53 protein-coding genes and 1 rRNA gene are annotated in these 56238 nt (G+C 57.2%); 16 read left to right on the forward strand and 38 right to left on the reverse strand.

Going from position 1 to position 56238, the window contains the following annotated elements; translation table 11 throughout:
• Positions 1-227: 227 nt before the first annotated feature.
• A complete protein-coding gene (locus AB4090_RS12050; protein ID WP_369574129.1) occupies positions 228-419 on the reverse strand; it encodes a hypothetical protein in 192 nt (63 codons plus the stop codon).
• Between AB4090_RS12050 and AB4090_RS12055 the strand changes: the two genes are divergently transcribed.
• Positions 418-2952, forward strand: a complete 2535-nt coding sequence (locus tag AB4090_RS12055; protein WP_369574130.1) for a flavodoxin domain-containing protein — start codon at positions 418-420, stop codon at positions 2950-2952. The two genes, AB4090_RS12050 and AB4090_RS12055, sit on opposite strands and share 2 nt — an antisense overlap.
• 3 nt (positions 2953-2955) lie before the next feature.
• On the opposite strand, the gene AB4090_RS12060 is transcribed toward AB4090_RS12055, so the two are convergent.
• Entirely contained in the window at positions 2956-3891 is a 936-nt protein-coding gene (locus AB4090_RS12060; protein WP_369574131.1) for a LysR family transcriptional regulator, read from the reverse strand.
• 85 nt (positions 3892-3976) lie between these two features.
• On the opposite strand from AB4090_RS12060, the gene AB4090_RS12065 reads away from it, so the two are divergent.
• Positions 3977-5011 (forward strand): Rieske 2Fe-2S domain-containing protein, encoded by a 1035-nt coding sequence (locus AB4090_RS12065; protein ID WP_369574132.1) that lies wholly within the window; start codon positions 3977-3979, stop codon positions 5009-5011.
• Positions 5012-5021: 10 nt separating this feature from the next.
• Positions 5022-5186: a rubredoxin gene (locus tag AB4090_RS12070; RefSeq protein ID WP_369574133.1), complete on the forward strand. Its 165-nt coding sequence runs from the start codon at positions 5022-5024 to the stop codon at positions 5184-5186.
• Positions 5187-5198: 12 nt separating this feature from the next.
• On the opposite strand, the gene AB4090_RS12075 is transcribed toward AB4090_RS12070, so the two are convergent.
• From AB4090_RS12075 to AB4090_RS12110, 8 genes are read right to left on the reverse strand one after another with little or no spacing between them, the layout of a single operon-like run.
• On the reverse strand, positions 5199-6035 hold the full coding sequence (locus AB4090_RS12075) for a CmcJ/NvfI family oxidoreductase (protein ID WP_369574134.1): 837 nt from the start codon (positions 6033-6035) through the stop codon (positions 5199-5201).
• Between the two features lie 3 nt (positions 6036-6038).
• On the reverse strand, positions 6039-6491 hold the full coding sequence (gene cdd / locus AB4090_RS12080) for a cytidine deaminase (RefSeq protein ID WP_369574135.1): 453 nt from the start codon (positions 6489-6491) through the stop codon (positions 6039-6041).
• Positions 6488-7861, reverse strand: a complete 1374-nt coding sequence (locus AB4090_RS12085) for a cytosine permease (RefSeq protein WP_369574136.1) — start codon at positions 7859-7861, stop codon at positions 6488-6490. The genes cdd and AB4090_RS12085 overlap by 4 nt, the downstream gene beginning before the upstream one ends.
• Positions 7854-9371 (reverse strand): NCS1 family nucleobase:cation symporter-1, encoded by a 1518-nt coding sequence (locus AB4090_RS12090; RefSeq protein ID WP_369574137.1) that lies wholly within the window; start codon positions 9369-9371, stop codon positions 7854-7856. The genes AB4090_RS12085 and AB4090_RS12090 overlap by 8 nt, the downstream gene beginning before the upstream one ends.
• A gap of 2 nt (positions 9372-9373) precedes the next feature.
• Positions 9374-10843 carry a dihydropyrimidinase gene (hydA, locus tag AB4090_RS12095; RefSeq protein WP_369574138.1) on the reverse strand — a complete coding sequence of 490 codons (1470 nt, stop codon included), beginning with the start codon at positions 10841-10843 and terminating at the stop codon, positions 9374-9376.
• A gap of 3 nt (positions 10844-10846) precedes the next feature.
• Positions 10847-12160, reverse strand: a complete 1314-nt coding sequence (gene preA / locus AB4090_RS12100) for an NAD-dependent dihydropyrimidine dehydrogenase subunit PreA (RefSeq protein WP_369574139.1) — start codon at positions 12158-12160, stop codon at positions 10847-10849.
• On the reverse strand, positions 12160-13488 hold the full coding sequence (locus AB4090_RS12105; protein WP_369574140.1) for an FAD-dependent oxidoreductase: 1329 nt from the start codon (positions 13486-13488) through the stop codon (positions 12160-12162). Before AB4090_RS12105 ends, preA begins: the two co-directional genes overlap by 1 nt.
• Positions 13489-13498: 10 nt before the next feature.
• Entirely contained in the window at positions 13499-14368 is an 870-nt protein-coding gene (locus AB4090_RS12110; RefSeq protein ID WP_369574141.1) for a nitrilase-related carbon-nitrogen hydrolase, read from the reverse strand.
• Between the two features lie 339 nt (positions 14369-14707).
• Between AB4090_RS12110 and AB4090_RS12115 the strand changes: the two genes are divergently transcribed.
• Together AB4090_RS12115 and AB4090_RS12120 are read left to right on the forward strand one after the other, a co-directional pair.
• Entirely contained in the window at positions 14708-16018 is a 1311-nt protein-coding gene (locus tag AB4090_RS12115) for an aspartate aminotransferase family protein (protein ID WP_369574142.1), read from the forward strand.
• On the forward strand, positions 16015-16587 hold the full coding sequence (locus AB4090_RS12120; RefSeq protein WP_369574143.1) for a cupin domain-containing protein: 573 nt from the start codon (positions 16015-16017) through the stop codon (positions 16585-16587). Before AB4090_RS12115 ends, AB4090_RS12120 begins: the two co-directional genes overlap by 4 nt.
• A gap of 106 nt (positions 16588-16693) precedes the next feature.
• Here AB4090_RS12120 and AB4090_RS12125 read toward each other — a convergent pair whose 3' ends face one another.
• The gene (locus tag AB4090_RS12125) at positions 16694-19018 is read right to left on the reverse strand and encodes a TonB-dependent receptor (RefSeq protein ID WP_369574144.1); all 2325 of its coding nucleotides are present in this window, start codon (positions 19016-19018) and stop codon (positions 16694-16696) included.
• 244 nt (positions 19019-19262) lie between these two features.
• On the opposite strand from AB4090_RS12125, the gene AB4090_RS12130 reads away from it, so the two are divergent.
• A complete protein-coding gene (locus AB4090_RS12130; RefSeq protein WP_369574145.1) occupies positions 19263-20183 on the forward strand; it encodes a LysR substrate-binding domain-containing protein in 921 nt (306 codons plus the stop codon).
• On the opposite strand, the gene AB4090_RS12135 is transcribed toward AB4090_RS12130, so the two are convergent.
• The 13 genes from AB4090_RS12135 to AB4090_RS12195 all read right to left on the reverse strand — a co-directional run bounded on the left by AB4090_RS12135 (position 20175) and on the right by AB4090_RS12195 (position 32342).
• Positions 20175-21791: a gamma-glutamyltransferase family protein gene (locus tag AB4090_RS12135; protein ID WP_369574146.1), complete on the reverse strand. Its 1617-nt coding sequence runs from the start codon at positions 21789-21791 to the stop codon at positions 20175-20177. The two genes, AB4090_RS12130 and AB4090_RS12135, sit on opposite strands and share 9 nt — an antisense overlap.
• A 100-nt stretch (positions 21792-21891) precedes the next feature.
• On the reverse strand, positions 21892-22278 hold the full coding sequence (gene hpxZ / locus AB4090_RS12140; protein ID WP_369574147.1) for an oxalurate catabolism protein HpxZ: 387 nt from the start codon (positions 22276-22278) through the stop codon (positions 21892-21894).
• An 11-nt stretch (positions 22279-22289) separates the two neighbouring features.
• Entirely contained in the window at positions 22290-23672 is a 1383-nt protein-coding gene (locus AB4090_RS12145; protein WP_369574148.1) for an AtzE family amidohydrolase, read from the reverse strand.
• 12 nt (positions 23673-23684) lie between these two features.
• Entirely contained in the window at positions 23685-23882 is a 198-nt protein-coding gene (locus AB4090_RS12150) for a DUF4089 domain-containing protein (RefSeq protein ID WP_369574149.1), read from the reverse strand.
• A 59-nt stretch (positions 23883-23941) separates the two neighbouring features.
• A complete protein-coding gene (locus AB4090_RS12155) occupies positions 23942-25042 on the reverse strand; it encodes a ring-opening amidohydrolase (protein ID WP_369574150.1) in 1101 nt (366 codons plus the stop codon).
• Between the two features lie 9 nt (positions 25043-25051).
• Entirely contained in the window at positions 25052-25627 is a 576-nt protein-coding gene (locus AB4090_RS12160; RefSeq protein ID WP_369574151.1) for an ureidoglycolate lyase, read from the reverse strand.
• A gap of 128 nt (positions 25628-25755) precedes the next feature.
• Positions 25756-26850: a phosphorylase gene (locus AB4090_RS12165; RefSeq protein ID WP_369574152.1), complete on the reverse strand. Its 1095-nt coding sequence runs from the start codon at positions 26848-26850 to the stop codon at positions 25756-25758.
• The gene (locus AB4090_RS12170) at positions 26786-27790 is read right to left on the reverse strand and encodes an adenosine deaminase (protein WP_369574153.1); all 1005 of its coding nucleotides are present in this window, start codon (positions 27788-27790) and stop codon (positions 26786-26788) included. The genes AB4090_RS12165 and AB4090_RS12170 overlap by 65 nt, the downstream gene beginning before the upstream one ends.
• Positions 27787-29037: an amidohydrolase family protein gene (locus tag AB4090_RS12175; RefSeq protein ID WP_369574154.1), complete on the reverse strand. Its 1251-nt coding sequence runs from the start codon at positions 29035-29037 to the stop codon at positions 27787-27789. Before AB4090_RS12175 ends, AB4090_RS12170 begins: the two co-directional genes overlap by 4 nt.
• Positions 29037-30419 carry a cytosine permease gene (locus tag AB4090_RS12180; RefSeq protein WP_369574155.1) on the reverse strand — a complete coding sequence of 461 codons (1383 nt, stop codon included), beginning with the start codon at positions 30417-30419 and terminating at the stop codon, positions 29037-29039. The genes AB4090_RS12175 and AB4090_RS12180 overlap by 1 nt, the downstream gene beginning before the upstream one ends.
• 18 nt (positions 30420-30437) lie before the next feature.
• Positions 30438-31190: an energy transducer TonB gene (locus AB4090_RS12185; protein WP_369574156.1), complete on the reverse strand. Its 753-nt coding sequence runs from the start codon at positions 31188-31190 to the stop codon at positions 30438-30440.
• 36 nt (positions 31191-31226) lie between these two features.
• Entirely contained in the window at positions 31227-31625 is a 399-nt protein-coding gene (locus AB4090_RS12190) for an ExbD/TolR family protein (RefSeq protein ID WP_369574157.1), read from the reverse strand.
• Positions 31626-31637: 12 nt separating this feature from the next.
• Positions 31638-32342, reverse strand: coding sequence for a MotA/TolQ/ExbB proton channel family protein (locus tag AB4090_RS12195; RefSeq protein ID WP_369574158.1), 705 nt, complete (start codon positions 32340-32342; stop codon positions 31638-31640).
• Between the two features lie 326 nt (positions 32343-32668).
• Between AB4090_RS12195 and AB4090_RS12200 the strand changes: the two genes are divergently transcribed.
• Positions 32669-34252 (forward strand): APC family permease, encoded by a 1584-nt coding sequence (locus AB4090_RS12200; RefSeq protein WP_369574159.1) that lies wholly within the window; start codon positions 32669-32671, stop codon positions 34250-34252.
• 72 nt (positions 34253-34324) lie between these two features.
• Here AB4090_RS12200 and AB4090_RS12205 read toward each other — a convergent pair whose 3' ends face one another.
• The gene (locus AB4090_RS12205) at positions 34325-35578 is read right to left on the reverse strand and encodes a TonB-dependent receptor (RefSeq protein WP_369574160.1); all 1254 of its coding nucleotides are present in this window, start codon (positions 35576-35578) and stop codon (positions 34325-34327) included.
• The gene (locus AB4090_RS12210; protein ID WP_369574161.1) at positions 35508-36728 is read right to left on the reverse strand and encodes a TonB-dependent receptor plug domain-containing protein; all 1221 of its coding nucleotides are present in this window, start codon (positions 36726-36728) and stop codon (positions 35508-35510) included. Before AB4090_RS12210 ends, AB4090_RS12205 begins: the two co-directional genes overlap by 71 nt.
• Before the next feature lie 231 nt (positions 36729-36959).
• Here AB4090_RS12210 and AB4090_RS12215 point away from each other — a divergent pair, with 231 nt between their 5' ends.
• From AB4090_RS12215 to gloA, 8 genes are all read left to right on the forward strand, one after another.
• Positions 36960-37220 carry a DUF2892 domain-containing protein gene (locus tag AB4090_RS12215; protein ID WP_369574162.1) on the forward strand — a complete coding sequence of 87 codons (261 nt, stop codon included), beginning with the start codon at positions 36960-36962 and terminating at the stop codon, positions 37218-37220.
• 103 nt (positions 37221-37323) lie between these two features.
• Positions 37324-37824: a peptidylprolyl isomerase gene (locus tag AB4090_RS12220; protein WP_369574163.1), complete on the forward strand. Its 501-nt coding sequence runs from the start codon at positions 37324-37326 to the stop codon at positions 37822-37824.
• Positions 37825-37827: 3 nt separating this feature from the next.
• Positions 37828-38616 (forward strand): UDP-2,3-diacylglucosamine diphosphatase, encoded by a 789-nt coding sequence (locus AB4090_RS12225; protein WP_369574164.1) that lies wholly within the window; start codon positions 37828-37830, stop codon positions 38614-38616.
• Between the two features lie 95 nt (positions 38617-38711).
• Positions 38712-39935, forward strand: coding sequence for an aspartate kinase (locus tag AB4090_RS12230; RefSeq protein WP_369574165.1), 1224 nt, complete (start codon positions 38712-38714; stop codon positions 39933-39935).
• Entirely contained in the window at positions 39935-41101 is a 1167-nt protein-coding gene (locus tag AB4090_RS12235) for an aspartate aminotransferase family protein (RefSeq protein ID WP_369574166.1), read from the forward strand. The genes AB4090_RS12230 and AB4090_RS12235 overlap by 1 nt, the downstream gene beginning before the upstream one ends.
• A complete protein-coding gene (gene argF / locus AB4090_RS12240) occupies positions 41098-42033 on the forward strand; it encodes an ornithine carbamoyltransferase (RefSeq protein WP_369574167.1) in 936 nt (311 codons plus the stop codon). The genes AB4090_RS12235 and argF overlap by 4 nt, the downstream gene beginning before the upstream one ends.
• A gap of 2 nt (positions 42034-42035) precedes the next feature.
• Entirely contained in the window at positions 42036-43235 is a 1200-nt protein-coding gene (locus tag AB4090_RS12245) for an argininosuccinate synthase (protein WP_369574168.1), read from the forward strand.
• A gap of 11 nt (positions 43236-43246) precedes the next feature.
• A complete protein-coding gene (gene gloA, locus AB4090_RS12250) occupies positions 43247-43642 on the forward strand; it encodes a lactoylglutathione lyase (protein ID WP_369574169.1) in 396 nt (131 codons plus the stop codon).
• A gap of 82 nt (positions 43643-43724) precedes the next feature.
• On the opposite strand, the gene dnaQ is transcribed toward gloA, so the two are convergent.
• The 3 genes from dnaQ to AB4090_RS12265 are packed head-to-tail and all read right to left on the reverse strand — an operon-like array spanning position 43725 to position 45644.
• Entirely contained in the window at positions 43725-44414 is a 690-nt protein-coding gene (dnaQ, locus tag AB4090_RS12255) for a DNA polymerase III subunit epsilon (RefSeq protein WP_369574170.1), read from the reverse strand.
• Positions 44405-44881, reverse strand: a complete 477-nt coding sequence (rnhA, locus tag AB4090_RS12260; RefSeq protein ID WP_369574171.1) for a ribonuclease HI — start codon at positions 44879-44881, stop codon at positions 44405-44407. The genes dnaQ and rnhA overlap by 10 nt, the downstream gene beginning before the upstream one ends.
• Positions 44874-45644 (reverse strand): methyltransferase domain-containing protein, encoded by a 771-nt coding sequence (locus AB4090_RS12265; RefSeq protein WP_369574172.1) that lies wholly within the window; start codon positions 45642-45644, stop codon positions 44874-44876. Before AB4090_RS12265 ends, rnhA begins: the two co-directional genes overlap by 8 nt.
• 61 nt (positions 45645-45705) lie before the next feature.
• Here AB4090_RS12265 and gloB point away from each other — a divergent pair, with 61 nt between their 5' ends.
• Positions 45706-46452: a hydroxyacylglutathione hydrolase gene (gloB, locus tag AB4090_RS12270; protein ID WP_369574173.1), complete on the forward strand. Its 747-nt coding sequence runs from the start codon at positions 45706-45708 to the stop codon at positions 46450-46452.
• Here the strand turns inward: gloB and AB4090_RS12275 are convergent, their stop codons facing one another.
• From AB4090_RS12275 to rrf, 9 genes are all read right to left on the reverse strand, one after another.
• Entirely contained in the window at positions 46453-47679 is a 1227-nt protein-coding gene (locus tag AB4090_RS12275) for a M16 family metallopeptidase (RefSeq protein ID WP_369574174.1), read from the reverse strand.
• Positions 47680-47727: 48 nt separating this feature from the next.
• Positions 47728-49830 (reverse strand): polyribonucleotide nucleotidyltransferase, encoded by a 2103-nt coding sequence (gene pnp, locus AB4090_RS12280; RefSeq protein WP_369574181.1) that lies wholly within the window; start codon positions 49828-49830, stop codon positions 47728-47730.
• A 3-nt stretch (positions 49831-49833) separates the two neighbouring features.
• Positions 49834-50103 carry a 30S ribosomal protein S15 gene (rpsO, locus tag AB4090_RS12285; protein ID WP_369574175.1) on the reverse strand — a complete coding sequence of 90 codons (270 nt, stop codon included), beginning with the start codon at positions 50101-50103 and terminating at the stop codon, positions 49834-49836.
• 38 nt (positions 50104-50141) lie between these two features.
• Entirely contained in the window at positions 50142-51026 is an 885-nt protein-coding gene (truB, locus tag AB4090_RS12290; RefSeq protein WP_369574176.1) for a tRNA pseudouridine(55) synthase TruB, read from the reverse strand.
• The gene (locus AB4090_RS12295) at positions 51023-51406 is read right to left on the reverse strand and encodes a ribosome-binding factor A (protein ID WP_369574177.1); all 384 of its coding nucleotides are present in this window, start codon (positions 51404-51406) and stop codon (positions 51023-51025) included. Before AB4090_RS12295 ends, truB begins: the two co-directional genes overlap by 4 nt.
• Before the next feature lie 10 nt (positions 51407-51416).
• The gene (gene infB / locus AB4090_RS12300; protein WP_369574178.1) at positions 51417-54023 is read right to left on the reverse strand and encodes a translation initiation factor IF-2; all 2607 of its coding nucleotides are present in this window, start codon (positions 54021-54023) and stop codon (positions 51417-51419) included.
• Between the two features lie 55 nt (positions 54024-54078).
• The gene (gene nusA, locus AB4090_RS12305) at positions 54079-55560 is read right to left on the reverse strand and encodes a transcription termination factor NusA (RefSeq protein ID WP_369574179.1); all 1482 of its coding nucleotides are present in this window, start codon (positions 55558-55560) and stop codon (positions 54079-54081) included.
• A 25-nt stretch (positions 55561-55585) separates the two neighbouring features.
• Positions 55586-56032 (reverse strand): ribosome maturation factor RimP, encoded by a 447-nt coding sequence (gene rimP / locus AB4090_RS12310; RefSeq protein WP_369574180.1) that lies wholly within the window; start codon positions 56030-56032, stop codon positions 55586-55588.
• A gap of 113 nt (positions 56033-56145) precedes the next feature.
• A 5S ribosomal RNA gene (gene rrf / locus AB4090_RS12315) occupies positions 56146-56238 on the reverse strand; the annotation flags it as partial.

The following is a 56238-nucleotide window of genomic DNA, read 5'->3' on the forward strand; positions in this document are numbered from 1 at the left end:
GTCCTCTGGCCGCTGGCGAGCAGCCATCACTGGTATGACCTGGAAGTGCAGACTCACAGCCACCGCTGGCAGCTTGCCGGCCATGTGGAAACCGGCGAGGACAGTTGGTCCGATCCCGCCAATACGAAACCAGTGCTTTCTTAATCCACGTATCGCTTGGGCTGACCATGCGCGGTCTCCTAGCCTAAAACTCACGGCCTATTGGACATGGCATTTTCGCTCACGCGCTATCCATGCATCAACATTGATGCATCAATTCTTCTATAGTGTGCACCCACCTCTTCTGCGCGTTGCACCAGACCCGCGCAGCTGCGTTGCTTATGCAATATTTGCAATGCTTTGCTGCAAAATCTCTGCTTTTTCGCAACGACGACTATTCCTATACTGATATTACTTTGATTTTCGTAGAGACGCGCCATGTCTGGCTTTCCTGAAGTTCTCAACAATTTGACGCCCGAGCTTGCGCACGCCTGGCACCCCGTCGCGCTTGCGGATGAGGTTAGCGAGCGGCCACTTCAGGTGCGGCTACTGGGGGAATCCTGGGTGCTGGTGCGGATTGCCGACAGCTTGATGGCCTTGCGCGACCAATGCCCACATCGCAGCGCGCCACTCTCGGCCGGATGCGTGGTTGATGGGGCGCTGGAGTGCCCCTATCACGGCTGGCGCTTCGCCGCTGGTGGGCACTGCGTACACATCCCGGCCATGGGTGCGCAAACACCCCCGCGCAGCACTGCTGCCCATGCACCCGCCGGCCTAGAGGAGCGCTATGGCTTGATCTGGCTCGCGCCTAAGTACCCGAGCGTGCCGTTAATCGACATCCCGGAGTGGAATAATGCGGAATTTCATACCGGCATCATGCCGCCCCTGCGCACCCGCGCCTCGGCCGCCCAGATCGTGGATAACTTTCTTGACGTTACCCACTTTTACTATCTGCATGGGAAAAGTTTTGGCCTGACGTCTCCCGACCCCATCCGTCTGTATCATGTCGACCGCAGTGCCAACGAAGTTGTGTTACACCATCAGACTTTCTTTTCCAATGGCAGCGGCCCCTTGCTTACCCGTCTCGGTCACTACCATTGCACCCTGCCCTACCAATGTCGCCTGCTGGCAGAGTTTCCGGGCAGCGATCGGCGCGACATGATCGCCCTCATCGCCCAGCCAGAAGATGCCGAAAGCACGCGTATCTATAAGCTATTGGCCTACAACTGGGGCGACGCTGCGACAGTGGAAGAAATGCTCGCCTTTGAGACCCAGGTCATCCAGGAAGACGTGGCCATGACCGAACGGCTGCCCACGCCCGACGTTCCCCTGGCAAACGGTGCGCAGGCGCATGCGCGGGGCGACGAGATTGGTCTCGCCTGGCGCCAGGCCATGCGTCAGGCGTTTCGCCAAGACTCCAATCCGTTACCTGTGACGGATATAGCCAAGCCCCACACAGCGGAGGAGAAAGCCATTCCGATAACGCTTTCCGAAATGCCTGCGGCGACGGTGCTGCTCTGGGCCTCACAGACCGGCACGGCACAGGGGCTGGCCGAGAACCTGGCCAAACAGCTCCGCAGAAAAAACATTGCGGCAGACTGTCTGGCCATGGAAGAAATTTCTCCGCAAGAGTTGCAGCGCTACAAGCGCGCTCTGTTCGTCACCAGCACCTTTGGCGACGGTGATGCCCCCGACAATGGCAGCGAGTTCTGGGAGGCAATCAACCAGGCAGAGATGCCCCGCCTGGAATCCCTGCGTTATGCGGTATTAGGCCTCGGTGACCGTTCCTTCGATAGTTTTTGTGCCCACGGGCGCCGTCTCAATCAGCGCCTGCGCGAGCTGGGTGCCAGCGCCCTGCTCCCCTTTCTGGAGGCCGAGTCAGCGGACAGCGACGACATTACGTCTTGGCAAAGCAAGGTCCTTGAGCTCTATCCGTTGATGACAGCCAACCCGCTGCCCGCCCCTGCCCTGACAGCCACCTCCGGCAACCGCAGCAGTGCGGCCTCCTTTTCCCATACCCGACTGCTCGGCAGCAGACGACTTGGGCATGCGCAGCATGAACGCTTTCTCACCCATTGCGCAGTGGATATCGGGGAGACAGGACTGCAATATGAAACCGGCGACCTGCTCCTGGTCTTGCCCGAAAATCCGCCGCGGGAGGTCGATGCCCTGTTACAGGCATCTGGCTTTGCGGGCAACGAATCCATCCAGGTCGGGGAAGCGTCCATGACGCTGCGCGCGGCCTTGTCTGGGCATCTGGACATTCGCCGCTGGGGCACAAAGGCGCTGCAAGAAAAACAATCTGGCGAATCCCCCCAGGACTTTGCCAAGCGCTTGCGGCCCTTGCAGGCGCGGCGCTATTCCATTGCATCCAGCGCTAGCGCCAAGCCCGAAGAAGTGCATCTTCTGGTCACCGGACAGCATCAGGATGGCGGTCTATGCAGCAGCTACCTCGCCAGCCTCGACCACGGCGCGAAGGTACGCGCCAACATCCAGGCCAATCCTAAATTTCGCCTACCGGCAGCGGATCTGCCCATCATCATGATCGGCGCCGGCAGTGGTCTGGCCCCCTTCCTGGGATTTTTACAGGAACGGGAGACACGCGGTGATCCGGGCAAGAATTGGCTGTTCTTTGGTGAACGACATGCTGCCAGCGACTTCCACTTTGCCGAGGAAATCCAGCGTTGGCAGCAGAGTGGACACCTGTCCCGGCTAGACACGGCATTTTCCCGCGATCAGTCAACGCCCATCTACGTCCAGCATCGTATACAAGAGAATGCCGCCATGTTTTGGGACTGGATCCAAAAAGGGGCCTTTCTTTATCTCTGCGGCAGCCTGCAACGTCTGGCCAAAGGCGTGGGCGAAACCTTGCAACAAGTCGCCGAGGAGCAAGGCGGGCTCAGTCCGGAAGACGCCCGCGCCTACTGGGTCGAACTCCAACGTGCCGGACGTTTCTGCAAGGATATATACTGATCGTTACCAGGCGGGCAAACGATCCTGCATGATTTCCAGTAGCGCTGTCGCTGGCAGGGAGAGCTGCCGATCTGCACTCATGCATAGGCTCAGCACCGAGGGTGGAATATGCCGGTCCGTTAGCGGAACGTAGACCAGATCACCCGCGCGAATCTCCTTTCCCGCGTCCATTTGGGTCAGCAGACCGATGCCCAGCCCGCGCATCACCAACTCTTTCATCAGCAGGATACTGTTGGAGCTGGCGATCGTCTCTGGCTGCGCCGAGGCACGCGCCAGGATCTGGTTCACAATCAAACGCAAATCGAGAGAAGCGTCTGCTATCACCAGCTTGTAGGGCATGCAATCGGACAGGCGCAGCGAACGCTGCCCGGCCAGCGGGTGCGTGGGTGCCAGCACCGCACCGATCCGAAAATCCCGCTGCTCCATAATCCGCAGACCGGGGCTGAGCTGGGGGTTGATGGTTAAACCAAAATCCACATCGCCGCGCAGCACGGTTTCGGTAACCTGCTGTGCACCGTAAACCTGGATCTGGAAAGTCACGCCCGGGTAACGCTGGTGAAATTCCAGGATAGCGCTGGCGACAAACTCCGAAGCCGCGCCCTCGATAGTGGCTAGCACCACCGTACCCCGTCGGATGCCCTTCAAATCCTCGATGCGTGATTGCAAAGACTGCATCTCGTTTTGCCATTTGCGCAGGGCATGGAGCACCTGTTCGCCTGCCGCGGTCAAGCGCAGCCCCTGGGACTGGCGTTCAAACAGAGGTACCCCAATTTCTTCCTCGATGCGCAGGATCTGCCGATCCACCGACGAGGAGGAGACATGTAGCACGTCACCGGCCTTGCGCATAGAGCCATGGCGGGCTGCCGCATCAAAGTAGCGCACAAAACGAGAGAACGCCCACATACCCGTCACCCCAGAAGCACATTGCGATAATTGCATTTAGTATGTGCAAAATCTTTTCTTTTATGCAATGGATACGTTTCCTATACTCCAATCCAACGTCATCCGTGATGAGGGAATCCGCATGTCTACGACTTCTACCATGCCCGCAGAACAACTCTGCGAGCAGCGCACCTTTTCTTCCGACGATTGGGAAATTCTCGCACAGTACTGGTATCCCATTGCCCGCTTGGTGGATATCGGCGAGCAACCCCTTGCGACTCGCCTGCTGGATGTCCGACTGGTGCTCTGGCGTAACGGCACGGGATTTTCCGTAGCACTGGATCGCTGCCCGCATCGCGGAGTGCCCCTGAGCAGAGGGTCATTGCGCGAGAACGAGCTGGTCTGTGCCTATCATGGGCTGCATTTCGCGGGCAATGGCACCTGCACGCAAATTCCCGCGCAGCCGGGTCTGGTTCCCTCCGCACGCTTCTGTCTTCAGTCCTTTCCTGCCGTGGAACGCTATGGCCTACTCTGGACCTGCTTGCGGCCCGCAGGAGAGGTGAAGATCCCGCCCCTGCCGAGTTGGGAGGAAGATGGTCATCAGCAGATCGTTCCGCCCCCTGTCGATATTCAAGGTTCTGCCGGGCGCCAGGTAGAGGGGTTCATCGATGTCGCCCACTTTGCCTTCATTCACCACAACGCCTTTGCCGACCCCGACAACCCGGCAGTGCCAAACTACGAGGTCCGCGTGGAGAACGACATCATTCACAGTGACTATGTTAGCAACGTAAGCAATTTCCCCAAGGGCTTGCAGCACCTCGCCCCGGAAGGCTTTCTCTGGCGTCGGGTCTTTGCCGTCTCTCCACCGTTTACCGCCCGTCTTACCGTGCACTTTCCCAATGACGGCCTCTTGAACATCCTCAACGCGGCGTGCCCGATGACGGCCACCAGCACCCGCCTTTTCGTACCCATTACACGCAATTTTGACACGACGGGCCCATTGGATGACGTCTACGCATTCAATGCGCAAATTTTTGCGGAGGATCAAGAGATGGTGGAAAGCCAATGGCCCCTTTCCCTGCCCCTAGACCCCACTGCGGAGGCACATTTTGCCGCCGATCGCGCATCAGTCGCCTATCGCCGCCGCCTGCGCGAAATGGGCCTGCAATTTCAATAGGAGAATTCTCATGAAAACTTGGGTATGTATGATTTGCGGGTTTGTCTATGACGAGGAAGCCGGTAGCCCAGAGCATGGCCTAACGCCCGGCATGGCCTGGGAAGACGTTCCCGAAGACTGGGTCTGCCCGGATTGCGGCACCGGCAAGGCCGACTTCGATATGCTGGAAATCTAGTCCTGCTTGCAATCAGGCGAAAATATACACGCCAATTCGATATTCACAACTCACCCGTGATGCTTGCGCAATGGACGCTGCCGAATTGTCGAGAGCGGCATGAAAACATCCAGGTTGGGCGGTAGTCGTACCATCTTTGCTCAGCTCGAAAGACTGAAAAACAATCAGTTCGTTGTCTTGCATGCGCGAAAAATAGCTCCAATCATGCCTTGAGGAATACCGTAAACGCAAAAAGGTACTAGCCTGCCCATCTGGGCTGCCGGGCAGATTTTCGCGCCCAAGCACGATGTCTTCTTGGTGCACACTATCGCGGCCTACCAGCCCTAGTGGCATGTAGTCTTCGTAGTCAGGCTGGAGAAGCCGCCAGACATTAAAGACCTGGTAGGATTGCACCTCCGCGCGCGCAAAACCCCGTTTCCAGGTATCCGCATTCTCTATGCTGGTGAAGCAGGCCAAAGTGCGCCAATACTCTTCGGCGCTGCGGCTGTAGTCGGCGTGGAGACAGGGAACTACCTGGCCCTCGCTCGAGCGACGTACGGTAATATACCGGGGATCGGCAAAGAGTTCATTGCGGTCGTTGGGAAACAGAGATTGCACTGCAGCACAGGCGTCGGCATAGGCCCGGTCGCGAAAATCTGCCTGGGTTTCATTTACGTGATTGCCGGTCATCAGGGTAAAGCCCAAGCGTTTCAGCACCTGCTGGGGAGAGGCAGCAAGTAAATCTCGCCGCGCATCGCGCACATTCCAGTCATAGGCGAGCATTTCACTACAATGGAAATTATCGCTAGAGGACTGATACTCGGGGGCAGAAAAATCTTCCGGCAAGTAGCCACGGACGCGGGCACGCAATCGTTATGCTCCGAGGGTCCTGAGACCCAGATTTTGTGGACCGAAACTGTGCGGAAACAGGTTGCTAAAGGCACAGCTTTGTACTGCCCCGTCCCAGGTCGAGGTGTAGACCCAGAGATCGGGATGGGCGAATTCATTGAGGCGTTGACGGCAACTACCACAGGGCCAGGCGGCCTCCTCACCCTGGCAAATCACATATACTGCCAGCAGGGGCTGCGCACCGAGGCTGGATACCAGACTGCCAATGGCCGAGGCCTCGGCACAGAGCCCCGAGGGATAGGCTGCATTTTCTACGTTGCAACCGCTGACAATCTGGCCGGAGGCAGTCAACAAGGCTGCGCCCACTGGATAGCAGGAGTAAGGGGACCAGGACCGTTGCAGCGCTGCGGAAGCAGTTTTGCGGAGAATTAGCAGCTGCTCGCTGCCCAGTTTTCCGTCTCCTCCTGTACTCGTCATACTGTTCTCCAGGTCCAGCGCCGTTCTGCCCAGTGCAATCCCAGTCCGTACATCATCGCGGCGAGCAGTGCGGATACCACCTGCCACGGCAGATACAGGGGCAACGCCGCAGGCAGCCAGGGCTCTAGCTGGTCCATGCCAATCGCTGCAAGCAACATTACCACCGCCCAGCCTGCCGACCACGACCAGAGGCTTGGAGAATCTGGATTGCCGGCAAAAAAGCGGCTCGCAGGGTTCTGATGATAACGTCCGAGGAACCAGTCCACCAGCAAAATGAAAGTGAAGGGGAAGAGCAGCTCGCCCAACAAATTCAGAAAATTTTCAATGAAGTGCAATATACCGAGAATGGCGAGAAGGGTAGAAAATCCGCCCAAGCCCAAGACCACAGCAGGTTGCAGCCATTGCGGCGTGCGCCGTTCCGCCACATTGATCACCGCCAGAAATTTGGTCACCGCCGGGTAAAGGTTCATGGCGTTGGTGTGCGCAATCGCCAGAATCACCCCAACCGCAGAGACTTCTCCCCACACCGGCAGTTCTTTGCCGAGCAGGGCAATGTTCCACTCCCCGCTCATACCCAGAGCCACCAGACCGAGGATGCCCATAAGCAACACCGCCGTCATCACCCCAAGGGAGGGCATGGATGCAAAACCGAGACTGCGGAACCAGGGTTCCTGGGGGGACCAGGGGACGCAAAAACGGGTGACTGTGGGAAAGTCATAGGCCCAGGCGAGCAAACTAAAACTCAAGATGAGATCAATATCCTTGCCCCACGGCACTGCGCCTTGTACCACGGGCAAGCGCAGGGGGTAGCGGGTAAAGAGATACCAGGCAAGAACGGCGTAGCAAAGCAAAAACAGGATCGCCGTATACTTGTAAAATTTTTCCAGCAGCTCCATGCCAAAGAAGACTAGGCCAATCTGCAAGGCGCCCAGCAGCAGGTACCAGGTCAGGCCAAATCCCGGGAACAGGCTATCGAGAATGCTACCCCCCACATCGGTGTTCAATCCAAACCATCCTGCGCCAACCACGGTGTAGAGCAACGCCAAAACCGTTGCTCCGCCCATGCCGAAAGTGCGCCGGGCCATAACCATGGAGATGATGGGTACCTGGCGCCCCATATGCGCAAACAGCAATCCCGGCACAAAGCCAATCGCAGTAGCAAGAAAAACCAGCCACACAAAATTGAATAGCCCAACATTTTTCAACAAGAGCCCAATCACCGGCGTGGTCGCCGAAGCAGACGCCAGTGCCCAGATGAGGAAGAGCATTCCCGAACCCATGTTGCGGGATGCGTCGGGCACTGGTGCTACACCCAGGCTCTCTATCTGGCCCAGCTCTGCGGTACGTGGAACGAGCAGAGGATCAGACATATTGCCTCCGTAGTGCCTGGTGCCGACGACCCAATTGCAGGATTACGTAACCCAGACCAGCTACGGCAAAGGTCCAGAGCCAACCGTAGGTATAGATGCGATCGAGGAAATTGGGATTTTTGACTATACCACCGGGAGTCTCTGCCGCAACCAGAAATCCAGGGATCAAGGGTACGATAGCGACTGCCATGGCAACGAAAGCCGGCCAGTTCCAGCGACCATAGAGGCTTGGCACCCGGTACAGCTCTGCCAGGGTCAGATGCTGCCGGCGCCATAGCCAATAGTCTGCGATCATCACCCCGGCAATGGCCCCCAGCAAACTGCCATACCCCGCCAGCCAGGTAAAAATGTAGGCGCCGGCATGCTCCATCAAAAGCCAGGGGCACATCAGAATCCCCACAATACCGGTTATCAACCCACCCAGGCGAAAACTGATCCAACGCGGCGCGAGGTTGGAAAAATCGTTGGAAGGCGACACAACATTCGCCCCCATGTTGATACTCGTCTGCGCCAGCAGAATAACACCAAGCGCAAGCAGCAACAGGAGACCGTTGTGGGTAATATGTGGAATCAGTTCAATCGGATTCCATAAGGTCTGGTGAAACACGTCAAGGGCAGTCGCAGTGACAAAGAGCCCCACAAAACTCGTGCCCATCATGCCGAGCGGCAGACCAATGGACTGCCCGATCAACTGCGCGCGCTGCGATTTGGCATAGCGGGTAAAATCGGGGATATTCAGACTTAGGGTCGCCCAGTTTCCCACATTGGCGGCGAGACCAGGCCAAAACAGTTCCCAAAAGGTATAGGACGAAGATGTCGACAGGCGCGTCGAGGCCTGCAAGGTCGCAAGAAAGCCCGGCCCAATGCTGAGCGCCCAGATCATCAGGGTCAACAATAACAACAACAGGATTGGGGCAGCACCACTCTCAAAACGCTTGATTGCCCCCATTCCGCGAGAAACGATAGCCATCTGCACGAGCCAGAAGGTGCCAAACGCCAAATATTCGTGGCCGGAGATTCCCGGCCATGCCGTCCAGAAATGCGCCAGCAAGGCGGACAGCGCCAGACCACCGAGCCAGGTCTGAATGCCAAACCAACCACAGCCCACCAAACCGCGGGCCATGGCCGCCACCTTGGCACCCTCAGTACCAAAGGCGGCACGGACGAATACAGGAAAGGGAATGCCATAGCGCACCCCCACCCAAGCATTGAGCAGCATGGGCACCAGCACGATCAAATTGCCCAGGGTGATGGTGAGCAACGCCTGCCACCACAACATGCCCGCCGCCATCAGTCCCGCAGCCAGGGTGTAATTGGTCAGCGCTGCCGACATACTGATCCACAGGGCAGCGTAATTCCAGGTACCCCAACTGCGCCGCGACTCAGGAATTGGTGCCAGGTCCTCATTGTACAAAGGCGATTGTTCCGCTTCTGCGCACAATTCTTCCAGGCCCGCTCCTTCGGGAACGGCAATATCCGACGTGCGGGCCACAGGCAGACCGGAGGCCATGGTTAGCCTCTCCTTTCCGAACCGGCAACAGCCGGACGCGGCACAAAACGCAGCGGGTACTGCTCGTTTTGTCGGCGTTGCGCCTCCATGTACGGCGGAAAGGCTGGGCGATTGACATAGCTGCCCGCACCGGCAGCCACTAACACCTTCCCATCGGCATAGACTAAATGCCCGCGACTGATGGTATGCGACGGGCCGCCGGTGACCTCCATTCCCTCAAAGACATTGAAATCGACGCGTTGATGTTGCGTTTCGGCGCGAATGGTACGCAGCAGTGCGGGGTCCCAAACGACTAGGTCGGCATCGGCGCCCATCTGCACCACACCCTTACGCGGGTAGAGGTTAAAAATTCGCGCCGCATTGCTGGACGTTAGCGCCACGAAGTCGTTGGCGGTCATCCGCCCCATGTTCACCCCGTGGTGCCAGAGCACCGCCATGCGGTCTTCCACACCCGCCGTGCCATTGGGGATTTTCGCGAAATCCTCCCGACCCATGGCCTTTTGTTCACCGCAGAAGCAGCAATGGTCGGTGGCGGTGGTCTGTAGCACCCCACCGGCCAGGGCGTCCCATAGGGCCTCTTGATGCGGACGCGGGCGAAAGGGCGGACTCATGACATGGGCGGCGGCGCGGTTCCAGTCCTTATCGTAATACACCGATTCATCAATCAGGAGATGCTGGGTGAGACACTCGCCAAAGACGCGCTGCCCCTGGCGCCGGGCGGCGGCAATGGCGTCCACCGACTCGATCGCCGAGTTATGCACCAGATACAGGGGCACCCCGAGGATGGCGGCAATATGAATGACGCGTTGCGCGGCTTCGCCCTCCACCTTGGGCGGGCGCGATTGGGGATGTCCTTCCGGGCCGGCAATCCCCTTTTTGCGCAGCAGTTTTTGTAGATAGTCCACCAGTTCGCCGTTCTCGGCATGGACCGTAGGTAAGGCTCCCAATTCCAGCGCGCGCGGAAAACTCTGGGTCAGCACCCCGTCATCGGCCATGATGGCACCTTTATAGGCCATGAAGTGCTTGAAGCTATTGACCCCCCAGTCGCGCACCAGGGTACCCATGTCGTCATACACCGATTCATCCCACCACGTGATCGCCACATGGAAGGAGTAATCGCAGCAACTCTTTTCCGCCCATTGCCGCCACTTGTGGTAGGCATCGAGCAGCCGCTCCCCCGGACCAGGGATGACAAAATCGATGATCATCGTTGTGCCACCCGCCAGGGCGGCGGCGGTACCGGAATAAAAGTCCTCGCTTGCAACTGTACCCATGAAAGGCAATTGCATATGGGTGTGTGGATCAATACCACCGGGCATGACCAGTTTGCCGCGGGCATCAATCACGATCTCCACTCCGCCGGCAGAAAGCCCCGGCTCCAGCGCCACGATCTTGCCGTCCGCACACAAGACGTCGGCAACAAAGCTGCGGTCGGCATTGACGACGGTACCATTCTTGATCAGCAACGACATGAATCACTCCTCTGTCTTGCACGCGACGGCGCCCACGGGGTTCTCCGGGTGCTCCAGCCAGCTCATGGGCGCAGAGCGAATGGGAGAACCGGTGCGCGGATCGGTCCCCGTGCGCATAGGCAACATGTCAATACAATTGGGCACCGGGCAGACCGCAACACAAAGATTGCAGCCGACACAGTCCTCTGGCTTGACTTGGTAAGCAGTGGAATCGGGCAGCCGGGCAATCGCCTGATGCGAGGTGTCCTCACAGGCAATGAAGCAGCGTCCGCAGCCAATACAACGTTCCGCATCAATCTTCGCTTTCGTCACATAGTTCAGGTTCAGGCGGTTCCAATCGCGGACGTTGGCTACCGCTCGACCTTGCAGCTCCGCCACCGACGCGTATCCCTTCTCGTCCATCCACGCCGCCAGGCCCTCGGCCAGATCTTCGATGATACGAAAGCCGTAGAGCATGGCCGCTGTACAGACCTGAACGTTCCCCGCACCCAAGGCAAGAAACTCTGCTGCGTCGCGCCAACTGGTTATACCGCCGATACCAGAAATGGGCAGGCCAGCAAGTACCTGATTGCGGGCGATTTCCGCAACCATATGCAAAGCAATGGGTTTGACCGCTGGGCCACAGTAGCCTCCATGGGTACCTTTACCATCAATGCAAGGCTCCGGCGCCATAGTATCCAGATCCACCCTGATCAAAGAGTTAATGGTGTTGATCAGAGACACGGCATCCGCTCCACCGGTCTTGGCGGCGGATGCACTCCAGGTGATGTCGGTGACGTTGGGGGTCAGTTTCACAATCACCGGTAGTCGGGTGTGCGCTTTCGCCATCCGGGTCACGGCTTCGACCAGCTGTGGTGCCTGGCCCATGGCCGAGCCCATGCCGCGTTCTGACATGCCGTGCGGGCAGCCCAGATTCAATTCGATCCCGTCGGCACCAGTAGCCTCAATTTCCGGTAGCCAGCGCGCCCAGTGCTCTTCTTCGAGGGGGAACATTACCGATACTACCAAGGCACGATCCGGCCAGCGCGCCTTGACCCGTGCAATCTCCTCCAGATTGCTGCCGATGGCCCGGTCGCTGATGAGCTCGATATTGTTGAAGCCCTGCACGCGTTGATTATCACCGCGCCAGAAGCCATAACGCGGTCCATTCACATTGACAACAGGCGGGTCGATGCCCAAGGTCTTCCAGACCACCCCGCCCCAACCAGCGGCAAAGGCGCGCTCAACATTCACCTCGCGATCGGTGGGTGGAGCCGAGGCGAGCCAAAAGGGATTGGGGGAGGAAATACCCACAAAGCTGCTGTACAAGGATGCCATCAGGCGGCCTCCTGCTTGCGAGCAGCGAGAATGGCGTCAACGACACGCTTGCCATCGGCGACGGCATGCACGGTGAGGTCACTGCTACGCCCAGCGCAGTCCCCCGCTGCCCAAACACCGGGTAGATTGGTGTGTCCCGCGTCATCGACGGCAATCTTGCCCTGCGCGTCGAGTGCGAGCGACATCAACTCGGCATCACCCCGCCAGGCACTGCGATCCAGACCCTGGCCAATTGCGGTAAAGATTTGATCTGCATGCCAGAACTCTGACTTTCCCGAGGCGATCCATTTGCCGTCTTCCTCGCGCAGGGACTGCATCAGCGCGTCCAGGCCGCCACCTGCCGCCTCGCGAATCTCTAAAGGCCGCAGGCCGGGGTGGATCAACACCCCCTGCTCGCGCGCCAATTGCCGCTCGTGCGCGCTCGCCCCCATATCGCCAATACCTCGGCGATAACAGATATGTACTTCTTCCGCACCCAGGAGCCGAATCTGGATGGCGATATCGATGGCAGTCATACCACCACCAATTACCAGAACTTTCTTGCCAACGGCTACTGCCTCGCCACGCCGCATCGCGGCAATGAAGGGAACCGCAGCTGCGACACCCGGCAAATCCTCGCCAGGGATCGCTAAGCGGCGCTGCCCAGCTAGGCCCATCGCCAAGACTACTGCATGGTATTGCTCGCGCAAGGAAGCGAGCGTGACATCGTTCCCCAGTGCCATTTGCCCGCGAAACATGATGTGCGGATGATCTAAGAGCCATGTCGCTTCTTTTTGCGCAGCGTCATCGAGCATTTTGTAGGCAGCAATCCCCGTTTCATTGAGTCCTCCAGGACGATCACCGGCGTCCAGCACGGAGACCTGAACCCCCGCTTCGGCCAGTAACCGCGCCACGGTCATGCCTGCTGGCCCCGCGCCCACCACCGCTACGCGAGTATTGGTGACCGGCACGGGCGTTGCTGCTTTGGGGGCGCATTCGCTCATCGCTGCCCGTTGCAAGAGACCAATGCGTACTGGCCCTCCGGCATCTGAGGCGCGTACGCAGATCTCTTCACACAGGGTTTCTACCGGACAGACGCGCGCACAGCTCATTCCCAGAGGGTTTTCGCGCAGGATGATACTGGCAGCCCGTGCCGGCTGCCCGAGAGCCAAGGCACGAATGAAGGCCGGGATGTCGATCGCGGCCGGGCAGGAGCGCGTACATGGGGCGTCGTAACAATAGAAGCAGCGCTCCGCTTCTACCGGCACATCAATTTCTGGCAATCGCGCTTCCATGCCGCGAAAGCGTTCCGCTACTGTGGCCTCGGTCAATGCATGGCGTTCCATCATCTGCTATCGCTCACGGCTCGCACAAAGGTCCGTAAAGATCAGGACGCCGGTCGCGATAAAACTGCCAAAGATCACGTACCTCGGTGATTTGTTCAAGGTCCAGCTCCACCACTAGAACTTCCTCCTGGTCGCGGCTCGCCTGGGCGATGATCTGCCCGCGCGGGTTGGCGAAATAGCTCTGCCCATAGAATTCCCCGATGTTCCAGGGGGCTTCCGTACCGATGCGGTTGATGGCACCCACGAAATAACCGTTTGCCGCTGCATGGGCAGGCTGCTCTAATTTCCAAAGGTACTCCGACAGACCCGCCACTGTAGCCGAGGGATTGAACACAATCTCGGCGCCATGCAGGCCCAGGGCCCGCGCACCTTCGGGGAAATGGCGGTCATAGCAGATATAGACTCCCACCTTCCCATAGGCGGTCTGAAACACCGGATACCCCAAGTTACCGGGACGGAAAAAGAATTTCTCCCAAAAGCCCTGCACTTGCGGGATATGGGTTTTGCGATATTTGCCAAGATATGTCCCATCGGCATCAATCACCGCCGCCGTATTGTAGTAGACGCCAGCCATTTCCCGTTCATACACGGGCACTACCAAGACCATGGAATATTTTTTGGCGGTTTCCTGCATGAGTTTTATGGTCGGCCCATCCGGAACCGGCTCCGTCAACGCATACCAGCGAATATCCTGACTCGGGCAGAAATAGGGGCCATAAAATAGCTCTTGCATGCACAAGATCTGCGCACCTTGCGCCGCCGCCGATTCGATGTGCTGCAAATGCCGCCCGATCATTTCATCCTTGATGGCCTGGGGAGCCATCTCTGCCGCATTCGCAGACTGCGCCGCCTGTACCAACGCCATTTTCACTGTTCTACCCATAGAGTTTTCCTTCCATGATTCTGCATGTGTTTTGAAGATTAAACACGCAAGCTTCATGCCACCGATCGCAGAAGCAAGCGTCAGCAGAAGAATTTGTGACGCACTACGTCATTATCGAACGAGATTTGTCGCCAGGGGGATAGTTGTTGCACAAAACCGAAGAGTGCGTGCAGTTTTTTTGCACAGAATTTTCTGCATGAATGCACAAAAACAAGGCAGCTGCACCAAATCATCGCACCTCGTTGGTGCATACCAAGCTCCATGCGGAATGCAAAAAAGCCCTACAAATAGGCACGCGCATTGCTTACTATCAATTATTTTCAACACTGGACAACCATCATGTCTACAGAAGTTCAACTCGACGCCTTCTGGATGCCTTTTACTGCTAACCGCCAATTCAAGGCGGCGCCTCGCCTTTTGCAACGCGCCAAAGGGATGTTTTATTGGGATATCGATGGGCGAGAGTTGTTAGACACAAGCTCAGGGCTATGGTGCGTCAATGCTGGTCATTGTCGAGCGGAAATCCAGCAGGCTATCGCCAAGCAAAGCGCCGAGATGGATTTTGCGCCAACCTTTCAGATGGGTCACCCCCTACCCTTTACCTTTGCCGAGCGTCTCATCCAGCATAGTCCGGCGGGCCTTGATCATGTCTTCTTCACCAACTCTGGGTCGGAGTCTGTCGATACCGCCCTCAAGGTCGCCCTCGCCTATCATCACGCACGGGGAGAGCCAGAACGGACACTACTTATTGGTCGTGAAAAGGGCTATCACGGGGTTGGCTTTGGCGGGATTTCGGTTGGTGGGCTCCCCAACAACCGCCGCGCCTTTGGCAACCTGCTACAAGTCGATCACCTACCCCATACCCTGGACCAGGAACACAACCGCTTCTGTAGGGGACTACCGCCTCAGAATGTGGAGCAAGCCGAAGCTCTGGAGTCCCTGATCCAACGGCACGGCGCCGGGCACATCGCTGCGGTCATCGTCGAACCAGTGGCCGGCTCCGCCGGAGTTGTTGTCCCGCCCGCCGGATATCTGCAACGCCTGCGGGAAATTTGCTCCGCGCATGGCATCCTGCTTATTTTTGATGAAGTCATCACCGGCTTCGGACGTCTCGGAACCCCCTTTGCAAGCCAGTTTTTTGCGGTAGTGCCCGACATTTTTACCACGGCCAAAGGACTCACCAATGCCGCCGTGCCCATGGGTGCGGTGTTTGTCAGCGACGCCGTTCATGATGTCATGATGCGCGGGCCATCCGAACAAATCGAGCTTTTTCATGGGTACACCTATTCCGGGCACCCTCTCGCTTGCGCCGCAGGCCTTGCGGCCCTGGACATTTATGAGCGCGAGGGACTCTTTACCCGTGCCACACAAATGGCACCAGCGTTCGAAGCGATGGTGCATAGCCTCGCCGGGCTTCCACATGTGATAGATGTCCGTAACCTAGGCCTAATGGCCGCCATTGAACTGGAACCACGAGCAGGCAACCCTGGGGAGCGGGGATATGAGGCTTTACGCAAGGCCTTTGCTGACGGATTGCTGATTCGCGTAACCGGCGACACCATCGCCCTGTCCCCCCCTCTTATTCTGGAATTTGAACATTTGGAGCGGATGCAGACTACGCTCCAACAAGTCCTCAAGGACATCCATTGACGACCGCCTTAGCCAAGGTCAGCGACGAAATCGGTCTTCGCCTTCGCCAGGTGCGGCAAATCTACGGCCTCACCCAACGCGAACTCGCACGCCGCTCCGGGGTAACCAATGGCGCCATCTCCCTGATCGAACAGTGCCGGGTCAGCCCATCCATCAGTTCGCTGAAAAAAATTCTGGAGGGGATTCCTATGTCCCTCGCCGAGTTTTTTACGGTAAACCTAACCCCTTCAGATGACGTGTTTTTCTGCCGGGAAGGCCTGACCAACATCGCTACCGATGCGCAGATCGTGATGAAATTGCTGGGGGGGCGAACCAATGGTCGTTCCATGCAGATCATGCACGAATTTTACGCGCCAGGGGCGGATACGGGAGAAATTCCCCTGCGTCATACCGGCGAAGAAGGCGGCTTTATTATTCGGGGAACGATCTACTTGACCGTAGGCGATCAGAGCAGCTATCTACATCCGGGAGATGGATATTATTTTGAGAGCCAACTACCGCATCGTTTTACCAACCATGGCGATGAAGAATGCGAAATCTTCAGCGCCACTACCCCACCGGGATTCTGACGTTGCGTGCAGAATCCCGGGTTTTGTCAATGGAATGTTTTCCTATGCAACATCCATTGCCCTGGCAGCAACAAATTCCACCGAGGCAGGAGAGAAAACCAACGCCTTAAAACTTCACCTGAACCGTACCAAAGAAGGAACGCGGCATCATTGGCTCCGCCTCCATATAATTGCCGTTTCCCGTAGTGTAAGCGAACTGCTTCTCCATAACGTAGGCATCCGAGTTCAACAAGTTTATCCCTGTCAAACTTAGGGTGATGTCGTCTACACCATCTTCGTGCACCGGAAATTCGTGTGACAAATTGAAGCTCATGGTAGCGTAAGCCGGCATACTCCGACTGGTGGGAGCACCAGTGCTCGCCTCTATGTACTGCGGGCCAACTAGGTTCGCGTACAGACGCCCCTTGGTGCCGTCATAATGGGCCAAAATACCCATGCCAGCCAAATACGTTGGCGTGTTCGGTCTTGGCTCCCCTATGCTGGTCGCTACGCCATACTGACTGGAGGAGTTGCTGGTGTATTCCGCGTTTTGCAAGGAATAATTACCATATAGGGAAACGTACCGGTCGAGGGCGACTTGGGTGGCGAGGTTAATTCCCTGATATTGCGAAGAGCCAATATTATATTCGTAGGTTAGTCCAGTGGTCGTATCATAAAACGAGCTGAAAGTATTGACAAAATCAGAGCGATAGAATGACAGACTGACATCTACTGGCCCATGGTGATATTGGGCGCCAAATTGATAGGTATCCACTCGTTCTGGCTTGATAGTTACCGGCGTAGAGGGGCTGGTAGTGGTGGCGTTACTGTCTGCTGAATAGAACGCAGTAATATTCGGGTACTTGTAACCCACGGCGTAATCCGCAAACAACTTCACCGACGACATCGGCTTATACTCTATTCCCACATAGGGACTGAGCTCACTATAGCTGCGCCCGCTATTGGCACCCACAGAGTAGTAGTACCCAGGGACGTCATTGAGGTGCGTATACATCGTCTCATATTTCAATCCGGGGGTGATCGCCACCGAAGATACTGGCTTGATCTTTGCCTGTGCATACAGCTTGCTATACATGCGCCAGCCATGCTCGTCCCAGAGGTTATTGTATCCGGAAATTTTTGGCACGTCTGGCGTACCATACACAAAATCCTGCGAATCGTATGTGGAAACCATAGCCAAGCCACCCGCTTTTAGATCAACGTAGTGCTGAAACCAATGTACCGAGGGATTAAACCCAAAGGTATTTGTCTGATACGTATAACTATGGTAGTTGTCGCCGTTGATAGTCTGCGCTTGACAGGCGGCAGAATCGTTACCCATGAAATCATTGCCCGAATACTGACAAACCGTCATCGGTGGATTGAGATAAAAAGTGACGAAGCTATTGTAAGGTGAGTCCGAGTTGGGATTCACATACTCGAGTCGATCCGAATTGGAGAAGGAATAGAACGCCTTTACCCCTAACACTGCGTCATCTGAAAGTAAGGTCTTGTTCTGGAGCAGCGCCATCATGTGCTCCGTCTTGCTGTTGGAATAGGTAAAGCTGCTGGGCCACTGATAATACCGCCCATACTGATCGAGTACAGCGGTCGGCATGCGAGCTGGAGTCACGCCCTGATTTTTGTTCAGGAGAAAGATCAGAGACCACTTCGAGGTAGGGGAGATTTGCGGTAAATCGTACGCTGCATAATACGAGTACTGGCGATCATGCGCGCCTTGCAGGTAACCATTGGTTTGGCGCGAGGAGAATCTGGCAAAAAGATTTCCATAGCCAGTTTTCGCGCCAGTATCCGCCTCTACCCCGTAATTTAGAGTAGCGAATGAACCATAACCACCGAACACAGTCGCGTACGCCTCTTTGGTTGGTAGACGTGGCAAATAGTCGATATTACCGCCGATCGCACCTACCGAGTTGACATCGGGCGCAGGTGTTCCATACGTCACACGGATACCGGACGTTTCCCCCAGGGTGATTGGAATGAGATTGGTCAGGTCCGCGTAGTTGTTGTTACCGCCCGAGAGGCCACCATTGAACAAATCAGCAATGGGCAGATTGTCGAAGGTGTAACCCACCTGGGTCTGCGAAAACCCACGTACCGATATGTGCGTTTTGACACCGATGGGATTGGTGCTGGTGGCATTGATGCCCGGCACAAAACTCAGGATCGTAGAAGCATTCTGCGTGGACTCCTGCCCCTTAACAAACTCTTTTGGAATCAAGGCAGTTTCTGCACCATAGACCGGTTTCACGTGGGTCAGCGCGGCTTTGTCAACCATGCGCAGAAGGTTTTTCTTCACCCCCGCGATTTTGTAGACTTTCCCATTCGATTTAGATGTGTCTGCTGCAAAAGCAAACTGTGGCGACACCGCAACGATTGTAAGGGCTGCGAGCACACTCATTCTTAAGGTCTCCCGCTTTAATTGCACCATCTGTAGCCTCCTGTTTCCCGCTAGCTTCATGATTGGCAATAAGCATGCCGACTATGTAAGCTAAAAAATCTCGAAAATAGCGAATTGAGCACCCTGAATACGCACACAAATCGGGCGAAATCACTTCTTTCGCACTATTTTTGTGCAGAAAGTATTTGCGTGTTGTAAATTGTGCGATTGACCAGAGAAAATAAAAAGTGCTATTTTTCGTCTCGTCTGTTGCAAATAATCGAACGGAGCTCCCATGCGTCATCTCCGGCTATTTGAGTACATTGATGCGATCGTGCGCGAGGGTTCCGTAAGGCGCGCGGCGGAAAAGCTCTATGTCACCGCTTCTGCGCTAGACCGGCGCCTACAGGATCTAGAAGAGGAGCTGGGTACATCGATCTTTGAGCGACACGCGCGTGGAATGCGTCTGACCGCTGCCGGCGAGATTTATGTCAACTACATCCGCCGCCATCTCGCCGAAAGTGCGCGCGTGCAGTCGGAGGTCGACCGACTGCAAGGAATGCAGCAGGGGCAGGTCGCAATTGCTGTGAGCCCGGCGTTGGCTACCGACTTTGCTCCTGAGCTCATACGCAAATTTCGCAAACAGCATCCGGGTATTTCTTTCGTCATCAAGGTAGCGCAGCACGAGCTTGCCATGCAGTATTTGCTGAGTTTTGACGTCGACTTAGCCATCATCATCGCGCCGCCCAAGCATCCAGATGTCTTTGATCTGGCGGTGGTGAAACAGCCGCTGCTTGCAGCTATGGACGTCGAACATCCACTAGCAAAGAAAAAACCGTTGCGCTTGAGCGATTGCCTGCAGTATCCCCTGGTGCTCCCCTCGACCGGTCTCACCACCCGCGAGATGCTCGACACCGTCCTGCACCCTCCGGGAAGAGACGTCAAAGTTGCGGCGGAAACCAATTCTTACGAGGTAATGCGCGGACTTCTCCACGGCACGGACGAAATTGGCTTCGTGCTCTCCACCGGCAATCATCAGACCGCGAATGGCAATTCCATTGTCTATCGCCCCATCAATGCGCGCGAGATTCATCCTGTGCCCATCATCTGCGCACAGCTGCGCAATCGCGGTCTTTCGGTAGCGGCGGCACAGTTCTCCCACCTGGTCATTCAGGAGATGGAAAGCATGTACATGGAAGAAGATGCCTCAGACTGAATCAGGCCCAGCGACGCCGCCATCGCTGCGCGGGTCGCTTGCGCCCATCCAGCTGCCATCCGGCTGGACGCGCAGGATGCCAGCATGTCCCATGAGATCGCTGTAGGCAGGCACGACTTGCAGCGTATGCCCCCAGCGCTGCAGGCGTTCTCGCACTCGTTGATCATAGCGGGATTCGAGACGCAGGGCAGTGACTGGATTCCCCCAGGTACGCCCCAGCAACCAGCGTGGTGCATCAACCGCAGCATAGGGGTCGAGATTATGAAACAAATGACGAAAGAGCAGCGACGCTTGGGTTTGTGGTTGTCCATCTCCCCCCATGCTGCCATAGGCCATTTGGATACTGCCCTCTCGTCCGAATAGCGCCGGATTTAGCGTATGGAAGGGCCGCATACCGGGTACCAAACTGCGCGAGTCGCTAGGCTCGAGGAAAAAGGCACAGCCGCGGTTGTTCCACAGCACACCAGAGCTACCGGCTACAACGCCGCTGCCAAATTCGTGATACAGACTCTGGATGACGCTCGCGACCCGCCCTTGGCCATCGACCACGGCAAACCAAGTAGTATCACCCAGCGCCGATTGCCAGGGAGGGAGTAGCCCGACCAATCCGCCGCGGATTTCATCCGCTTGTCGATCCAGGACATCTTCTTGCAACAGCGCTAGCCAGGACGGATGCGTCGCCCGACGCGGGTCTTGCACTACACGGTCCCGAAGCGGAAAAACGCGCCGCGTTACCTCGACGGCACCATGCACCAGTTCGGCACCCAGGGGATCAGCATCCCCTAACCCCAAACGCTCCATGATGCCGGCAATCATCAGCGAGGCAATACCCTGGCTGGGCGGCGGGAGATTGAACAGGGTTCCGCCCGCAAAAGATAACTGCAGCGGCTCTACCCATTCCGCTGCGTAGCCACGCAAATCGTCCGGCTGCAGCAGGCTTCCCTTGGCGCGCAGGGAGCCAAGCATCTGCTCTGCGAGATCACCCTCATAGAACACTGCAGGCCCCTCTTCCATCAGGCGGGCGAGGGTTCGCGCAAGGGCAGGTTGCGCGAAATTTTCTTCTGCGCGAAGCAAAACCCCATTCGGCAAATACTGTGCGCGGAAGTCCTCGTCGTTCTCCAGATCCCGGTGATACTGGCGCAACGTACGATCTTGATTTGGGCTCATGGGAAACCCCCGCATCGCAAGTTCCTGCGCAGGAGCCAGAAGATCTCCCCAGCCGAGTCTGCCGCCCCAACTGTTTGCGGAATAGGATTGCGCGGCCTCCCAACCCCGTAGCATTCCCGGCACTGTCATCGCCGACAGGGCACCACGAAACGGGATTTGCGTCAGGCCGCGCGCACGAAATACTTCTATGTCGTAGTCGCGCCCCGCAGAGCCAGCGGCCATCAGTCCACGCACGGAAGACAGGCTGCCGTCGGAAACCAGCCAGAAGGCATCGCCCCCCAGGCCGGTCATGTGCGGATAAACGACAGATAAGGCAGCAGAAACGGCAATGGCCGCTTCGACGGCGTTGGCACCGCGCGCCAAAGCTTGTGCGCCCGCCTCTGCCGCGAGTGCGTGGGGCGCCGTGACCAACCCCTGCGTTCCCAGCGCTTGGAGGCTCATACGCACTGCCTCCAAGCTTTTACACGCGATTTCGCCAATTTCAACTCCTGTGTGCGGTTGCGTCTGCGTCGTGCTGCCGAGGAGGCGGGCTGGGCTCAGATCAAGACACTTTCGGCATCAGACTCACGTGTGCGGCTACCACTCGCCAACCCTCGGGGGTACGCATCCAGGTTTGGCTTTGACGGCCGTGGACACTGTCGCGCAGAAATTCCGTATTCGCGGTAGCGAAATCTTCACCATAGGTAGTTATGACGGTATTGACCAAACGTCGTTGAAGGGCTTGTCCGGGACGACTGGCGCGAAATTCCGCAATCGCCGGGTAGCCATAGAGATTTTCCGCGACGCCATAACGCAGGGTGTGTTCGGAATTCCAAAACAGTTCATCGAGAACATCGACATCGTTTTCGATCAAGGCTCTTTCGTACTGCTCAAAGGCCTCCAAAACTTCTGCATGCACAGTCGGTTGATTGATCTTTGGCGATTGCATGACTTTTCTCCTTAGGTTTGCGGAATTGCACTGCGAAAACCACGTGCCTCCAAGACCCGCGCTATCTGCAGGGCCTTGGCCTCCTGCCACGGTGCAGCAATGATCTGCACGCCAATCGGCAGTGAATCTGGCAACTGCAGCGGCACAGACACCACCGGCAGGCCGATAAAAGAAAACGGCTGGGTATAGAGCCCCAGATGCGGGCGCACGAGCATCTCCTCGCCACCAAGCTCCATGGTCTTTTGACCAATCGCCGGGGCGGTCATGGGTGTCGCCGGAGCGAGCAGGATGTCGTACTGGGAAAAGATCTCCGCGACAATCTTCTGAAACCGGGCACGCACCCGTTGCGCCTGCAGATAGGCTGTTGCCGGCAACAGAGCCCCGGCGAGCATGCGGTCGCGCACATCGGGGTCATAATCGGCGGCGCGGGTACGCAGATTGGGAAGATGTAAGTTGCTACTCTCGGCATTGGTAATCACATAAGCAGCGGCCCGCGCCGCGATGACTTCTGGGATCTCGATAGTGGCTTGCGCAGCCAAGGCGTCTGCCACCCGTCGCAGGGCCTCCCGCGATGCGTCGGTCCCTTGCTGCGCGAAGTACCCCCCCAACACCGCAATACGCAAGTGCGGGTCCAAGTCGTTGCTCAACACGCCTACTGGCTCGGTCGCGCGCTCGGCCAAAGCCGCATCACGATCGTCTGGCCCTTGCAAGGCATCATAAGCCAAAGCCAAATCCTGCACCGTACGCGCCATGGGCCCGACATGATCAAGACTCGGACAAAAAGGGAAACTCCCCCCGCGCGACAGGCGACCGTAGGTCGGCTTGAGGCCAAAGATGCCGCAAAGCGACGATGGCACGCGGATGGAACCGTTGGTATCCGAACCCAGCGCCAGCGGTACTAGGCTGCCCCCTACGGCAGAACCACTGCCGCCACTGGATCCACCACTCATCCGTTGCAGATCGTGCGGATTGCGTGAGGGACCATAATGCAGGTTTTCGCCCGTGAAGTCATAAGCATACTCGCCCATGTTCAGGGCGCCGACCAGTATCGCTCCAGCCGCAGCCAGACGTTGAATCAAGGTGGCATCCGCAGTCGCTGGCGGCAGGTCACGATTGATTTTGGAGCCTGCCAGAGTCACTTCCCCCTGGATGTCGAAAAGATTTTTGACCGCAAAGGGCACTCCTGCCAAGGGCCCAGGATTCTTCCCGGCAGCAACCAGCTGGTCCACATGTGCTGCCTCCTGGCGTGCCCGTTCCGCCGTTACCAGAGTAAAGGCATTGAGGCGAGGATTCTGAGCCGAGATACGTGCCAAGGCATCATCGATCACTGCAGTTGCAGTCCAGCTACCCGTGCACACCTTTTCCGCGATTTCCGCAGCACTGGTCCAGTCCATGAGCAAGCTCCTTTATGCGTGGAAAATGGGAGCGAAATCGTCTTCCATCTGCAACGGCATCGTCTCCATCGCGGCCGCCATGCGCAAAGAAATTTGCAGATATCTTTTCACCCCGGCGGCATGCTCTTCTGCAATGGGCAAACCCACTACGGCACTGGTCTGGTGCAGATAGCGATCGAGTTCCTCAGGCGAGATCTGGTAGTCGGTCATCTTGCTTTTCCTTTTGCTGATAGGTTTGCTGGCACAGTTGAAGTCGTTCCCCGAACACGCTAACTGCAATCTCGGCCATGCGCTCTTCTCGCAATGATAGCCACTGGCCCACCACCCAACGGCCCTTGGTGCTCGGCGCGGGTAGAGACATATACCGCCGATTCGCCTAAAACACCGGAGAGCAAACTGGATACCACACTGCGGGAGTGACGCATGTCGGAGATGTCGCCATCCGTCCACATGGTATGCCGGCGACCACGTACCGAGCCGCGGGGGTCCGCGTCGGATTTCGCAAAGGCACCGAGTACCCGCGCGCTGGCGTCCTTGGACAGTTGGCCATTGATTGGCTCCAACCCCAACGCTCCCAGCACTTGGTAGATGGCACCAGTATCCAGAATATCCCGCATAACCCCGTGCGCGATCTGATACTCCGCAACCCAGCCGGACGCATTGGCAAAGAGGCAGATTTCCGAGCGCAGCAGCGCGGGTTTGGCCGACACACTGGCGCGGGCAGAAAATTGCGTCCAGTCGCGATTGATCATCTCGTCATGGAGCGCATCGCCAGTGACCTCCCCCAGGGCCAGGGCAACTCCCAATGCCGAGGCACCACGCGACCAGGCCATGTCGCAACGCCATTCCTTTGCCAACTGCCGCTCCGGGTCTACGGGAATGGGCGGAATCGCCCCCTTGACCTGTACCAGATGCACGTCGTCGGCACTCACTTCGAGCTGCGACTGTAACCCGCGTACCACACGCGCTGTCTCCAGAATCATCGGCAGCCGCCCCACCTCTTCCGGGGCAAAAGACCGGGTATACCCCACCGCCAGGGCCAGCCCCTTTTCAAGGCCTGGGGCGGGTGTTTCATCGACCGTAAAAACCAAGTAATGCGGGCAAGTCACCCCCTCCGTGCCGCCCGAGAAAGAGAGGACGATACGGTCTTCGATTTCTTCGGCGGTGCAATCCAAGCTTGGCCCGAGCAAACGACCCAGCGCCATAATCGCCAATCCGCGACTGAAATCGTTGATCGCGCCATTGCCCTCGGTCTTGCCGAGGATGGCCACGATCTGCTGCGGCTCAATTTCTCCTGCCGCAATCGCTGCCGCCAGACCACTCACGTCGGCCGGGCTACTGGAAAAAAAACGGTGGACCTGCGTACGCATGGACAATCCTTAAAAGGGAACCCGCAGCACCTTACCGGTGCGCCGCTGGATATCGATCTTGTAGACGTCACCGGTATCCATTTCGTCGGCGGATTGCGCCGAAGCCAATGCCGTCACCACCTCGTCCGAGTTCATGGTAAGCACGGTCACCGGTCGTTCCACGAAGGCCATAGGGAAATCATGCCAGGTTCCCACATGAATCATCAGCCCATGTCCGGCCGGGATGCGAAAGGCCTTTACATCCTCAAGGCGGGGGACATTTTCCCCTTGCAGATGATTGGGTTTGCCCAGCACCATAGCAAAAGGCGAACTCCCGAGGCCCACAAAGATTTGACTCATGCGCCCGTGTCGCTCCAGCCAGGTGATTTCCGGGCTCCGATGAGAAATCCGCGCGGTGCGAATCACCGCCTTTCCCGTGTAGACAAAATCGAGGTTCTGGCCTTCCTCAACGCTCCCTTGATAAAAGGGGATCGTCAGACCGGGCGCATAGACCGCTTCCGAGATCATCACGCCATACTCTTTTAAGGACTCCTCAGTGGCATCCACCAAGGGCACATCAACGATTTGCTGCTCCATCACTTCCATAACTTACTCCTGCGCACTCCGCGCTCTTGGCGATCGCAAGCTCCACGCCATCCAATCCTCTTATTTCAGTGAAAGCGCCTATCGGCCCAAGGCCTTCGCAAGGAAGGCATCGAAGCAAAGGCGACAATCTAGATTCCACCTTTTATTGACAAAATTTTCTTGATAATCGCTTGGGTAGCCAGCACGGCGTTCTGTTCGGCGAGCTCCCCAGCATAGAGGTCGCCCTTGGCCCAAATGCTTTCCTCGGTCTCCCCAGGCGGCGGCACATCAACGTCAGAGATACCACGAATGGAAAGGTAATGATCTGCCAACCCGAAACGAGACAATGCGGCAACATCCCCCAAATCTTCCATGGCGGTATTCGTATAATGTCCGGTTCCCTGGGTGTACAGCTTTACAATTTTTTCGGCAATTTCCTGGTTTTCCTTGCCAATCCAAAAGTCATCACCGGTAATCGTTGCGCCAACCAGGACCTTCGGCTGCTTTTGCAGATGAAATTTTTCATCCAGGGAGATAGCTGCTGCATCATTCTGCAATTTGATGTTGCGTGCTGCATCTTCGGCCAGCGCGAGAAGCCGGGGATTGATCCGATATGCAAGATTCTCCAGAGAATTCTGCGCGTAATTTGCACAATCCGTCGGATGGGCGAAATTTTTCGCGTAATTATCGCACCCAGGCGGCGACCAAGCCAATGTCTTGTTGTTGGCAAGATAATGGTGCCCAAACGCCCAAGAAATCACCCAATCATTGATGTACACACTACCCAAGGGGGAGTCTGCTTGATCCACGCCACCGGCAATGCCGCTGCGGATGAAAATGGTCTTGCGCACATCTAGTTGATGATCCTTGGCAAGGCTGGCAACCGATACTGCGGCATTGATTTCGCCCTCGCCGGTCTCGGTAACACAGACGCCATCCTGGTTGCAGAGTAGTGGACGAATCAGTCCAGAAATCTTTATCGATTTGTAGTGATACGGCTTTAACTCTTTCCATGCGTGCCATTCCGGCGGAAACGCAGTCAGGACAATCACTTTGGGCGCAAATAGAACTTCGGTTCCTGCTAGGGAAGGCAGCGAGAACATACCACTGGCTAGCACACAAACGGCAACAATACTCCCTCTAATTCGCATTTTATTGATCCTTTTTCGGAAATAAACATCAACCATAGACTGAGAGCTTTTCATACATTTCCCGCTTCTTATGCGCTTGCGCAAAACAGCCATCAATCGCATTTTTTTGCACCTGTATTGTTTGCTCGAAAGAGAGGCCCAGGGCGTCCCAGGTGTCGCTGATATTCGCAGTCAAATAGCCTCCAAAATATGCCGGGTCATCAGAGTTTATGGTAACCTTAAGCCCGGATTCCAATAGCCGCGCAACATTGTGTTGCTGTAGATTTCCGAATCCTCCCAACGCTACATTGGAAAATGGGCACACCGTGAGGGGGATTTGCTCCGCACGCAAGCGCTCTACCAACTCAGGCGACTCAAGGGCGCGTACCCCGTGATCGATACGCTCAACCCCCAGTTTGTCCAAAGCTTCGAGAATGTACTCCGGCGGTCCTTCCTCGCCGGCATGCGCTACCCGGTGTAGCCCTAGAGCGCGAGCAGCAGCAAAGGTCGCCGCAAATTTCGCAGGCGGATGATTTCTCTCGGCGGAATCCAGACCAACGCCAATGATTCCGCCAATTTTCTCCGCATCTTTCAGCAAAGCGATAGTACCCTCAGCAGGACGGTCACGCTCAAAACAGAGAATGAGCGCCGAGTCCACTCCCCACTCCCTCTCCGCCTCTCCTTGCGCAGCCGCGATCCCCGCCATGGACACCGCCAGGGGAACGCCGTGTTCTAAATGCGTTTGCGGGTCAAAAAACATTTCCGTATAGACAATATTTTCATCTCGACAATGACGCAGATACGCGAGCGTCAAGGCATAGAAATCCTGCTCTGTTTTCAGGCATTGGGTAGCGAGGTAGTACAGATTCAGAAAACTTTGCAGGTCTCTAAAGCGATAGGCTGCGCGCACCGCATCTACATCGTTGTAGGGGAGAGAAATCTGGTTTTTCTCTGCTAGGGAAAGCAGCATTTCTGGCTCTAAGCTGCCCTCTATATGCAGGTGCAACTCGATTTTCGGCATCTCCGCCAGCTTCTTTTTTTCTAACGTATTCATGATACTCCTTGTGGTTCTATTCGCTTACCCGAGAGCCAGGTTTCCAGCGGCCTCCTTTCCAGCTCTTCTGTCTTGCCCTCACACAGATCCCGGAACCAACCAGTGAGATCCTCTGCCTTGGGTTTCCCTGGCATTACAATAAAATCTGCGCGTTTACCAGGCATCAGATTGCCGGCCACAGCTGCTCTGCCCATGGCAGCAGCCCCCGCAAGAGTTGCACGATAGAGGCCCTCGGTTGCACTTACTTCCAAGCCAGCACTCTCGTGCACGGCAAAAAATCTTTGCAGCACATGCAGCATGCTATGGCTCGGGCCTGCTCCAATATCGGACGCCAAAGCCCACGGGATACCATACTCTCGCAACTTTTCCAGCGGCATTCTGGAATTGCCCAAGGCTTCATTGCTACTCGGACAATGCGCTACCCACGAGCCTCTATCGGCAAGACATGCCCACTCTGCATCACTCATTTCAATACAATGTGCCAGAACGGTCCGTGGACCGAGCAATCCTGCCCGATCATAGACATCCGTATAACTCTCCGCCTCGGGAAACAACTCTTTGACCCAGCACAGTTCTGCTCGGCTCTCGGCGAGGTGGGTTTGCACGAGAAGATTTTGTGCATCTGCGATTTGCCCCGCCACTCGCAAGTCCTGCGCACGCATGTTGGGCGCAAAGCGCGGCGTGATGGCATAGTGCTCTTTGCTGACATTCTCCACAAATGTGTTTAATTCTTCTGCTTCATGCTGGCTGTAACGCGTCAAATACGCTGGTGCATTGATAGCCATCAATGCATTACCTACTACCCAGTCGCCACGCATTTCCGCCAGTGCAACTTCTGTCGCTGCGCGATGCACACTCGAGAAGCTCAATCCCATAACGGTGCCTGCCCGCAGCATGTCGGAGTAGAATGTTTTCACCTGTTTGCGTGCCAGCGCCTCGTCCACAAACCGGCCTTCCTCTGGCCAGATATATTCCTGCAACCACTGTAAGAGCTCGCCACTGTAGGCGCCACGCACGGCGTGCTGTACCCAGTGACAGTGCAAGTCGGTGAATCCGGGCAACAACACGCCGTCGTGCTCTACGAGCTCAGACTTGGGGAATTCTGCGAGCATAGAAGCTACGCTGCCACTGGCGAGCACAGATCCCTTTTGCACGGCACAAACACCATCTTCCCTATAGTTCCAGGAGGAAGGATCCAGTGGGTTAAGGATTGCCGCTCGATGTAACTGCACTGGCGCTGCCAACATCATTGATGCTCCACGACTGTGCTAGCAATTTCCGTAAAGCTCTCCGCCTCGCGGCGTTTGCACAGCACCTGACGCGCGAGCTCCAAACCGGCACCAAAGGCAAAGCCAATGAGGGGCGAGAGATCATAGTTCGATAAAAGCTGCGCACCCCACCCTTCCCATAGAGGATTGTTGGAGAACACAATCGTTGCCAGTACCCCCACCAGCAGGATAGCTATCCGCCAGAGCGTGGATACTTCCGAGATAGCAGTCTTTCCCAAGCGCTGGCGGAAAAGCACCGCGATACAAACGATACCCGTCCACGGTGCTGCAACGATGATCAACAGATCAAGAAACGTTTGAAATGCCTCAAAAAATGAAGGCGAAACAAACAACACATAGAATGCCAGCAAAGTCGCCAGAACGGCGTCCAGTATCGTTACATATTTACGATTCAAGTCTCTGCCTAGCGTCACCGCCAAACTGAACGCAGAGCTATAGGAGTTTAAGAAATTAGATGCCAACAGCCCCAGGATTGCGAATACACAGAATGCCAGGTACAGCGCCGGAGAATCCATACCTTTGGCAGCCAAGGTTAAGCCACGGGCGCTAAGATTTACCCCTCCGGAAAAAGACAGCACCATCGCCAGCGACAAGATAAGCGCGCCGCCCACGGCTCCGCCCAGGGCCGGCCAAAAGAACACCGCCGGTCGGGTGCTGCTGCGTGCCAGATACCGCGAATAGTCGGAGGCGAACATGGTCCAGGAGAGCGCTCCGCCCATCAGTGTCAGTGATAATGCGGCAAAGGTTTGCAACCAGGACGTTTTAGAACCCGCGAAAGAATGCGACCAAAGCAGAGCGAAGCCATGCAAATGCCATAATATGTAGAGCGCAAACATCCCCATAACCAGAGACGCAAGGCTCTGCACCCGAACGATTGCCGCGTAGCCAATCACGGGTACCGCAAAGTTGGCCAGCACGCCCAATATGATTGCCAGTGTGAGTGCCGTCGAGCTCTGCGCAACGTGGAGATATTCGAGAACGCTGCGCAAGACGAAGATCACCAAAACCAGAACAACAGCCTGCCATCCCACTTGGGAAAACCAATTACTGATGGATATCAAGCGATTGAATTTTTCCCCAAAGAGCCTCGCAGATATCGCCATGGTGGGAATTCCGAGACGAAACCCTGGCAAACTAATTACCCCAACCGTCACAAAAAAAAGCGAAGCAAACAACAACACCCACAAAAAATTGGCATGCGGAAACAGTTCAACAATAAGAGCACCCAATGGCAGTGTCGATGCTGTCATCGTAGCAGCCAGCCAAATCAAACCCACACCGCCAGGTGAGGCGGTTCTTTCCGCATCCAGCGTAGGAGAAAGAGAGTGAACGTCTGCCATGGGTAATCTCCGTCTGTGTTATGAACCAGAATCCGAGCCCACCTCGATGGGGATCTCGAATACGGTATTCTGTTTGGGCATCTTCTTTAGGAAGGCTGGGAAGTTTCCACTCTTCACCGCCGCCACCGCTGCCCGATTCACCGCCCCCAATGGGCTAGGCTTAATGACTTTCGCCCATAAGACCTGACCACCAGGCGAGACCTCAAATTCCACCGTTGCCGTGCCGGACAAGCCCATCGCGCGCAATTCTGCCGGAACGTGCAGCTGGTTTTGAATGATGGGACGCAACTCCGCGACGTACTGGCCCATCAGATCCACCCGCTCCGCTGCGGAGATCGGCGGTGGCGCAGGAGGCGGCGCCGGTTTCGGTACGGGAACTGGCTTGGGCGGTGGAGGTGCCGCCTTCACCGGTGGTGCCGGTGGGGTCGGTACCGGCTTTGGCGGCACCACCATCTTGGGATGCGGCGCCGGCGGCGGCGGTGGCGTATGGTGAATGACGGGCTTGGGTGGCACCGGCTTTGGCGGGGTCGGTTTTACCACCGGCTTCGGAACCACTTTCGGGGGCTGTGGCAGGGTCACCATCTGTACGGCGATGACATGCTTCTTGGGCGGAGGAACGGGCTTGGTCTCGTGCGTTTCCCCGTACCAGGCCAAGGCGCCAATCAGCACCACTTCGACGAACACACCAGCAATCAGAGCCGCTACAAAGCGTCGACTGCCCTGTTCCGGATCTGGCGGTATCACCACGTTGTTCAAGACTGCGCTTGCCATTTGCTTGAATCTCCTGCAAATCGTTTCATGGTCCGATCAGGTCGTCTTCGTCGCAATACCGATGGCGGTAACTCCCGCCTTTTGACAGGCGTCCATCACGTGCACAAAGTCTTTGAAAGGCACCAACTTGTCGGCAGCAATGGTTACCTGCGTGTGGGATACATCCCCATCAGTCGAGAGAAAACTCGTCAAACCCTGCAAATCCATCTTCTTGCCCTTCACCTCCACCGTTCCATCCTTAAGGATATTCAATACAAAGTGGGGGTGCGGCAGGACCTTCGCTTGACTGGACGCCGGAAGCTGCAATTTCAAGCCCTTGTCGGTAATCATCTGTAGCGTAATCATGATGAAAAACACCAACAAGAACAGCATGACATCGATCATCGGGATAATTTCCACCCGACCCTTCTTGCGTGGACGTCGTACGGGAAGCATGAGGCATCCTCCTTACGCGTTTACCGCGACTGACATAACTTTGGCCTTAGAGGAATCAGCATCTGCATCCTCGAGCACGACCGGAGCACCATCGAGGCGATTCATGAGGACAACCTTGAGCGACTCCAATTGAAAGACCGTCTTATCGATGGAGTTGTTAAAGGCATTGAAGCTGATCAGCCCAATCATGGCAATCGCCAAACCCGATGCCGTAGCGATGAGTGCATCGGCTACGCCGCCCGTTACCGAAGTGGCATCGTGCCCGGGCGCCGCCAGAATGCTAAAGGCGTGAAACATCCCCAGAATGGTGCCAAAAAGGCCTAGCAACGGTGCAAGGGTGACGATGGTATCCAATACCCACAAGCGTTTGTCGAGACTTGGGGTGGTGAGGAAGATGGCTTCATCTAGCCGATTGGCGAAGGCCTCGCCACGGGCACTGCCATAGTGATGAACCAGGTTAAAGTGACGAAGTGCCACACCGATCAGCGATTCTTCCGGAAGTCCTTTGGCCATCACCGAGATTTCCTCTAGATCTGGACGGCGCAACTTACCCCGATTGGAAACCAGCCAAAGTATCTTTCTTCCTTTGGACATCGCGTTCCGTAGAAACCAAAAACGGTCGATGATCACCGCGAGCTCAATGGCAAGCAGGGCCATCAATAGGTACAGCACCCCATCCGAGTAGTTCGCTAAGTGGATAATATATGCAAACGTCATAATCATTCCCTTCCATAATTTCAGTAGGCCATATTGCCTTAATAGATGCTCACGCAATCAACGTGCCACAACTTCTTCGCAGATTCGCGGGGAAACCGAACTCTTTTTTGCACCATAATCGTGCAAACTGCACCAAGAATGGCCATCGTCAACTTTGCCGATGACTCCATAATACGCAAGAAGCGTTGCCTGAAAAGTGCAATTTTTGTCATTCACATTTGTCTTTTTAGCAACGCTAATCACTCCGGCGGAATCAACAGCCCTTCCATTGACGGACGACCTCTGCAACTTGCATCCTGCAAACACTACGCCAAGGAGCACTTTCAATGTCCTCAAAATTAAAGCGTGAAGTGGGTTTCTCCGGGCTGATATTTGCAAGCCTTGGGGGCATCATAGGTTCAGGTTGGCTTTTTGGCCCTTTGGACGCAGCGCGCGTCGCCGGCCCCCTGAGTATAGGGTCATGGGCGATCGGCGCCTTAACCATTCTACTGCTGGGCCTTACCTACGCCGAGGTGGGCCCCCTCTTTCCCCGTGCCGGTGCTGCAGCACACATCGCCAATGTCGTACACGGCAACCTGCTGGGTAAAATCTGGGCGTGGCTGCTCTTTATGTTTTATATCGCTATCGCACCGGTAGAAGTAGTGGCGGTGCTCACCTATGCCAACAACTACATTCCCGGGCTCTTGCAAGGTAACACCGGCCTGCTCAGCGGTTTGGGATTGATTGCTGCAGTGCTATTGCTAGGGGTCATGTTCCTGCTTAACTTTTTGGGTATCAAACGCGTAGCGATGGTGTTTTCTGGACTTGGATGGTGGAAGCTTGCCATACCCATCCTTACCATCATCGTTCTGGTAACCCAAAGCTATCACCCGGAAAATCTGCACATTCTGCATTTCACTAGCAGTTTTCATGGAATGTTTGTTGCCGTGGCATCTTCTGGCATTGTCTTCAGTTACCTCGGTTTTCGCCAAGCGATCGAACTGGGCGGGGAAGCCAAGAATCCTGGTAAACACATCCCTGGTGCGGTCATTGGTGCAATCGTGGTGGGCGCGATCATCTATGTGGGTTTGCAATGGGCTTTTTTGGTTGCGATGCCCCCGGATCAAGTCACTCAAGGCTGGCAAAAGTTGAATTTCCCCGGATTATTTGGTCCTTTTGCCGCCATTGCCACGCTGCTCGGTATCGGCTGGCTAGCAGTCCTCATTTACGCCGACGCATTGATTTCGCCCGGCGGCACGGCCTTAGTCTATGCGACCTCTGCAGCACGTGCCGTGGTGGCTAACGGTGAGGTCAAGGCAGGGCCGAGTTTCTTTACCAAAATCAGCCCCACCGGAGTGCCGTGGGTTGGGGTAATTGTCGCCTATGTGATCGGCTGCTTGTATTTTTTGCCCTTTCCGTCCTGGCAAAAACTGGTGGGTTTCATTACCACCATTTCGGTCATCACTTATGGCATCGGACCCATCGTACTCTTGCAGCTACGGCGTTCCGTCCCTGATCTCAAACGGCCCTTCCGCCTCAGGGGCGCGCAGGTGATTGCCCCTATTGCCTTCGTTCTTTCCTCGTTGGTGGCATATTGGGGCGGTTTCCAGGCATTGACCTACATCTTTGGCGCGCTCTTCGGCATACTGATCATCTACGCAATTTTGCGCCTGATTCGCGGCAAAGAATCGGGGATGTCCGGCTTCTACAATATCACCTGGATTTTTCCCTACTTCATTGGGCTCTGGTTGCTTTCGTACTTTGGGCCCAAGGTCCTGGGTGGCACCGGCGACATTGCCTTCTTCTGGTCGATGCTGTGGGTCGCTCTGCTGGCTATCGTATCGATGTTGTGGGCGCTAAAGGTAACGGTACCCGATGGCCGCGTGGCAGAATATTTTGCCAGCATGGCGGATGAGGGGATTTCTCTCTAAAACGCAAGCGCGTAAAAAAGCCCCGACCATAAGGCCGGGGCTTTTTCCTTGGCAAAAAACAATGCGTTCGCGTCAGAAGTTGGCGGTCAGGCTGGCATAGACCGTGCGCGGGGCGCCGGGCAGGCCAATCAAATCGCCCTTGGTGCTGGGACCAAAGGTGCCGCCGTCGCTAATGTACTCATAGCTGTTGTAACGATTGCCCAGCAGGTTGAGGACATCCAGATCCACACCCACGTTGCGGAACCACGGCAGATGCACCGGGATTTTGCTGTGCAAGGCGATGTTCAGCAGCGTGTAGGCGGGCAGCTTGGCCGTGGCCGAGGGGGCCTTGGCAATGTTGTCGTACAGGGCCTGGGGGCCAGTGTATTGGACCCAGATACGGGGTTGCAGCAGCATCCCCATCACATACTCTTTGGCGTAGGCGCCAATTTTGAAAGTGCAATCGGGGATGTTGGCGACGGGCAGGCCGGCGTAGTTCTTGCCCTTAACTGCGTAATTACTGAAGTGGGCCTGTTCAAAGGACAGGTTGGCAAAGGTGTGCAGCCAATAGACGGGGTCATCCACCGCGTAAAGGTTCACGCCCTGGTAGTCCGAGGTGCCAAAGGCGTTGATGACGTCGCCATTGGTTTCGGTAATGGGCAGATACTGGTCCGAAAAGCGGGTGAAATACCAGTTGGCGCTGAATAGAAAGTGGTGCAAAAACCCTTCGTGACGGAAATGTACCTTGAAGCCGGCCTGATAATTCTGGCCCTTTTCCAAAGAAATGGAGCTGCCAGGAATATCCTGGAAGGGGCCGCCGCCACCGCCAAAGGAAGGCGTCTGGTAGGCCACGCCGTAGCTGGCAAACAGGGCCAGGTGGGAGAGGGGCCGCCAGTTGATGTTCACCGAAGGCTCCACCGCGCTCAAGCTACGGGAGTCGGCCGGCAGTTTGGCCTGATTACCCTTAGGGTAAAGTTTGCTCGCCTCGGGATAGGTTTCAGTGGTGAAGGGGGTGTAATTGAGCTGGAACTCCTCCACCCGTACCCCAGGGGTAATGGTGAGGCTGTGGACGGGGTGGATGCTATCCTGAAAGAAGGCCGCCAAATTCGTCACGTCGAGGAAGTTGCTCCGATACTTATCGTTGGGAACAAAACGATTGGCATTATAGGGCGGATATTCACTGAAGAAGGCGTTGCGGGTGTTGTCCCGGCTGTTGATGAAATAACCGCCAATGGCGATCTTGTTCCAGGGCAGTTTGGCGTTGAACCAGAGCTTGTCACCGTAATCGTAACTGTGGGGGGTTGTTGTACTCGTTGGTATTGGGTGCGCCAAGGGCGTAAGACACATAGCGGTTATGCAGGCGATGGCCGTAGCGGTACCAAATATTGTTGTGCAACTTGATCCCTGAACCCATGCCCACATTCAGCTTGTTGTAAAACATCCAGGTGCTGTTACTGTCGATTTTGTAGGGTAGGGCATTGTAAAAGCCAGAGGTCTGCTCGCTGTAAATGGAGCCAGGGATGGCCTTGCCCGTTTTATAGTCGTAGCCATTGATGGTGGCTTTTGCCGCATAGACGGGGATTTCATAGGGTTTGTAGGCCACGCCCTTGGCCAGATAGGCACCAAAGCTATCGTCGCCATGGTGAAAGCCCTTGCGCAATTTGAAATACCAGGCGTAGCTATTGCTGGGCAAGATAGTGCCCGTAGGGCTCAACAGGTGGGTACCAGCCGGGACACTCAAGAAACTGTTGCCAGAGCTCACGCCTCCTGCCAGCACGGCACTGAAACCGTCGATATTGCCGGTGCGCACGTCAAAATGAATATTCTTGAAATCGTTGCTGCCATAGCTGATGCCGACACTGGCACCGGGCTTGGCCGTGGGCTGGATGGGCACGAAGTCGATGCCGCCGCCAATGTTGTTATACCAACGGTTTTCGGGGTTGCCGGGGCCATAGGTGACGTGGATGCCCTGAATGATGGAGGGCTGGTTTACCTGGGGCGATTGCCACAGCCCGGTGGCCGGATTGTTCATGGGGATGCCGTCAAAACTGATGGCAATACTGTGGGCCGCCTCACTGCCCTTGGGATGTCCCCAACCCTGCTTGATACCGTTGATGCTGATCTGGGCCTTGGCCGCACCCGTACCATAACTGGCCAAGGTGCTCACACCCGGCGCAAAGTTCAGCATCTGGGCGCCGCCAGCGGCCGGGCCAGCGGCCTCGATCTCTTTGCGCCCCAAGACCTTGCTGGCAATGCCGGAATGGAAGATGCGTTTTTGGTTTGGGAGTTCTTTACTCTTTTGGCTGTAGGCCGAGATGGTGGTGACGTTGTTCTCCACCTCCCCCACATTATACGGACCATGGTGAAGTTTTTTGTGATAATGGTGATGATCACTCTGCCCGGCATCCAGAGGCTGAGCCAAGGCCTGGGTTGCAGGAAACAAAGCAGCGCTGACGGCGAGTAGCAAAACTCGCCCACGAAATGCACGATTATCCATCGTGTTACTCCTTCAGTAGCGGTGAAAAGCGGAATATTTAGCTTGCTAAGCCGAGGAGAATAACAAGGGAGTGTTACACCAATATGAACATTTTATGACAAAGTTATGATTTTCTGGAAAAAGTTTTTATCTATAGATAAATATAATGGATAAAAACAGAGGTTTTGGATTGCGCGCGGCGGGCGAACGCAATACAGTAAAGACCTTGGCATCCGATTTGGAGAAATCGCCATGTGGATCCGACCGAACATGCAACCCATCGAGCGCTGGCTGCGCCTCTATTTTGGCGTCATCCTCTTCGCCATCTACTTCTTCAACCCTTTCCCCTACAAGGAATGGACCTTCTCCGGCCTACTCCTGATCGCCACCGCAGCGACCGGCTATTGTCCCATCTACAGTTTTCTGCGGCGGCGCAAGAAAGACCAGCCGAGCGTTTCAACCATAACCACCTCGACTCGGACGGAAGGCGATACGGAGCCAAGCCCAAGATAGAACTGGTCTCGAGAGGCGCCCAGCATAAGAAAGAAAAAGACTCGACAAGGGGCGGCGAGCCGCCTACTCTGGGCAAAATTTTTCTCACGCGCAGGAGCGAGTCATGGAATCAGTGGTACTGCACACCAATCACGGCGAAATCCAGATCGAGTTAGACGACGCCAAGGCCCCGAAGACGGTCGCCAACTTTTTGCAGTACGTTGACGATGGGTTCTTCGATGGCACCATTTTTCATCGGGTCATCCCTGGCTTCATGATCCAGGGCGGTGGTTTTACGGAAAAAATGCAACAGAAACCGACCGCCGATACCATCAACAACGAAGCCGAGAATGGCCTGAAAAACGAGCGCGGCACCCTAGCCATGGCGCGCACCAACGATCCCCACTCCGCCACGGCGCAGTTCTTCATCAACCTCACAGACAATGATTTCCTCAATTTCCGCTCGGCCTCTGGTAATGGTTGGGGCTATGCGGTCTTCGGCAAGGTGACGTCCGGGATGGATGTGGTGGATGCCATTGCCAAGGTGGCCACCGGCAATCACGGCATGCACCAAGACGTCCCCAAGGAAGCCGTCATCATCGAAAAGGCCGAGCGTATCGCCTGATTCGTGCAAGCGGCGCCAGTCGCGCTCGCGGAGCGGCAGGGCGATCTGCTCTGCCTCTCCGACCTTCACCTCGGTCCCCAGCGACCGGAACTCACCCGGCTGTTTCTGCGCTTCTGTGGGGAGATACCCGCGGGAGTCAGTGATCTTTGTATCCTCGGCGATCTTTTTGATTTCTGGGTGCACCAAAGCCAAGCCAGCGCCGAGCCGCAACACAGCGTACTACGGGCGCTGCAAAGTGTTCAGGAAGGCGGCATTCGTGTCTGGATCATGACCGGCAATCGGGATTTCGCCCTTGATCGCGCCACGCTGGCGCGGTTCAACATCCAGTTACTGCCAGACCCCACGCCACTTCCTGGCGGTATTCTTCTCACCCACGGTGATCTTCTCTGCACTGAGGACGTCCGCTATTTACAGTTTCGTCGCGTCATCCGCAATCCTCTAATGCTCGGCGGCTTACGCGCCCTACCCTATTCGGCACTGCTGTGGATCGGTCGTCGTCTACGGCGTAGCAGCCAAAAAGAGCTCCAGAAAAAGACCTCCAGTATTACCCAGGCAACGGCTGCGGGCATTGCCATGGCCATCCGCGGCGAAGGCATCTTCGCCAGTCGCGAGGCGCCCTATCGTATTCTCATTCATGGCCACACCCATCAGCCCATCGACGAAAATCTACCTGATCTCCGGGCGCATCGCTTTGTACTTAGCGATTGGCAGAAATCGGGTGCCACGCTGCTGCGCTGTTCTCCTACCGGCACTTGCCAGATTTGGCACTATCCGCCACAAGGTGAAGGATAATTCATTCATCTCAACGTCAGCGAAACGCGCCTCTTGCCCTATACAGTCTCGGAATCTGCCTTTATCATTCGCCCTTTGACGGCATTCCTTAGATTATGGCGCTCATCGTACAGAAATTCGGCGGGACATCCGTCGGCAACATCGAACGGATTCAGGCGGTAGCAGAGCGGGTATTAGCAACGCGGGCTGCTGGGCATGATGTAGTGGTGGTGGTGTCGGCAATGTCCGGTGAAACCGACCGCCTCGTCAAACTCGCGCGCGAGATCGACTCCCAGCCGCACCCGCGCGAACTCGACGCCTTGCTCAGTACCGGCGAACAGGTCACCATCGCGTTGCTGGCCATGGCCCTGCACAGTAAGGGTCAGATGGCGCTGTCCCTTACCGGCAGTCAGGTGCCGATTGAGACCGACGCCGCGCACAACAAGGCGCGCATCGAGCGCATCGACGGTACGCGACTCCGTGCCGCCCTAGCGGCTGGACAGGTGGTCATCGTTGCCGGTTTTCAGGGCATCAATCAGCATGGTGACATCACCACCCTCGGCCGGGGCGGTTCCGACACCACTGCCGTCGCTCTGGCCGCCGCCTTGCAGGCCGATGAATGCGCCATCTACACCGACGTCGATGGCATCTATACCACCGACCCGCGGGTAGAAGGCAAGGCGCGTCGCCTAGACCGCATCACCTACGAAGAGATGCTGGAAATGGCGAGCCTCGGGGCCAAGGTCCTGCAAACTCGCTCGGTCGAATTTGCCATGAATTACCGGGTGCCGGTGCGCGTCCTGTCTTCCTTTCAGGACGGCCCTGGCACCCTCGTTACTAGTGAGGAAAACTGTATGGAAGCCCCCCGCGTATCGGGCATCGCCTTCTCCCGTAATGAGGCCAAGATCACCGTCGTTGCCGTTCCCGACCGCCCGGGCATCGCCTCGGCCATTTTGGGTCCGGTGTCGGCTGCCAACATCAATGTCGACGTCATCCTGCAAAATATCTCGGAAGACGGCAAAACCGACTTCACCTTTACCGTCGAGCGTAGTGATTTCGAGCGTGCCATGAACATCTTGCGTGGCGTCGCGCGCGAGCTGGGCGCCGACGACGTACGCGGCGACACCGGTATCGTGAAGGTCTCGGCAGTAGGCGTGGGGATGCGCTCCCACGCCGGCATCGCGGCCAGCATGTTTGCCGCCCTGGCGCAGGAAAACATCAACATCCAGATGATCTCCACTTCCGAGATCAAAATCTCGGTGGTCATTGCCGAAAAATACCTGGAGCTCGCCGTGCGCGCGCTGCATAGCACCTTCGGCCTGGAAGAGGCGGCTTCCTGATGGCGCTGATGAACAATTACGCGCGTCTGCCCGTCGCCTTCGTGCGCGGTGAGGGGGCGTGGCTCTACGATGAATCCGGGCGGAAATACCTCGATGCCCTGGCGGGGATTGCCGTCTGTGGTCTTGGTCACAGCCATCCGGCCGTAACCCACGCCTTGCAGGCCCAAGCGAGCAAGCTGCTGCATACCTCCAATCTGTACGAAATTCCCGAGCAGACAGCGCTCAGCGACGATCTTTGCCGCCTGAGTGGCTTGGATGCGGCACTGTTCTGCAACAGCGGCGCCGAGGCCAACGAAGCGGCCATCAAACTCGCACGTTTGCATGGCCACAGCCGTGGCATTGCCGAACCCAAGATTCTGGTCTTTACCCAGTCCTTTCATGGTCGCACCCTGGCGGCGCTCACGGCCACCGGCAATCGCAAAATTCAGGCCGGTTTTGCCCCCCTGGTACCCGGTTTCGTGCGCGCCCCCTATGGGGATCTTGCCACGGTACAGGGAATGCTCGCTGCCGACCCGGAGATCGTCGCGGTGCTGGTGGAACCGGTACAGGGCGAAGGCGGCGTGCGTCCTGCCCCCGTCGGCTTTTTGCATGGGCTACGCAAGCTCTGTGACCAGCACGAAGCACTATTGATGTGCGATGAGGTGCAGACGGGCATTGGCCGTACCGGGCACTACTTCGCCTTTCAACACGAGAAGGGCCTGCTGCCCGACGTGCTCTGCCTGGCCAAGGGACTCGGTAATGGCGTACCTATTGGCGCCATCGTCGCCCGACAGGCCGCCGCCGATCTTTTCGGCCCGGGCAAGCATGGCAGTACCTTTGGTGGCGGCCCCCTGGTTTGTGCCGCGGCGCGCGCCGTACTGCGCACCATGGAGGCAGAAGACATCCCCACCCGTGCCGCGGCCATGGGCGAGCTCTTACAAAACCGCTTGCGCGAACGTTTCAGCGAGCACCCGGCGGTGGAGGAAGTACGCGGACTGGGCTTGATGGTAGGTGTGGTTTTGCGGCACGAACCGCAAGACTTCGTGCGTCGCGCCCTGGATGCGGGCGTACTGCTCAACGTCACCGCCGGGCGGGTGATTCGCCTGCTGCCGCCGCTGATCTTCACCTCCGAGCAGGTCGATTTGTTGGTCGACACCTTGGTTGGCCTCTTACAGGAGGAAGCATGAAACCCGTGCGCCACTTTCTGCGCTTGCAGGATCTCTCCCGCGCCGAGCTGCAGGGGTTGCTGTCGCGCGCCATCGAACTTAAGCGCATGTTGCGCGCTGGCGAAGCCTACACGCCCTTTGCCCAGCGCACCCTGGCGATGATCTTCGAGAAGTCATCCACCCGTACCCGCGTATCTTTTGAGACGGGAATGGCGCAATTTGGCGGTCACGCACTGTTTTTGTCGCCGCGCGACACCCAGCTCGGGCGCGGCGAAAGTATCGAGGATACCGCGCGAGTGCTGTCGCGTATGGTCGACCTGATCATGATCCGCACCTTCTCCCATGCCGGGCTGGAGGCCTTTGCCAGCGCCAGCCGCGTTCCGGTCATCAATGGTTTGTCCGATAACCACCACCCCTGTCAGCTCCTGGCTGACCTGATGACGGCACAGGAGCTCTGGGGCGGTTTGCAGGGTCGCAAAGTCGCCTTCATTGGCGATGGCGCCAACAATATGGCACGCTCGTGGATGGAAGCAGCACAGATACTCGATTTTGAATTGCGCATCGGCGCCCCCGAGGGCTTTCACCCCAGCAGTTTCGCGCAGCAGGAAAATGGCACTCATACCCGCATTTATACCGACGCGCGCGCGGCAGTAAACGGCGTAGACATGATCGTTACGGACGTGTGGACGAGCATGGGGCAGGAGGCGGAGGACGGCGAGCGGCATGCCCGCTTCGCCTCTTTCCAGGTGAATGCCCAGCTGCTCGCCCAGGCACGACCAGGTGCCGTCTTCATGCATTGTCTCCCCGCCCATCGCGGTGAAGAAGTGACGGCAGAGGTCATCGACGGCGCGCACTCCCTGGTCTGGGAAGAGGCGGAAAATCGCCTGCACGCGCAGAAGGCATTGATGGAATTCCTGGCGGGCTTTGGGCCCCTAGCCAAACAAGGAGTCTGAATATGGTAAAGAAAGTCGTACTCGCATATTCCGGTGGTTTGGATACCTCGGTCATCCTCAAATGGCTGCAGGACCAATACCAGTGTGATGTGGTTACCTTCACCGCCGACATCGGCCAAGGCGAAGAACTGGAGCCCGCGCGGCGCAAGGCCACGCAACTCGGCGCCAAGGAAATCTTCATCGATGACTTGCGCCAAGAATTTGTGCGCGACTACGTCTTTCCCATGTTCCGTGCCAACACGATTTATGAGGGCGAGTATCTGCTCGGCACCTCCATTGCCCGCCCTTTGATTGCCAAACGTATGGTAGAGATCGCCGCCGACGTCGGCGCCGATGCCGTCGCCCATGGCGCCACTGGTAAGGGCAACGATCAGGTGCGCTTTGAGCTGGGTGCCTACGCTCTCGACCCAAAAATCCAGGTCATCGCGCCGTGGCGGGAATGGGATCTAACCTCGCGCGAAAAACTCCTGGCCTATGCCGAACAGCATAGCATTCCCATCGAGCGGCACGGCAAAAAATCACCCTACTCCATGGATGCCAACCTCCTGCACATCTCCTATGAAGGCGGCATTTTGGAAGACCCGTGGGCCGAAGCCGAGGAATCCATGTGGCGCTGGACCACCGCGCCAGAGCAGGCCCCAGACAAGCCGCGCTACATCGAAATACAGTTTGCCCATGGTGATCCGGTAGCCATCGACGGCGAAGCCCTGCTACCTGCTGTCCTCCTCGCCCACCTCAACACCATTGGCGGTGAGCATGGCATCGGCCGCCTCGACATTGTCGAGAACCGCTATGTGGGCATGAAGTCACGCGGCTGCTACGAAACCCCTGGTGGCAGCATCTTGCTGCGCGCCCATCGTGCCATCGAGTCTATCACCCTCGACCGCGAGGCGGCGCACCTCAAAGACGAGCTCATGCCGCGCTATGCCAGTATCATCTATAACGGTTACTGGTGGAGCCCCGAGCGCCGCGCCCTGCAATCCCTCATTGACCAGACCCAGCGCCTGGTCAATGGCGTGGTGCGCCTCAAACTCTACAAAGGAACCTGCAGCGTGGTCGGCCGCAAATCTGAGGAAAGCCTATTTGACCCGCGCATCGCCACCTTTGAAGACGATGCCGGGGCCTACCATCAGCAGGATGCCGAGGGCTTTATCAAGCTCAACGCCCTGCGTCTGCGCATCGAAAAACGCCTGCAAGGCTAGGAGGACGACTCATGCGCATTTTACACACCATGCTACGTGTGGGCGATCTGGACCGTTCCCTGGCCTTCTACACGGAAGTGCTAGGGATGCGCGTTCTGCGCCGCAAAGACTACCCCGAAGGCAAGTTTACCCTGGCCTTTGTCGGCTACGAGGAAGAAGACCACGGCGCTGTCATCGAGCTCACCTATAATTGGGGTGTGACGAGCTACAGCCTTGGCGATGCCTTTGGCCATATCGCCATTGAGGTCGAAGATGCTGCCGCTGCCTGTGACCAGATCCGTGCCCGCGGCGGGCGCGTCGTCCGCGACCCCGGCCCCATGAAGCACGGCACTACCGTCATTGCCTTTGTTGAAGACCCCGATGGCTACCGCATCGAACTCATTGAGCACAAAACCCGGGTGAATTAACGCAGGCCGGCGTTCGGCTTGCCATCTGACAGCACAGAGCTAGCCGGATGGTTCTGTTCCCGCCGACAGCGCTTCGGAAACATCACTCCCTCCCCCACAGCGCATTGCCCATGCCGCCAAGGTAAGCGTCGTGCGCTGCCAGTTCCTCGGCAGAAGCAACGATTACCCGTAGGCGTCCTTCGGGCCGCGGGGTGGTGGTTTGCACTGGGCTTTTGCTCGCTGCATTGCCCGCTGAGACATCCAGTAGGCCCATATCCACCTGGCCACCGGTCATTGCCAAATACACCTCGGCGAGCAGCTCACAGTCGAGCAGCGCGCCGTGCAGGGTACGCTGACTATTGTCTACCGAAAAGCGCCGACAGAGGGTGTTCAGGTCGTTTTTTTGCCCAGGAAAGCGGCGCCGCGCCTCAACCAGAGAATCAAAAACCGGATTCTGTAATTTTTTGCGCTGCGCGCGCGTCAGCTCGGCACCCAGAAAACCCATATCGAAGGGCGCATTGTGGATGATCAGTTCATCAGCGCCCAGGTAAGCAAGAAAGCCCTCTGCCAGCTCTGCAAACAAGGGCTTGTCCTGCAAAAACTCATCGGTCAGCCCGTGGATACGCACGGCATCCGGATCGCTGGAGCGCTCGGGGTTGAGATAGACGTGATAGTTGTTGCCGGTTAGGCGGCGGTCGACGATCTCGACGGCGCCAATCTCGATGACGCGATGTCCCTTGCCGGGATCAAGCCCCGTGGTTTCCGTGTCCAGCACAATCTGCCTCACAACCATCCCTCCCCACACTGTTCTTGCGCATTGCCAGCAAAGTGATCCAGCACCCGATTGATCAAGGCATCAACAGCCTCATTTTCTGGATCCCCAGAATGGCCGCGCACCCATTCCCAGCGCAATTGATGCGTTTGGGCCAGTCGCGCCAAACCCTGCCATAGCTCCACATTCTTTACTGCCGAACCGCCTGCCGAGCGCCAGCCACGTTTTTGCCAGCCCGCAAGCCACTCAGTCATCCCCTTAATCAAATATTGCGAATCCGAGCGAATCAGAATGCTACTCGGACGTTTCAGCGCCTCCAGACCATGCAGTGCCGCGCCCAGCTCCATGCGGTTGTTAGTGGTCTGCGGCGCATAGCCCCAGAGCACACGCTCGGCTTCGCCTTGGCGCAACCAGGCGCCCCAGGCACCGGGGCCGGGATTCCCGCGGCAAGCGCCATCGGTAATCAAACGCAGGGTCACATCAGTCATCATCAGACTCCACAGACAATTGCAGGTTAGCCGGAGCCGTGGCGAGTTTGCGTAGGCCTTTTTTCTTGCGTGCCGGGATAGCACCTACCAAGGTGGGGCTATTTTCGCGTTTTTGCGCCAGAAGAATGTAGGCATTGGCGCCGGCTGGCCACCAGCGGTCCCCCACCAGCTCCATCCATTGCGCGCTGTGCCCCAGCCCAGGGAAGGTATATTGAAAGTAGCGCCCCTGGCGTAGACTGAAACCCAGATCGCCGAGCAGTCGACGTAGCTGCGTTAGCGGTAGAAAGGGCTGGCGCCAGGGCCAGGCGCGGTCGCGGCGCCAAAGATGCCAGCGGCGCAGCATCCCCAAACTGCCACTGGGGTTAAAATCCATGATCAGGATATGCCCCTCGGGGCGTAGCGCGCGCCAGCATTCTTCCAAAATTTGCTTGGTGTCTGGCATGCGGGTCAGACAGAAGGGAACAACGACCAAATCAAAACGAAGGTTACCAAATGGCAACGCATCGCAACGCCCGTAGACCTGCAAATAGCCATCAGCGGCGCAGACAAAACCATCATTGAGCAAGACCCAGGTATTCGCGGACGGCAGGGGGTTCCAAAAGACCGGCTGCCCCAGCTGCAGCACCGTATCGGCGTGCAGGCGCTCGATCCACGGTGGCAACATTTCTGCCGCCCGCTCCAGCAATAGACGACCGCTGCGTCCCGTCCACCACTGCGCTGCGCGCCGTTGTCGCAGGGAAGAACGAATGACCCCTCTAGGCATGAGGGGCGGGCTGTGCTCTGATCATAAGGCCATGTTACCCCGAGAAGGAGCCGTAGCCCATATGCTGACCCTCATTCCCGCCTTTCAGGACAATTACATCTACCTGTCGCAGACCGCGCATGGCCTGTGGATTGTCGACCCCGGAGACGCGCAACCGGTACTGCAGTACCTGGAGCAACTGCAACGGCGGCCCACCGCCATCCTCTGCACCCATCACCACGCCGACCATGTGGGTGGAGTCGAACAGCTCGTAGAACACTACCGGATACCTGTCTATGGCCATGGCGCGCAAATTCCCCGCCTTACTCAATCTGTCAACGAGGGTTCTTGGGAGATCGATGGCGAGAGCGTTGAGGTGCTGGAGATCCCGGGGCATACTCTGGACCACATTGCCTATCTTTGGCAGGACCTGCTCTTTTGCGGCGACACCCTGTTTGCCGCGGGCTGTGGACGCATTTTTGAGGGCAACCCAGCGATGATGTACAACAGCTTACAAAAGCTGGCCGCCTTGCCCGACAATACCCAAGTCTGCTGCGCCCATGAATATACGCAAAGCAACCTGCGCTTCGCGATGGCGGTCGAGCCAGAAAACCCGGCGATTACCGAACGAACGGAGCAGGTAGCAAGACTTCGACGCCAAGGCCGGCCAAGCCTGCCAAGCACGCTGCAAGAAGAAAAACGCAGCAATCCGTTTCTCCGTTGTGGCGAAGATCGCGTCATCAGCGCCGCTCGTGCGCATGGTGCTAGCGCTGACTCGCCAGTAAGCGTATTCGCGGCGCTACGCCAATGGAAGAATGAATTCCGCTAGTCAACCCGGCAGCAAGCTCCATTCCAGGCGCTCCGACCAGGATCGCGCGCAGACCTCCCGCAGATTCGTCGCAGAAATCTGGTGTAAACGCTCGAGGATCTCCTCCTCGTTTTGCAGTCGCCCGCCCTGGGTCACCTGCCGCACGCGGCGTGCCATCCGCGTTTCCAGGTCCTCCTCACCGAGCAGCCACTGCTTGCGCAGGCCAGCGCGGCTCCAGTGCATTTCCTCCTCCGTTGGCCCCTCCTCGACCAAGGCTGTAAGGATTGTGCCGATAGCTTTTGCAGCCTCTTGGCGTTTGCCAGGCGGCACCGCCGCGTAGAGGCTCCACTCCCCGGTGTCGCTCAGCGCCTCAAGCTGCGAATAGGTCTGGTAGGCAAGCCCGCGGCGTTCACGCAACTCCTGGAACAGGCGCGAAGCCATACCTGCACCCAGAATGTGGTTGGCAAAGAGCTCGGCAAGATGGTCCTGATCTGCAAACGCACTAGCTTGCCCCATCCACAAGAGATGCGCCTGACGGGCATGGGCCGAACGACGACGGCGCGACGCAAAGTACGGCATAGGCGGAGCAACGGAAATTGGTTGTGGGCGTGGTGGCAAGGCCGCAAAACGGGCCTCCACTTGCTTAACCAAGGCATTTTCGTCAACCGCGCCGACCGCAGCAATCAGGATCGGGGCGTTCGCCAAATAGTCCTGATGAAAGGCGCGCAGCCGTTGGGCACTGACCCGACGCACCAGACTCGCCTTACCCAAGACCGGCCAACCCAAGGAATCATCGCCCCAGAACGAATTTGTTGCTTGCTCTTGCAGGTAGTCTTCGAGGTCTTCGGCCGCCATGGCAATTTCCTGCGCCACGACTGCACGTTCGAGGACGAGATCTTTGGCGGTAAACGTTGGGCAGAGCAGGAGATCAGCGAGAAGATTCAGTCCCGCGGATTGGTCTTCGGCGAGCACTGTCAGGTGCAGAGTAACCGATTCGCGGTCGGTAAAGGCATTGAGAGTACCCCCTAAGCGTTCACCCAAGCGATTAATTTCGGCAGCATCGCGCCCCGCCGCCCCTTTGAAGAGCATGTGCTCCAAGAGATGGGCGAAACCATTTTCCTCCGGCTGCTGATGTCGACTGCCACGCAGCGCCGTAACCGAGATCGCTACTTGCCGACGGCCAGCGACGCGCTCCGCAAAAAAGCGAATGCCATTGGGCAATTGCTGTAAGGAAGCAGATGCGTTCATCTACTCCCTACACCACCGAAGAGAGTGAATCAAAAAGAGGGACAGCGCTCAGGATTGCGGAATGTCCTTCATGCTAAGCTTGATCTTGCCTTGGCGATCTACTTCCAAGACCTTGACCCGCACCGTCTGCCCTTCTTTAACATAGTCGTGTACGTCGTTGACACGTTCAGAGCTGATCTGCGAGATATGCAACAAGCCATCGCGGCCGGGCAAGATGGTGACGAAGGCACCAAAATCCATGATTTTCGCCACCTTGCCATCGTAAATCACACCGACTTCGACGTCGGCCGTGAGCAGCTCGATGCGTCGCTTGGCCTCTTCGCCCGAAGCTCCATCCACCGAGGCAATGGTAACCAGGCCATCATCCTGTATGTCGACCGTCGCTCCCGTCTCTTCCGTTAGGGCGCGAATGATCTTGCCCCCCGGCCCAATCACATCACGAATGCGGTCGGGATTGATGCGAATGCTGATGATGCGTGGCGCATGCTGCGACAGGGTTTCGCGTCCATGATCAAGCACGCCCTTCATCAGGCCAAGGATATGCAGGCGCCCCGCCTTGGCCTGCTCCAGGGCCTGGGCCATGATCTCGCGGGTAATGCCCTGAATCTTGATATCCATCTGCAAGGCAGTCACACCCGTCTCCGTGCCCGCCACCTTGAAATCCATGTCACCCAGGTGGTCTTCATCGCCAAGGATATCCGTGAGCACGGCGAAGCGCTCACCCTCCTTGATCAGGCCCATGGCAACACCGGCCACCGGCGCGCGCAGCGGGACACCCGCATCCATTAGCGCCAACGAGGCACCACAGACCGAAGCCATGCTGGAAGAACCGTTGGATTCGAGGATTTCCGAGACTACCCGCAGGCTATACGGAAAATCAGAATCCTGCGGTAAGACCGCAGCAATGGCCCGCTTAGCTAAGCGGCCATGACCAATCTCCCGGCGCTTGGGGGAGCCTACCATACCCGTCTCACCGGTGGAGAAAGGTGGAAAATTGTAATGCAGAAGGAAGCGGTCGCGGCTTTCCCCGTGCAAGGCATCGATGATTTGCTCATCGCTTTTGGTGCCCAAGGTCGTCGTTACTAAGGCCTGGGTTTCGCCACGGGTGAAGAGCGCCGAACCATGGGTACGTGGCAACACACCGACCTCGATGCTAATGGGACGCACCGTGAAGCGGTCACGACCATCAATACGGGGTGCGCCATCCAGCACCCGCCCACGAACGATTTCCGTCTCAATAGACTTGATGGCCCGACGCACTGCATCTGCACGCGTCACATCTTCGCCAGCCAAGGCCTCGACTGCGGCTGCCCGAACCTCTTCCAAACGCTTGCTGCGCGCCTGCTTTTCCATCAGCTGGTAGGCACCCTGCAGACCCTCTTGCGCCTGACCGATCACCGCCGCATGCAACTCGGAATCCTTGGCGGGCGCCTGCCAATCCCAGCGCTGTTTGCCCGCTGCCGCCGCCAGTTCATTGATGGCGGCAATCACCGGCTGGAAGCTTGCATGGCCAAACATCACCGCCTCGAGCATAGTCGCCTCAGGTAGTCCTTTGGCTTCGGATTCCACCATCAACACCGCCGACCCCGTGCCTGCCACCACCAAGTCGAGCTCGGACTCCTTGAGTTCGGCAAAACTGGGGTTGAGCAGAAAGGCACCATTACGATAACCCACCCGCGCGGCACCAATCGGGCCGTCAAAGGGAATCCCGGAAATCGCCAAGGCGGCCGAGGCACCAATCATGGCCAGCATGTCAGGATCCTGCTCGCCATCGACAGAAAGCACCGTGGCAATTACCTGCACTTCGTGCATGAAGCCCTTGGGGAAAAGCGGCCGGATCGGTCGATCAATGAGACGAGAAGTCAGAGTTTCTTTTTCGGAAGGACGCCCTTCGCGCTTAAAGAAGCCGCCGGGGATCTTGCCCGCCGCATACGTCTTTTCCTGATAGTTCACCGTCAGCGGAAAGAAATCTTGCCCGGCCTTGAGCTCGCGTCGGCCCACCGCAGTGACCAGCACCACGCTGTCGCCACTGCTGACCAGCACCGCGCCGTCGGCCTGGCGAGCCATCCGTCCCGTTTCCAGGACCAGTGTCCGGCCCCCAAATTGCACTTCCTTCCGCACGATGCTCAAGAGACTCTCCTCGACGGTGATGGATTACTTACGCAGACCCAGGCGTTCGATCAAAGAGCGATAACGCTCGTAGTCATTCTTCTTGAGGTAGTCGAGCAATTTACGCCGCTGCCCCACCATCTTCAACAGACCCTGGCGGGAATGGTGGTCATGATGGTGCGCCTTGAAGTGCTCAGAGAGCCCTTCAATGCGGGTGGTCAATAACGCGACTTGCACTTCCGGCGAGCCGGTGTCGCTGGGATGCGTGGCATAACTTTTTACCACGTCGGACTTCACTTCACGAGTCAGAGACATCTTGTACTTCTCCTACGCAATCAATCTGGAAAATATTCCTAGTTTACGCCCATCAGGCGCCGCGGCGCCACCTTGCCATCCTCCATCACCTCTCCCAGGCCAAGAAACTCTGCCTGCGGCCCGTAGAGGCGAATCCGCCCAGGAGGTGGGGCATGAGCGATTACCACCCCCTGGCCTTGTCGTACATAGTAAGCGGTGTTTTCCGTCAGGGTCACTGCCGGCAGATCCTGCAATGCCAGATCCATCGCCTGCAGTGGGCAGTCTTCGGCCTCTCGCGCCGCCGCCAGTCGGTCGAGATCATAGGCGGCATCGATATGAAAACTACCCGAACTGATGCGGCGCAATTCGCGAATGTGCGCCCCACAACCCAGCACACGGCCAAGATCCTGCGCTAGGCTGCGCACGTAAGTGCCTTTAGAACAATGAATGTCGAGAGTCAGCTCCTCACCCACCCAGGAGAGCAAATCGAGGGAGTAGATCTCGACACAGCGCGGCTCGCGCTCGACCTCCAGGCCCTTCCGCGCCAAACGATACAGCGGCTGGCCATCGCGCTTGATGGCAGAGAACATGGGTGGAATCTGCGAGATTCGCCCACGAAATTGATCGACCGCAGCATCCAGTTGCGCTTGCGTAAAATCCACCATTCCCGTGGCCACGACCTCACCTTCCCGATCACCGGTGTTCGTCTCTTGCCCCAGACGCAGGGTGGCACGGTAGCGCTTGTCGGCATTGAGCAAATAGTCCGACACCTTGGTCGCCTGACCGAAAAGCAGGACCAGTAAGCCGGTAGCGAAAGGATCGAGGGTACCGCTGTGACCGGCCTTGCGGATACCCATGGTACGCTTGGCACGCTGCAGCGCCGCATTGGAGCTGATCCCGGCGGGCTTATCGAGCAAAAGAATACCGTCAGCGCATTCGCTCACTGCTCATCCTCTGGCGGCGCTGGTGGCAAGTGCGCGAGCAACTCTGCCATCTCGGCATTACGGTCGAAACGCGCATCGTAGACAAAATGCAAAGGCGGGATACGACGCAAATGCAGTTTTTTACCAAGGATCTGACGCATCTCGCCCGCCTCTTCTTGCAAGCGCTCGCGCACCAGATCTGCCCGCACAGGGCCATCCATGAGCGAAAACATCACTGTGGCCTGGCGCAGATCTGGCGCTAGGCGCAGCTCGGTGATACTCGGCAACAGACCAATTCCTTCGAGGCGGTGCAGCCTTGGCAAGAGCGCCGCAATCTCCGTTTGCAGGAGATGCGCAATGCGGTCGCTGCGCGGATAGCTGCGTTGTTGCGGGGTGGACATAAAACTCGCCTTAGAGGGTACGCGCCACTTCAACAGTTTCGAAGGCTTCGATCACATCGCCCACCTTGATGTCGTTGAAATTCCGCACGCCAATACCACACTCGAAACCTTCGCGCACTTCGCGCGCATCATCCTTGAAGCGCCGCAGAGAATCCATGTCACCAGTGTGGATAACTACCGCTTGACGTATTACCCGCACCTTGGCATTCCGTCGCACGATACCGTCCGTGATCATACACCCGGCGATGGTGCCCACGCGCGGCACGCGGAAGGTCTCCCGCACTTCCGCGTGACCGAGGATCTGCTCGCGAATCTCCGGCGCCAACATACCGGTCATGGCCGCTTTCACCTCGTCCACCGCATCGTAAATGACGCTGTGGTAGCGTACGTCAACGCCACTCTGTTCGATCAAGCGCCGTGCCTGTGCCTCGGCGCGCACGTTGAAGCCAATGATTACCGCACCCGAGGCATTCGCCAAATTCACATCGGACTCGGTAATGCCGCCGACGCCGGAATGAATGACCTGCACCCGCACATCATTGGTGCTGAGCCCTTCGAGGGTACTGCGGAGCGCCTCGGCGGAACCCTGGACGTCGGTCTTGATGAGCAGGTTGAGCTGTTGCACCTCACCCTCGCTCGCGGCCTCGAAAAGACTTTCCAGACTACCCTTGGCGCTCTTCGCCAAGCGCACATCGCGGAACTTACCCTGTCGAAACAGCGCAACCTCACGCGCCTTGCGCTCGTCGGCCATGACCAACACCTCATCACCAGCATGCGGCACGTCGCTCAGGCCGAGGATCTCGGCCGGCAGGCCAGGCCCGACTTCTTCCGTTTGCGCACCGTTGTCATCAATCAACGCACGCACGCGCCCATACTGTGCGCCGGCCAAAACGATATCACCGGCACGCAGGGTTCCCTGGCGCACCAAGACCGTTGCTACCGCACCCCGCCCACGATCCAAACGGGACTCGATCACCAGCCCCTTGGCCGGACCATTGCTCTGCACTTCCAAATCCAATAGCTCTGCCTGCAACAAGATGGCGTCGAGCAGCGCATCGATATGCAGCCCTTGCTTGGCGGAAACATTCACGAATTGGGTGTCACCGCCCCACTCCTCCGGGAGAACGTCATGCTGCGCCAATTCTTGACGAATGCGATCCGGGTCAACACCCGGCTTGTCTATTTTATTCACCGCCACCACCATGGGCACATTGGCCGCCTTGGCATGATGGATCGCCTCGATGGTCTGCGGCATGACACCGTCATCTGCCGCCACTACCAGCACAACAACATCGGTCGCCTGGGCACCACGCGCGCGCATGGCAGTAAAGGCCTCATGGCCAGGAGTATCGAGGAAGGTAATCATGCCTTTGGCGGTCTGCACATGGTAGGCACCGATGTGCTGGGTAATACCGCCGGCCTCGCCACTGGCCACCTGCGTAGAACGAATACGATCGAGCAAGGAGGTCTTACCGTGATCGACATGCCCCATTACCGTCACTACCGGTGGACGTCGAATGATCACCGCTTCTTCCGGTGATGCATTTTCTTCCAGAAACGCCTCAGGACTAGCGATGGTTACCATCTTCACCTTGTGTCCCATCTCCTCGACAACGATTGCCGCAGTGTCCTGGTCGATCACTTGATTGATGGTCGCCACCACTCCCATTTTAAACATAACTTTGATCAGCTCGCTCGCTTTTACTGCCATGCGGCTGGCGAGTTCGCTAACGGTGATGGTTTCCGGGACTGGTACCTCACGCACCACTGGCGCAGCATTAAACTCACTCGCTGCCGGGGAACTGGTTTTTTTCTCATTGCGGCGACGACGCATGGCCGCATCCGAACCGCGTTCGTCACGGCGGCCACCGCGCCGCCCGCGCCAATCATCATCCTCGCGCCGACCTGGAGCCGCCTTTTTCTTACCGGCTGGTGCTGCACTCGGTGCGGGAGTCGGTGCCGGACGCGCACTCCCAGGTGCACTGCGCGAGGGCGCCGGAGATCTCTCACCAAGCGGACGCCGACGCTCGGGGGCTGCCTCTTTCGGGCTTGCCTGGCGTTTCACCGGCGCGCGCGCTTCGGGCTCTGTGGAAGCGGGAGCCGGTGTTGCCTGTTCGGACATCTCAGCAGCCTTTGGCATCTCTTCGCCAAGCTTCACCTGCTCCGGTTCTGTCGACACGATCTCAGGCTCCGGCACAATGTCCCGTGCCTTTTCCTGCACCAGTTCTGGCGCCGACGCTATGGTCACGACAGTAGTTTCGACTGGCGACTCGCCACTGTCCTTAGTTACTTCATTTACTGCTTCAACTGCTTCGGACTGTAGCGCTTCCCGCTTCACATAGGTACGCTTGCGTCGCACCTCGACCTGTACGGTACGCGACTTGCCCGCGCCGACATTTTGTTTGATTTCGCTAGTACTTGTGCGGTTGAGAGTAATCCGTTGCGGGGAACCCTTATCCGCCGAGCCGCGCAGAAAACCAAGCAACTTCTGCTTGTCTTCCTCCGTAACCTTGTCCTGCGCCGTTTTTTTGGCAATACCCGCCGCCTGGAACTGCTCCAGGAGCCGCTCACTAGTTAAATGTAGCTCTTCCGCGAAACCCGCAACTGTAACCATCATACTGAATTATCCCTCCACTCGCTGCCGCGACAACCTGGTTTCACCCTTTCTGCGCTCAAGAAAACCAGGGGGCACGCGCCGCCATGATCAGGGATTTGGCACGTTCAAGCTCGATCGTCACCATTTCCTCAAGTTCATCCACCGCCAATTCTGCTAGGTCTTCTGCTGTCGCAATGCCCTTAGCCGCCAATTGATGTGCCAGGGCTTCATCCATCCCTGGCAACTGCAACAGGTCTTCGGCAGGCTCACTCAGATGCACTTGTTCCTCTTGAGCAATTGCCTTGCTCAGCAAACGATCACGTGCGCGACGCCGCAACTCCGTCACCAAATCCTCGTCCAGACCCTCAATTTCCAACATCTCTGCCGTTGGGACATAGGCAATTTCTTCTAGCGAGGTAAAACCTTCCTCCACCAAGAGCTGTGCCAGATCTGCCTCAATATCCAGCTCATTGACGAATTCCTGTTGGAAGCGGGTATCTTCTTCTTCCCGCTTCTGCCGTGCTTCTTCTTGCGTGAGGATATTGATGGTCCAACCAGTCAACTGACTGGCCAAACGGACGTTCTGCCCGCCGCGGCCAATGGCAAGGGAAAGCTGCTCCTCATCAACCACAACATCCATACTGTGGGTATTTTCGTCGACGATGATGCTTAACACTTCGGCCGGGGACAGCGCATTAATGACAAAAGTGGCAGGATCGGCAGACCACACAATAATATCAACGCGCTCACCGCGTAGCTCATTGACTACGGTTTGCACCCGATTGCCGCGCATACCCACACAGGCACCTACTGGGTCTACGCGCGGCTCATTCGAACGCACCGCCATCTTCGCGCGCAAGCCTGGGTCACGCGCAGCACCCATGAGATCGATCATGCCATTGGCGATCTCGGGCACTTCTTGTGCAAAGAGCTTCAGCAACAGTTCCGGCGCCGTACGTGACAGGAACAACTGCGGACCCTTCTGAACCCGCCGCACATCCTTCAGGTAAGCCCGAATTCGGTCGCCGGGGCGAATCGCCTCGCGCGGGATCATTTCGTCGCGCGGCAGCACCGCTTCAGCACGTCCCATATCGACGATGGCGTTCCCCTTATCCATGCGCTTGACGAGACCACTAATAATCTCGCCCTGGCGGAAAGCATAATCAGCAACGATGCGGTCGCGCTCGGCGTCACGCACGCGCTGAAAAATCACCTGTTTTGCGCTCTGCGCCGCAATCCGGCCAAATTCGACCGCCGGGAGCTCCTCGCAAATTTTCTCGCTGACCGTCGCTGCAGGATCTTTCGTCAATGCCTCTTGCAAGTGAAGCTGTTGGTCGGGGATTTCTTTTTCTTCTTCGTCGGCAATTACCATCCACCAACGCTTGGTCAGGTAATCGCCCGTCTTGCGATCCAACTCGACGCTGATATCCCAGTCTTGGCCGTATTTTTTCTTAGATGCTGAAACCAACGAAGCCTCGAGAGCCTGAAAAATGACCTCTCGATCGACTTCCTTTTCGTGTGCGACGGCGTCAGCCAGATATAGAAGTTCCCGACTCATCCTGTGATTCCCTCAAGCAAAACTTTTACCATTTCGGTACCAACTTGGCGCGGTGGATAGCGCTATACAAAAAACTCTGCTCCCCGGTTTCGGTTGCCAAACGCACCGATGATTCGTCCGCAGCAAGCAAAGTGCCCCGCCAACGCCGACGCCCATCCAGCAGGGCGTGCAACTCGATCTCTGCCTCATCACCGAGAAAGCGTTGATAATCCGCCGCCTTGGTCAGCGGGCGATCCAGCCCTGGGCTTGAGACTTCGAGACGATAAGCACCGTGTATAGGGTTCTCGACATCCAACCAAACGCTGAGCTGCCGACTCACGGCGGCACAGTCATCAATGTCCACCCCGCCGTCTTTATCAATAAAGATCTGCAGGGTGATCTGCCGACCAGAACGCAACAAGCGCATATCCACGAGCTCACAGCCCATGGCCGTCACCTGTATTCCAATTCCTTCCGCGAGTCGATTATCCAAGACAGCAACCTTTCAGAAACAAAAAGTGGGCACCTGGCCCACTTTTTGCGCGATTGTACGCAGCACCTTGCAAAAAGACAACCCCAGCGGATAGCTGGGGTTGGAGTATAGGCGTCTGGCGGTGACCGACTTTCGCGGGGGGAGGCCCCCCACTATCATAGGCGCGGCAGCGTTTCACGGTCCTGTTCGGGATGGGAAGGGGTGGT

This window comes from Acidithiobacillus sp. IBUN Pt1247-S3 (genome assembly GCF_041146875.1).
Classification (GTDB): domain Bacteria; phylum Pseudomonadota; class Gammaproteobacteria; order Acidithiobacillales; family Acidithiobacillaceae; genus Igneacidithiobacillus.

What these genes read in the sequence shown, in the direction of transcription:
- AB4090_RS12055 (WP_369574130.1), top strand. Translation starts at nt 418, where the DNA reads ATGTCTGGCTTTCCTGAAGTTCTCAACAATTTGACGCCCGAGCTTGCG.
- AB4090_RS12050 (WP_369574129.1), bottom strand. Translation starts at nt 419, where the DNA reads ATGGCGCGTCTCTACGAAAATCAAAGTAATATCAGTATAGGAATAGTC.
- AB4090_RS12060 (WP_369574131.1), bottom strand. Translation starts at nt 3,891, where the DNA reads ATGCAATTATCGCAATGTGCTTCTGGGGTGACGGGTATGTGGGCGTTC.
- AB4090_RS12065 (WP_369574132.1), top strand. Translation starts at nt 3,977, where the DNA reads ATGTCTACGACTTCTACCATGCCCGCAGAACAACTCTGCGAGCAGCGC.
- AB4090_RS12070 (WP_369574133.1), top strand. Translation starts at nt 5,022, where the DNA reads ATGAAAACTTGGGTATGTATGATTTGCGGGTTTGTCTATGACGAGGAA.
- cdd (WP_369574135.1), bottom strand. Translation starts at nt 6,491, where the DNA reads ATGACGAGTACAGGAGGAGACGGAAAACTGGGCAGCGAGCAGCTGCTA.
- AB4090_RS12085 (WP_369574136.1), bottom strand. Translation starts at nt 7,861, where the DNA reads ATGTCTGATCCTCTGCTCGTTCCACGTACCGCAGAGCTGGGCCAGATA.
- AB4090_RS12090 (WP_369574137.1), bottom strand. Translation starts at nt 9,371, where the DNA reads ATGGCCTCCGGTCTGCCTGTGGCCCGCACGTCGGATATTGCCGTTCCC.
- hydA (WP_369574138.1), bottom strand. Translation starts at nt 10,843, where the DNA reads ATGTCGTTGCTGATCAAGAATGGTACCGTCGTCAATGCCGACCGCAGC.
- preA (WP_369574139.1), bottom strand. Translation starts at nt 12,160, where the DNA reads ATGGCATCCTTGTACAGCAGCTTTGTGGGTATTTCCTCCCCCAATCCC.
- AB4090_RS12105 (WP_369574140.1), bottom strand. Translation starts at nt 13,488, where the DNA reads ATGATGGAACGCCATGCATTGACCGAGGCCACAGTAGCGGAACGCTTT.
- AB4090_RS12110 (WP_369574141.1), bottom strand. Translation starts at nt 14,368, where the DNA reads ATGGGTAGAACAGTGAAAATGGCGTTGGTACAGGCGGCGCAGTCTGCG.
- AB4090_RS12115 (WP_369574142.1), top strand. Translation starts at nt 14,708, where the DNA reads ATGTCTACAGAAGTTCAACTCGACGCCTTCTGGATGCCTTTTACTGCT.
- AB4090_RS12125 (WP_369574144.1), bottom strand. Translation starts at nt 19,018, where the DNA reads ATGGTGCAATTAAAGCGGGAGACCTTAAGAATGAGTGTGCTCGCAGCC.
- AB4090_RS12130 (WP_369574145.1), top strand. Translation starts at nt 19,263, where the DNA reads ATGCGTCATCTCCGGCTATTTGAGTACATTGATGCGATCGTGCGCGAG.
- AB4090_RS12135 (WP_369574146.1), bottom strand. Translation starts at nt 21,791, where the DNA reads ATGAGCCTCCAAGCGCTGGGAACGCAGGGGTTGGTCACGGCGCCCCAC.
- hpxZ (WP_369574147.1), bottom strand. Translation starts at nt 22,278, where the DNA reads ATGCAATCGCCAAAGATCAATCAACCGACTGTGCATGCAGAAGTTTTG.
- AB4090_RS12145 (WP_369574148.1), bottom strand. Translation starts at nt 23,672, where the DNA reads ATGGACTGGACCAGTGCTGCGGAAATCGCGGAAAAGGTGTGCACGGGT.
- AB4090_RS12150 (WP_369574149.1), bottom strand. Translation starts at nt 23,882, where the DNA reads ATGACCGACTACCAGATCTCGCCTGAGGAACTCGATCGCTATCTGCAC.
- AB4090_RS12155 (WP_369574150.1), bottom strand. Translation starts at nt 25,042, where the DNA reads ATGCGTACGCAGGTCCACCGTTTTTTTTCCAGTAGCCCGGCCGACGTG.
- AB4090_RS12160 (WP_369574151.1), bottom strand. Translation starts at nt 25,627, where the DNA reads ATGGAAGTGATGGAGCAGCAAATCGTTGATGTGCCCTTGGTGGATGCC.
- AB4090_RS12165 (WP_369574152.1), bottom strand. Translation starts at nt 26,850, where the DNA reads ATGGCTGTTTTGCGCAAGCGCATAAGAAGCGGGAAATGTATGAAAAGC.
- AB4090_RS12170 (WP_369574153.1), bottom strand. Translation starts at nt 27,790, where the DNA reads ATGAATACGTTAGAAAAAAAGAAGCTGGCGGAGATGCCGAAAATCGAG.
- AB4090_RS12175 (WP_369574154.1), bottom strand. Translation starts at nt 29,037, where the DNA reads ATGTTGGCAGCGCCAGTGCAGTTACATCGAGCGGCAATCCTTAACCCA.
- AB4090_RS12180 (WP_369574155.1), bottom strand. Translation starts at nt 30,419, where the DNA reads ATGGCAGACGTTCACTCTCTTTCTCCTACGCTGGATGCGGAAAGAACC.
- AB4090_RS12185 (WP_369574156.1), bottom strand. Translation starts at nt 31,190, where the DNA reads ATGGCAAGCGCAGTCTTGAACAACGTGGTGATACCGCCAGATCCGGAA.
- AB4090_RS12190 (WP_369574157.1), bottom strand. Translation starts at nt 31,625, where the DNA reads ATGCTTCCCGTACGACGTCCACGCAAGAAGGGTCGGGTGGAAATTATC.
- AB4090_RS12195 (WP_369574158.1), bottom strand. Translation starts at nt 32,342, where the DNA reads ATGACGTTTGCATATATTATCCACTTAGCGAACTACTCGGATGGGGTG.
- AB4090_RS12200 (WP_369574159.1), top strand. Translation starts at nt 32,669, where the DNA reads ATGTCCTCAAAATTAAAGCGTGAAGTGGGTTTCTCCGGGCTGATATTT.
- AB4090_RS12205 (WP_369574160.1), bottom strand. Translation starts at nt 35,578, where the DNA reads ATGTGTCTTACGCCCTTGGCGCACCCAATACCAACGAGTACAACAACC.
- AB4090_RS12210 (WP_369574161.1), bottom strand. Translation starts at nt 36,728, where the DNA reads ATGGATAATCGTGCATTTCGTGGGCGAGTTTTGCTACTCGCCGTCAGC.
- AB4090_RS12215 (WP_369574162.1), top strand. Translation starts at nt 36,960, where the DNA reads ATGTGGATCCGACCGAACATGCAACCCATCGAGCGCTGGCTGCGCCTC.
- AB4090_RS12220 (WP_369574163.1), top strand. Translation starts at nt 37,324, where the DNA reads ATGGAATCAGTGGTACTGCACACCAATCACGGCGAAATCCAGATCGAG.
- AB4090_RS12230 (WP_369574165.1), top strand. Translation starts at nt 38,712, where the DNA reads ATGGCGCTCATCGTACAGAAATTCGGCGGGACATCCGTCGGCAACATC.
- AB4090_RS12235 (WP_369574166.1), top strand. Translation starts at nt 39,935, where the DNA reads ATGGCGCTGATGAACAATTACGCGCGTCTGCCCGTCGCCTTCGTGCGC.
- argF (WP_369574167.1), top strand. Translation starts at nt 41,098, where the DNA reads ATGAAACCCGTGCGCCACTTTCTGCGCTTGCAGGATCTCTCCCGCGCC.
- AB4090_RS12245 (WP_369574168.1), top strand. Translation starts at nt 42,036, where the DNA reads ATGGTAAAGAAAGTCGTACTCGCATATTCCGGTGGTTTGGATACCTCG.
- gloA (WP_369574169.1), top strand. Translation starts at nt 43,247, where the DNA reads ATGCGCATTTTACACACCATGCTACGTGTGGGCGATCTGGACCGTTCC.
- dnaQ (WP_369574170.1), bottom strand. Translation starts at nt 44,414, where the DNA reads ATGGTTGTGAGGCAGATTGTGCTGGACACGGAAACCACGGGGCTTGAT.
- rnhA (WP_369574171.1), bottom strand. Translation starts at nt 44,881, where the DNA reads ATGACTGATGTGACCCTGCGTTTGATTACCGATGGCGCTTGCCGCGGG.
- AB4090_RS12265 (WP_369574172.1), bottom strand. Translation starts at nt 45,644, where the DNA reads ATGCCTAGAGGGGTCATTCGTTCTTCCCTGCGACAACGGCGCGCAGCG.
- gloB (WP_369574173.1), top strand. Translation starts at nt 45,706, where the DNA reads ATGCTGACCCTCATTCCCGCCTTTCAGGACAATTACATCTACCTGTCG.
- AB4090_RS12275 (WP_369574174.1), bottom strand. Translation starts at nt 47,679, where the DNA reads ATGAACGCATCTGCTTCCTTACAGCAATTGCCCAATGGCATTCGCTTT.
- rpsO (WP_369574175.1), bottom strand. Translation starts at nt 50,103, where the DNA reads ATGTCTCTGACTCGTGAAGTGAAGTCCGACGTGGTAAAAAGTTATGCC.
- AB4090_RS12295 (WP_369574177.1), bottom strand. Translation starts at nt 51,406, where the DNA reads ATGTCCACCCCGCAACAACGCAGCTATCCGCGCAGCGACCGCATTGCG.
- infB (WP_369574178.1), bottom strand. Translation starts at nt 54,023, where the DNA reads ATGATGGTTACAGTTGCGGGTTTCGCGGAAGAGCTACATTTAACTAGT.
- nusA (WP_369574179.1), bottom strand. Translation starts at nt 55,560, where the DNA reads ATGAGTCGGGAACTTCTATATCTGGCTGACGCCGTCGCACACGAAAAG.